This is a genomic window from Gimesia sp., from assembly GCF_048260065.1.
Lineage (GTDB): Bacteria > Planctomycetota > Planctomycetia > Planctomycetales > Planctomycetaceae > Gimesia.
In genome coordinates, this window is record NZ_JBLXHC010000002.1 from 57,672 (window position 1) to 115,342 (window position 57,671).

Genomic DNA, 57,671 nt, shown 5'->3' on the forward strand with positions numbered 1-57,671 from the left:
GAGACCAGAGAAAAATGAGACGTCGATCGACGCAGTCCCATGTTGATCTGCGCCGGCGGCAGCGTATCCGGCAGGTAATCAATCGCAAAGACAAATCGACCGTTGCTGCTGAGAGAACCGTAGATCGAATTGTAATTATAAAACTTTTCCAGTGGCAGATTCTGGGAATAGGTTGAGTGTGACGGAGTGTGTTCTTCCAGTTGATCGATCAACTGGCTGAGACTGCCTGCGCTTTGAAACAGCCAGGATGTCTCCCCGGAATTCAGATCGACCGCGCGGATTCCTTTGAAATCGCGATAAATAACCAGGTCACCTGCAGCGATCGGCTGATTTACAACGGCGGTCGAGAGGTTTTCGCGAAACTGTTTGGTCTCCCAGTTTCGTAAGGTTTCCAGGGGACGGTCCTTGTTGGTTAATCCCACAGGATGGCTCCAGACCGGATTCAGGTAAGGCAGACTGGCGTCGACGGACTGATTACGTTTTGCATTCCCCTGCGAGACAAGCCAGTCGGTTGTCTTTTGCGAGGAATTACCAGCGAGTGCAGTGTCCAGAATCTGCAGCGCCTGTTCCAGCGGTAGTGTTCTGCCGGAGACGATGACGTTGGTTGCTCCGTAGGCTTCCAGAATCCGATTGGCTTTTTCGTGCTGTTGTGACTGCTGATAGGTCAGCGCGGCTTTCAGTAAGTGTACCGTTTCCAGACGCGACTGTTGCAGGCGGCTTTCAAGCAGCAGATCCCAGTAACGTGCGGCGTAATCGAAGTTCCCCAGTTCCATATAATGGGTGGCTAAATAATTCAGCGCTTCAAAACCGGCGCGCAACGGGAAAAATCGTAGTGCCAGCAGTTCATACAGTCGCAGGTCATTTGTCTGCCGCGCCTGTTGTAACAGCTGGTTTGCCTGGGGACCGGAGATACGTTCGTAGTCCGCCAGTGAGCGCGGCGAAAACCGGGAATACAGCTGTCGGGTTCGTTCGCGGAAGTTCACAGGGCGTGGCTGATCATCGGACCAGAAGAAGTAATCTTCCTGGTGATCCAGGAGTTTTTCCAGTTGGAGTGCACCTTCAGTGAACTCGCGATCCTGAAATTTCTGCTCGGCTCGTTCAAACTGAGTCTGCAGATTCCGATTTCTGTAAATTCGATGGATTAAGGCTTCGCGTTCCTCAGAGATTGACTGTTCGGGCTCGCTCTGGTCCGGGACTTCTTTCTGCTCGGGCGGGTCGAGGAATGCCAGTAATGGCTGACTGTTCTGTTTTTCACCTGAGAGTAGATAGAAACAGGGGTAAAACAGAACCGCACCCAGGCAGAGCAAGATTCTGGTTGAGGCATTCTTCGGGAACTTCATCCCCGAGAATGGAGGAAATAATCGATTCATCCTGCGGATTCTCCTCAGATCAGAAACAGGTGCCTGCCATCAAGCGCATCACCGAACACAGGCGGTAACATTATAACACAATCAGTAGGGAAACAGACAGACTAGTTTGAAAAGGAGGCCTTCCTCTTTAATATAGAGAATCACCGCATGACAAGTACAGGAAATAAGTTAGTGTTGTTGATTGTTGAATTGACATAAGTTATGTGAATCACCGACAATAGGAGAAACAGTTCCTGGACAGATTACGGAATGTATTGATTCCATCACTGAAGACTGTACAGTCGGGAGAGACAGAACCGCATGCCATGCTTCAATCACTGCAGACTCAGATTCTTCTTAAAAGCTGTTTGCGGAATGCTCCTGTGGTCTGGTCTGACAGGAACCACGCCGGGCATCGCTGAAACGAATAAAATCCCGGTGAAACAGGCGGGAAAAACGCCCGTTGATTTTACGCAGGAGGTGCAACCCCTGCTGGCGAAACACTGTTACTCCTGCCATGGACCCGATGTTCAGGAGGGGGGGTTACGCCTGGATCAGAGCGAGCTGGCATTCAAAAAACTGGAATCGGAGGCGACAGCTGTCGTACCGAATCATCCGGAACAGAGTGAGCTGATCGCGCGAATCACATCAAAAGACGACAGTCTGCAGATGCCTCCCGAGGGGGAACGTCTCAAACCGGAACAGATAGACATTCTCAAGAACTGGATCCAGCAGGGGGCGGAATGGAAAAAACACTGGGCCTTTCAACCACCAGTGCGAAAAAATCCCCCTGAACCCAACCAGAGTCAGTGGGTTAAAAATCCGATTGATGCTTTTATTCTGGCCGGACTGGAAGCCAAAGGGCTGAGCCCTGCTCCACCTGCTGATCGCGTGGCTTTAATCCGCCGCGTCTATTTTGACCTGACTGGTTTGCCTCCTGCTCCGGAAGAAGTCGATCAGTTTGTGAATGACACTTCTCCGGATGCGTACGAGAAACTGGTCGATCGCCTGCTGGCTTCCGCCCGGTATGGGGAACGCTGGGCGCGTCACTGGCTGGATCTGGTGCGTTATGCAGATACGAACAGTTTCGAACGGGATGGAAACAAGCCCAATGCCTGGCGATTTCGCGATTATGTCATTCGCTCCTTCAACGAAGATAAACCGTACGGTCAGTTTATCAAAGAACAACTGGCCGGGGATGAACTCGATCAGGTGACGAATGACACGATCATTGCGACCGGTTATTACCGTCTGGGTCTGTGGGATGACGAGCCGGCAGACCCTCTGCTGAGTTACTACAACGAACTGGACGACATCGTTTCTACAACCAGTCAGGTCTTTCTGGGGCTGACCTTAAACTGTGCCCGCTGCCACGAACATAAAATCGATCCGGTTCCGCATGAAGACTATTATCGATTTATGGCATTTTTTCATGGTTTGAATTCTTACGGGACGCGTGGAGATCAGCTCTCGTTCAACCAGACGGATATTACTACTCCTGAACTGGCGGCAAAGTATGCGAAATACGATCAGCAGAAAAACGAACTGAAGAAAAAAATGCACGGCATCGAAGAGACGGCCATCAAAAAGATGCCCGGCGTTGACCAGCGGAGATCGGAAACCCGAGAACGGGGCAAGCTGCTCAAAGAAAAACTGGCGGAATATCTGGAACCGGAACAAAGCCAGACCTATGAGGGGCTGAAAGAAGAATTAAAGCAGCTGGAAGCAGAACGCAAAAAACTACCGGCGCGGAAAGCGGCACTCAGCGTCAGACGGAGTCTGAAAGAACCCCGCGAGACCTTCGTATTGCTGCGGGGCAATCCGCATGTGCGGGGCGAAAAAGTGGAACCAGGTTTTCCGGAAATCTTCGGTGATACAGAAGTGAAAATCCCCCAACCCGGAAAAGATCAACAGACTTCGGGCAGGCGGCGTGTGCTGGCAGAATGGATTGCAGATGAGGACAACATGCTGACCTCGCGTGTGATTGTCAATCGGATCTGGCAGCATCATTTTGGCCGGGGAATTGTGCAGTCGCCGAATAATTTCGGGCAACTGGGCGTGCCTCCCACGCATCCGGAACTGCTGGACTGGCTGGCTCTGGAATTCGTCAAAGGGGGCCAGAAATTCAAGGCGTTTCATAAGCTGCTACTTATGTCGAATACCTACCAGATGTCATCCCGCTACTCGGAACAGGCGGCTGCCATCGATCCCGCCAATGATCTGTTCTGGCGGTTCAACATGCGGCGCTTGAGTGCAGAAGAAGTACGCGATTCCATGCTGGCGGTGAATGGCCGCCTGAATCTGAAAATGTATGGCCCTGGTATTTATCCGTTGATTTCTCAGGAAGTCCTGCAGGGACAGTCTCAGCCGGGCAAAGGCTGGGGCGATTCGTCGGAAGAAGAACGATCCCGACGGAGCGTTTATATTTTTGTAAAGCGTTCACTGGTAACTCCCCTGCTCTTCAACTTTGATTTTGCCGATACCGACAGCAGCTGTGCAGTTCGTTTTGTGACCACACAACCGGCTCAGGCACTGGGAATGATTAACGGTCAGTTTACCAATCGACAGGCAGAACTGTTTGCTGATCGACTGATTGAAGAAGTGGGAACCGAATATCCCGCATTTGTGACGCGGGCAATTCGCCTGGCATATGGACGTACGCCGCATACAGGTGAAGTCGATGACGGCGTACAACTGATTAAACGATTGATGGAAAAACATTCCCTGAAAGAGAAACAGGCACTGGATTATTTCTGTCTGACGATTTTGAATCGGAATGAGTTCGTCTATCTGGATTAAAAGCGATTCCGGTTACTGAAACCCGAATCATAAGACTCGATGCTTGAAGAGGACCGACGATGGCTTTAGAGCAACAGGCAAATCAACAGAACGGACATGCACAATTTTGTCGTCGCACCCGGCGGGAGTTTCTGTGGGAAGCCGGTGGTGGCTTTGCGTCAGTCGCTTTAACGGGGATGATGTCTGCAGATGGTTTTTTGAACTCACAGGCTTTTGCTGCGGACGGGGTGAGCCAGTATCAGAATCCATTGGCTCCCAAAGATCCTCACTTCAAGCCCAAAGCCAAAAGCGTCATATTCCTGTTTATGTATGGCGGTCCCAGTCATGTTGATACGTTTGACCACAAGCCCAAACTGTATGGCCTGGACGGCAAGACGGTCGCCGTGAAAACCAAGGGACGTGGCGGTGAAAAAAACGAGGGCCGCGTGGTGGGACCCAAGTGGAAGTTCAAGCAATATGGCGAATCAGGTCAGTGGGTATCTGAACTGTTTCCGCATCTGGCGACCTGTGTGGATGACATTGCATTTCTGAAATCAATGACGGCCGATTCACCCATCCATGGATCGGCGATGCTGATGATGAATTCGGGGCGCATTCTGAGCGGTTTTCCCAGTCTTGGTTCGTGGCTCAATTATGGACTGGGAACTGAGAATGAGAATCTACCGGGGTATGTCGTGATGCTCGATCCGACCGGCGGACCGATCAGTGGAGCGAAGAACTGGTCGAGTGGTTTTATGCCGGCGACTTACCAGGGAACGACGATGCGTTCGAAAGGTGCACCTCTGATCGATCTGCGTCGCCCGGAAGGTATGTCCAAAGCTGTGCAGCGGGAATTACTGGATGCCTTGAAGACTGAGAATGAAAAGCATGAAGCGACCCGGGCTGGTAACTCGGAACTGGCGGCCCGCATTGCCAGTTATGAGCTTGCATTCAAAATGCAGCAGCATGCACCTGAAGCGGCTGACCTGGCTTCTGAGACGAAGCAGACCCAGGAAATGTATGGTCTGAATAATCCTCGTACGGCTGATTTTGGCGGTCGATGTCTGCTGGCACGCAGGCTGGTGGAACGGGGAGTTCGGTTCATTCAACTTTACTCTGGAGGCAACCATAACGATGCGAACTGGGATGCACACGGCGACCTGGTGAAAAATCACAGTTATCATGCGGGAAACACGGATCAGCCTATCGCGGCGTTGATCAAGGATCTAAAGGCCCGTGGGCTGTTTGACGATACCATTATTGTCTGGGGGGGAGAATTTGGCCGGCAGCCGACCGCGGAATACGCGAAAGGGACGGGCCGCGATCATAACTCAGCCGGGTTCACGATGTGGACAGCCGGAGGTGGGATTAAAGGAGGCGTCTCTGTCGGTGCGACCGATGAACTGGGGGCCGCAGCAGTCGAGAAGCCATTTCATGTCAAACGCCTGCATGCCACGATCCTGAACCAGATGGGCCTCAATCCGAACCGGCTCTCCTATTTCTATGGCGGTCTGGATCAGAAGCTGGTCGGAGTGGAGCATACAGAGCCGATTCATGAGATTATTTAGACCTCGGATTTTTTGACCTGTTATCCTTTAATCCGACGTTGTCTGACTCTGTTTCATCTGCTGCTGCAGGCGGGTTGCGATTTTCGGGTGCTGGTCAGCCACGTTCTGTTGTTCTCCGATATCCGTTTCCAGATTATAGAGTTCCAGTGGTTTATTGGGACCTGTGCGGACTGCTTTCCATTGCCCCTCACGTAACGCTTCCTTCCCCCGGTATTTCCAGTACAGGGATTCATGCGTGGGCTGTGGCTGTCCCAATAGCGTCGGCAAATAAGAGATGCCGTCGATGTTTTGGGGGGATTCGACTCCAGCCAGATCGCAGGCTGTAGGCAGAAAGTCCCAGAAAGCGCTGATGTGGTCTGTTGTGGTGTCGGGCTTGATCTTCCCGGGCCATTTGACGATCAGTGGGACCCTGATTCCACCCTCGTACAGATCGCGTTTATAACCGCGTAACGGTCCGTTTGAGTTGAAGAATTCGACCTTGTGATTTCCTTCCTGGTGAGGTCCGTTATCGGATGTGAAGAAGATAACGGTATTGTCTTCCTGTTTCAGTTCTTTCAGCAGCGCGACAAGAGTTCCCATATCCCGATCCAGCCGCGTGATCATGGCGGCGAATCCTTTTTCAGGTGTGGGCCAGTCTTTGTCGGCGTAGATTCCATATTCGGGGACTTCCATGCCATCATTGACTGCGCGGCCTCCTTCATTATTGGCATGGGGAATCGTGTAGTGTGCCTGCAGGAAGAAAGGTCGATTGGCGTTCTGGCGGATAAACTGGAATGCTTCCCGGGTCAATAAATCATGTGAGTAGGTCTCGCGATTGACAGAGACCCGTTTCTGTGGACCGATTTTGTTTCCGGGCAGGACAACTTTCTGTTCGTTCTTCCAGAGATATTCGGGATAATAATTGTGAGCATTTCCCTGATCCAGATATCCGAACCAGAAATCGAATCCCTGCTGACTGGGAACACCACTGGTTTGAGGAAGTCCCAGTGCCCACTTACCGACACCTCCTGTGGTGTAGCCTGCTTCTTTTAAAAGCGTGGTGACTGTCGTGGTGCCTGTCGGGAAAACGTATTGTTCATTCTGGCTGATGGGGGTGTGTCCGCTATGCTGGCCCGTCAGTAAAACCAGTCGCGAAGGGCGACAGACGGTATGTCCGGAATAGTGACTGGTGAACCGCATCCCCTCTTTGGCCAGCTGATCGATATGGGGAGTTTGAATGACCTTCTGACCGTAGCAGCCCAGGTCTCCGTAACCGAGATCATCAGCCATGACGTAGATGATATTGGGCTTCGTGGCTGCTTCAGCGCGTATTTGAAACGAAATCACGAACAGGAAAAACACTGGTATTAGAAACAGAATCCGTCGCGGGCAGAGTATGGATAGCATTACAAACCTGTTACTGAGTGAATGATTATTGAGAGTGTGTTATCGATGAATATTTATCGAGATTGTTTTAAAGCCGGGAATTCAACGATGACTTTGATAGCGCCATCCCGGCGATCGCGAAACAGTTCAAATGCCTGTTGGATCTCAGCCAGTGGGAACCGATGTGTGATGATTGGCGTGACGTCGATGCGACCTTCCGCGAGCCATTGCATCGCCAGTGGAAAATCGTAATTAAAGTCGGGGTTCATGCTGGAATAAACGGTGATATTTTTGAAGACCAGATCGCGGAGACGCACCTGGTCGATGGTTTCCGGCGGGACTCCAAATACAAGAATACTGCCTGCCTGTCGACAGAGTTCGATGCAGAGGTTTAACTGCTGGTCGGCATGACCGACGGCTTCGATGACGATGTCAGGCAGTTCCCCTTTCAGGATTTCTCTGACTGCGGTAACAGGTTCCGTGTGCTGATTGCAGATCGTGGCGGTTGCACCCATGGAGGGGCTGACCTGCAATCGGGATTCAAGCAGATCGATTCCGATGATTTCTCGTGCTCCCATATTGCTGAGGGCCGCATTCATTAATTGTCCCATCGGTCCCTGCCCGACCACGGCGACTGTCTTGTCCAGCAGGTTAGGAAGTTTTTTCAAAGCGAACAGGGCCGTTCCCAGAGGTTGGGCCATCAAAGCATGTTCTTCGGGGATATTGGTGGCGATGGGAATGGTTCGCGTTTCATCCAGAATGAATCGTTCCCTGAGCCCCTGCTGCATGACGGGAACCGCCAGGACCCGGTCCCCTGTCTTCCAGCGTTGACCATTGGTGGCTGTGACGGTGCCGATCATTTCATGGAGTGAGTGGCCGATTTCGATTTCCCATTCATCGCTGCCTGTAAAGTACGGTAAGTCAGAACCGCATAGGCAGGTGGTTTCCGGCTGGAAGATAATTTCGCCGTGACCTGATTCTGCTTTGCTGACAGGTGATAATTCGGGTTCGGGGAGTTCGATGAGTTCGATTTTTCCGGGAGCGACAAGGTGGCTGGCTAACAATGAACTGATCCTGAAAAATGAGAATCCATGATTGTCCCGGAAAAAGATGTCAATTCTGGAAGCAGTCATGCGGAATGGGTATAGTAATATAAAATATACGATACAGCTTAAATTGCAATGTTGAGCCACTGCGCTGCGTCAGCAAAGCATCATTGAGACAGGAGCCTGAGAATGGACAAGCAGATCACTGTGGCGGTACTCACGAATGAAACGGGCGCACATTTAAGCCTTTACTTTGCGGCTTTGAAAGAGATCAAAGCGGTCAAAGAGGTGGTCCTGTCGGATCCCGGGCAGACTCAGGTGGAAGCGGCGCGAAGTCAACTTGGTTCAAAATTGACTGCCGTGTATGACAAACCTGAAACGCTGTTTCAGCAGGAAAAACCCGATATGGCACTCGTGACGATGCAGGCCAGTCAGGCACCACGGGCCATCAATCTGGCATTGGATCATGGCTGTCATGTGTTTTCAGAGAAACCGGCCTGTCTGAGTGTGGAGCAGTTCGAGCCCCTGGTTCAGAAGGCGGAAAGCAAACATCTGCATTTATCACTGGCCCTGGCGAATCGATTGAATCCGGAAATCCAGTTTGCCCGGTCTTTGATTCAGGGAGGTTCGCTGGGAAAGATCTACGGTGTGGAAATGACTCTGCTGGCAGATCAGACACGGCTGACAAGTCCTGCTTATCACAAGAGCTGGTATGCCCACAAGGATCAGGCGGGGGGCGGCTTTTTATCGTGGCTGGGGATTCACTGGCTTGATCTGTCGATGTATCTGACGGAGTCTTCCATTACGGATGTCGCAGGGTTTACTGCTCTGGTAGGAGGCCAGCCCATTGATGTGGAAGACTCAGCGGCACTCTCGTTTCGTTACGCTGCCGGTTTTCTGGGAACCTTGACGGCGGGTTATTATATGAAACAGGGATACCAGTCGATGATTAAAATCTGGGGAAGCAAAGGCTGGTTGGAGATGCTCCCATTTGAAGAGCGTCATCTGGAATGGACGTTGAATCACAATGGTAAAACATTGAAATTTGACAAATCGACTGAGCCGCGCGGCTATACTCCCGCTGTCGAGAAAGCGGTTCTGGCAGTTGCCAATGATCAGTCTCCGTTGCTTACCAGCCGCGAGAGTTTGAGAATCATCAGAACGATTTATGCTTTTTATGAAGCAGACAGGACCGGAAAGACCCAGTCGATTCCACAAAACTGAGCGACGATTTTCCCTTAAATGTATTCGTCGTCGTCTTTCAGGTCTTTCTCTGTAATGATGCGATGGCCCTGCTCCGATAAGGTTCTGATTCCCAGATCGATATCATCCACGCATAAGGCGATCGCGCCTCGTCCATGTCTGCGATAGAGCAGCGGATAGGTGTAATCGATGTTTACTTCCGCCTGCAGCAGCGACAGGCAGATTCGCATGTAAGGCTGTGTGTCATCGGGAAGTTCAACGCCGATCAGATCTTTTTCAAAGAAGGTGTAGTTGGAGAGTTCAAAAATCTCCCGGGCCCGCTCGTAATTGTCGAGTACAATGCGGCTCATGGCCACATCGACGGAATCGACGGTACTTAAGGCGATGATTCTGAGATCAAATTTTTCCAGCAGTTTTAATAGCTGATGGAGATACCCGACCCGGTTTTCCATAAACACACAAAATTGGCGCAGGCAAGGCCACTCTTTGCCTGGTTCCCCGGTGGGGTAGGAAGATTGATCTTCAAATTCCATCTATTATTCTCTCCACGATGTGAACAAATCAGGATTGAAAGACGGCACAGAACATCATTCGAACCTGAACTTGCAGCGTGATAGAACCAGAATATTCGGCTCTCATCAAGTTCTTATCTACCGGCAATTTAAGAAAATAACTCGATAGCGTCAATAAGAGGTCACTTCTCTGGTTCCCCGGCTGAGGAAATAAGTCTCTGCGGATCAAATTCCTCTGGAATCTATCAGGGAGATCTCTATGATTCGCATGAGAATTGGACCATGTTCCGGTTCGAGCGTTAAAAAATCAGCCTGAATCCGGGAGTTTCTGCATTGATACGTACTTTTCTGTTCGACATGGGGAATGTGCTCGCTTTTTTTTCACATGATAAGATGTGTGAACAAATGGGGGGACTCTGCGATCGATCCCGGACGGAGATCCAGAACCTGCTGATTGAATCGGGGGTTCAGTGGGAATACGAGCGTGGTAAGCTATCTCCGGCTGAATTTCACAGCTGGTTCGAACAGACTGTCGAAAAAAACATTGATTTTAATGAGTTGTTGACCGCCGGCTCAGACATTTTTGAGCTCAACACCACCATCATTCCCGTGTTGGATTCCTTAAAAACTCAGGGGTATCGACTGGTTCTCCTGTCGAATACCTGTGTTTCTCATTTTGAGTTCATCTGGAAAGAATACGAGGTCCTGCAGCGATTTGATGACTTTGTCACGTCTTACACTGCCGGTGCAATCAAGCCGGAACCGGCTATCTTCGAATGTGCGCTGGAAAAGATTCAGTGTGCGCCAGCAGAAGCATTTTATACGGATGATATTCCCGAATATATCAGTCAGGCGCGCCAACTGGGGCTGCAGGCAGAAGTTTTTACTGACACCGAGACGCTGATTCAACAGCTGGCGCAGCGGGACATCCGGGTCTGAGTGAAACTGCTCTGCATCCGGATGATGTTTCGCAATGTTAGCCGAATAAACCTCCGGTTAACAGAATGTTCAGCATTCTTAGCTGCTACCTCCCTGCTCTCTCTGGTTATGGACAGTCGTTTCCACTCTTTGGAACATTGTTTGCGGTATACGGTAACCGAAGTTTCGAGGTGCGCCCCCGGTTTCCTCGATTTTCGGCGTATATTCAGAACTTGCCGTTCTTTTCAAATAGTGGAATGCGTTATGTCGGTCGATTCTTATCCGGAGACTCTGGAGTCACAACATCCTGACAGTGAGCAGCGGTCTTACCGGGAAATGTTCTCAATGGGATGGCCCCAACTGGTGACCTGTCTCTGGTTTGCACTACTGTTTTTCTACTTTGGCAACGTGCATATTTTTTATTCCGATATCTGGGGCCACGTTTCTTATGGAGAATGGATTGTGGCTCATCAGAGTCTGCCCGTTTACGATCCTTTTCTCTCCCTGGCAGAAGGGGTAAAAAGCATTGATGCCGCCTGGCTTTCACAGGTTTTCTTTGCCAAAGTGTATGAAGCGTTTGGCGTACGAGGTTTATCCTATGTCTTTGCTTTAACTGTATTCACGACCCATGTGCTGTTCTGGCTGGCTTTTTATCTGAAAACAGGCCGAGTCGGGATCAGTACTCTGGCGTCATTTCTACTGGTGGTCATTTCTTCCAGCCGCATTGCCATTATTCGACCCGAGATTTTTGGAACACTGTGCGTTGCGATGATGCTGGTGATCATGGCCTGGTCTGAGAAATATGATGTCTGGGATCGACTGGCCCATTCAGACGAAAACACCGGAAACCCTGGCAAAAAAGCTCCCTGGGCTTTGCTGCTGGCACTTTATCTGGGAATTCCACTCATTTTCCTGGCATGGGCAAACCTGCATGGATCTTTTGTCGTTGGTCTGGCGATTCTGGGGCTGCAATTTCTGGGGAGAGTCCTGGAAGTGGGCTGGCGAACAAGAAGCCTGGTGCAGGTCTGTCGTGATCCCTGGGTCAGACGCTGGCTGGTGGTGACAGAGTTATCTGTCTGTGGGGCACTTCTCAATCCTTATCATATGGATCTGTTCCTCAATTCTTTGACATTTCCACGAAATCCCAACCTGAAAGACGTGCTGGAGTGGGAACCTCTCGAATTCAGGGACGCCGAAGGAATCTGGTTCTGTGTTTCGTGGGTGCTGATGCTGGGACTGTATCGCCACAGTCGGGAAACCATCCGGACGGCAGATGTCCTGCGCGTAGGGCTGCTTTCACTGGCCGTGATTATGGGAGTGAGAATGATCGGCTGGTTTTCCGTGGTTTTTGTCTATGCCATGGTTCCGCATCTGGCGAATGTGACTCCCCGGAGGGAGTTACAGCTTCCTGATTCGAATGAGGACTCTAAAGAGTCCCTTTCTTTCTGGTCCCGAAAAACCCCAGTCATCACAGCGGTGTGTGTGCTGATTGTCTGGTTTGGATTTGCATTCTCTAATATTGCGACACCTTTGTTTGGCGGAAAACCAAGGCCGCTGGACAAAGTTTACAGCCAGGGAACTCCCCGGAAATTGACCGAATTTTTAAGAGAACACCCTCCCCAGGGACAAGTCTGGAATCCGCAATGGTGGGGAGACTGGCTGGTCTGGGATGGACCTGAAGGAATGAATGTGTTCATGACGACAAATGCGGTGCATCTGACTCCCCCTCGAGTCTGGAAGGATTATCTGGGGATTGCCAGAGCCAATCGAAACTGGCAATCGGTTGCAGAAAAATATGCGGTAACCACATTTATCGTGCATAAAGAAAAACAGGTCCAACTGGATAAACAGGTTCGTCGACTGAAAGGCTACAAAGTGGTTTATGAGGACGATTTAAGTCTGGTGGTCTCACGAGAACCGGAATTAATTGCTGCTGCTGAACAGGAGGAAAAACCGTCTGAAGAACAACCTGTTGACGAAAAAACGGTTGAAGAAAAACAGGAGGTGCAACCATGAGTCCACAGGTTATGTCCTTGAAATCAAAACTGAAACTGACAGGTTTTCTCTGTTTTCATCTGCTGCTGATTGGAGTCGTGATCACCTGGGGAGCGATGCGTTTCCAGAGCTGGGAACAGCAAAAGCAGCTGCCGGAAATACGCCTGACACCGTTGTCGGTGACACCTCAGTATGATCGGCCGGAGATTGTTTCAGACGAGGATCTCGTGAAGGTACTGAACCGATTGAGACCCAAATTCCGGGGTAAATCACCCCAGACTAATCACGTGGATCATGCATTGCGTTTCTGGGGAATTGAAGCGGAATTTGATGATCCCCGTTCGCTATCCGGTATCGAAATGCGGGATCTTTTACTGGATCACCGCCGATTCGGTGACGCCTGGGGGGAAAAGACCGATCCGTTGTTAGTTCATAATCAATTTGGTGTCAGGGTCCGTGTACAGGAAGGTTTGGAGACATCAAGCCATGAAGATCATACTCTTGCTACTCTGGCAGAGGTCGGAACGGCTTCTGATTATCCGGTTGTCACATCTGAGGGAGAGACGAATCTGTCTGCGATGATCGAGGAAGCGATGCGTTCTTTCTCGCTGAACCAGGTGGAATACGAATGGTCTGCAATCGTATTTGCGCTCTATATCAATTCCGCTCGGGACTGGATGACGACTGAGGGACAAAACATCAATTTCGATCTGATCTCCGAGCGGATCATGCGACAGCCACCTGTTAAAGGGGTCTGCTATGGAAATCACCGATTACATGCACTGGTGATACTGCTCAGAGTGGATGAACAGACTCCGATTCTGACGAAAGCAGGTCGTGAAAAAATCGTGAAATACCTGCAGGGAATCACCAGCGTGCTGGTTAAAAATCAGTCAGAGGAAGGGTTCTGGGATAAAAACTGGGATGCGCAACCTCTGGATCTGGAATCGGAGAAGAAGTTCGCTCCAGACTCGCGTCGAGTGCTGGCAACCGGGCATGCTATGGAATGGTGGTCTCTGGCACCTCCAGAGGTTTTACCTCCCGATGAGACGCTACAGAAAGCCGGACACTGGCTTGTGGAAACCATCCAGCAGATGCCTGAATCTGAGATTCAAAGCAGCTATACCTTCCTGTCTCATGCGGGACGTGCGCTGGCTCTCTGGCGTGGGAAGTTTCCCTTTCAGGTTGACTTATCAAGTCAGAGCGTTGAAGCCCTTTGATAGCGTTCACGCATAATCTGAACCCAGATCCCTGCTTCTCTTTATCTGAATGACAGTGACGAGAATACGTCTGTTCCCGCTTGTGCATCCTGGGAAACACTTTGTTTCAGGATGTTAACAATTGGAAACATGATTTTGGCGTAACATTCTCTGGTAAACAGTCAATTCGAAATTTACTGGAATCACTGCATAAATCGAAAATTGCGGATTTTACCGTTCGTGATGTTATTTTCAGATATTGTGAGAAGGCGCAAGATGCATTGTGGAGTGGAAATGCGAAAAATATGTATTGTGGGTCAAAATGGCACATCGTCTGCTGTATTTTTGCAACGTCTGCGCAGGGCGTGTGTAGACGAGTTAATTTACTCGGATGTTGAGAACCGCATTTTCTTGCGGTGCATCGGGTATGCATTAACCATTTGATCTATGTGAGGAGTACGAATGAAGATGTTTCAGCAGTTTTGGAATGATGAAAATGGTTTCGTCGTTTCAACAGAATTAGTGCTGATCGCTACTGTGTTGGTTCTTGGCATGATTGTCGGACTGACTACACTGCGCGATCAGGTAATCGCGGAACTTGCAGACGTTGCCGCTGCATTTTCTAACAGTAACCAGAGCTATTCCTTCTCAGGAATTACCGGTCACTCGTCCAGCACATCAGGGTCGTTGTTCAATGACAACACAGACTTCTGTGATGCTGACGAAGACGGCAGTGGTACTTTCGCTCACTGTATCACCATCGTAACAGCTGAACCAGAAGGTGCATAAGATCTTGTATCTTCTGCTGAGATGAAAATGCATTTTAAAGTCAGTGGAAAAACGTGGGTTATTCTCTGATTTAATTTGCAGCGACTATGTTTCAATTTTTTTTCAATATGTTCAAACGAACTGTTAAATCAGTTCACAAAATAATGAGGAGTTAGAATGAACATGCTTTCTAAGTTCTGGAATGATGAGGCCGGTTTTGTTGTCTCATCTGAACTCGTACTGATTGGCACAATCCTGGTACTGGGTGTTGTTGTTGGTCTGGCCACCGTTCGTGATCAGGTTGTTCAGGAATTGGGTGACCTTGCATTAGCTATTTCAAACATTAATCAAAGCTACAGTTTTTCAGGTGTTACAGGACATACATCCAGCACAGCTGGTTCCGTGTTCGCTGACCTGACAGACTTCTGTGATACCAACGTAGATGGTGCTGGTACTGAACCAGAATGCATCTTCGTGCAGCAGGCAGCTACAGTTGGCGAAGGCTAAGCCTTGTCTTCTCGTGATCTTTATTATCTGTTTTCGGAGACGCCCCTCCGAAAACAGATAATTTTTGAAGTCGTTCATCTTTGGCACATAAGATGCCTGAGTTGTGAGTGTTAGTAAAATATCAGTCTAGATTATATTCAGACGGGATTCGTGTTGGAATGAGAATTGCTTCTCAATTGTGGAATGAAGAAGGTGGGAGTGTTTCCCCATTTGCAACGGTATTGTTGATGACAATTCTTCTTTTAGGTCTGCTGCCAGGTATTGTAACTCTACGCGATCAGATCGTTCAGGAGTTTGGTGATATGGCCGTTGCAATTGAGAGTCTTGATCAGTCTTACAGCTATTCATTCAACGGTGTAACGAGCGAGTATATTGATTCCAGCAGTGTGAGTGATCCAGATGGTGCTGCACCTGCCGGTCTCGATCTGACAATATCCGCGTCTGGCGAAGGCGAATAAACAGAGTAGTTGAATACAATTTCAGACAGTAATCGAACAGAACAAGAGTGTATTTCATCTGACGTCTGCTGAAGGCTGACAATAGTTGGAATCGAACAAACATATCAATATCCGAAGATTTCAGGGAAGTTAGCGTGGCAAAAATTAGTCCAGGAACGATGACGGCAGCGATTTTCGCAATCCTATTAGGTCTAGGCGCAGCATATACTGTGAGGCAGTTTCTTCATGAAAAGCCAAAACCTTTCGTTTTGGCAGAAGATCCACCTGCAGGACCACAGAAAATGGTTCTTCCTATTGCTTCACGCGACCTGGTTCCGGGGCAGACTCTTTCGCTCGATGATATCTCATTGCTGCGGATCTCTCCCGAAATGCTTGCCAAACGTTTTGACGCGAAATCTCAAGGCAAGCAGCGTATTCTGATGACTCAGTATATCGCGGGACGAACACTCAAATCGGCGATCAAAGCTGGAGAACCTTTTCACACAGTTGATTTGTTTGCGAACGGAATGGGACCTGGGATTTCAGAAATCCTCGAACCCGGAAACCGAGCTGTTACCGTCGCTATTCACAAAATTGGTAATGTCGCCGGCTTTTCTCGACCGGGAACGATCGTGGATGTGCTGTTCCGTTCCAACGAAACAGACGGGATTCCGGAAACTACGATTACCCTTCTTGAAAAAGTACGAGTCCTCGCGGTGGGTGATCTTGCTGTCCCCGGACATAAAGTCGGAAGCGCGAGTAATGTAGAATATCCTGTCACGCTTGAGGTTTCTCCCGAACAAGGCAAGGTTCTTAAAGTGGTCGAGGATCACGGTGTATTAAGTCTGGCTTTACGCCATCCTGACGAGAATACGGAAGTTGTTTCAGCGGGGCGATCCAGTGACCGATTGACACTTTCCAATATTCTTGGATTTATGCCTAACCAGCGCGTTACCAGCATGGATATCTATCGTGGAGGCAGTCTGCATACAGTGCACTTCAAGGGTAACCGAGCATACAAAAATCAGAACTGGATTGATGCAATTGAGACACCAGTTGCTTCTGAAGTTATCCCCTCCGGTAAAACAACGACTACTATGAAACCATCCGAAAATAAAACTTCAGAGATTTCGACACCTGCCAACGGGCTGTAAAATCTGCCAGACAGTGTGTCATTCTCGATTCTTTATCGGATGATCGCAGTTAGTAGCGTTGATAGTTAGCTTTGAGCACAGCTCTATGCCACGCTCAGGGTGCGCACTGACTTCAGTGGCTACAGAATTATTTTACAGGGAACTATGACCAGACGGTTGGTTCTCGCAGCCTGAAAAACAAATCTTCATCAATATTAGGTTTAGCATGGAATCACTTGGTACGAAAAAACTTTTTGTGGAGCCGATCAGTTACATTCCTGAGAACAGGGAAGCCGAACTTCGATTCCAGAAACAGAAAGTGCTCATCCATCAGGAACTGGTCGATTCACTTGATCTGTCCATGCTGGCCCAGATCTCAGAGAAAGAGCTCTCTGCAGAAGTACGAGCAGTTGCAATGGAAATCTGTGACGATCATGCTTCAGTGCTGGAAGGGATTGACCGGGAGAGGCTGCTGGGTGAACTGTTAAGTGAGGTCTTCGGGCTGGGGCCGTTGGATCAACTCATGCAGGATCCAGATGTCAGTGATATCCTGGTGAATCATGCTTATGAAATACACATTGAAAAGGCGGGACAACTACAGGAATCTGATGTCATTTTTGCTGATAATCAGCATCTGATGCGAATTATTCAGAGGATTGTTTCACGCGTGGGCCGCAGGATTGATGAAGTCAATCCCATGGTCGATGCCCGGCTCCCTGATGGCTCCCGAATTAATGCCATTATTCCTCCACTGGCATTAAACGGACCCTCATTATCGATTCGAAGATTTGGAACGAAGCCTCTGCAGATCGATGATCTGATCGAAAAAAAATCTGTCACACCGGAGATTGTCGACTTCCTGGCTGCAGTGGTTGATTCCCGGATCAGTATGTTGATTTCCGGAGGTACCGGCAGTGGTAAAACAACGATGTTGAATGCCCTGTCAAATTTTATTCCACGTGAAGAACGCCTGATTACAATTGAGGATTCAGCAGAGTTGATCTTGCAGCATAAGCATGTCGTTCGGCTGGAAACCAAAGTAGACAATACCGAAGGCGTGGGGGAAATCTCACAGAGACAGCTTGTGAAAAACAGTTTGCGTATGCGACCCGACCGGATCATTGTCGGTGAGGTGCGAGGCGCTGAAGCATTAGACATGCTCCAGGCGATGAATACGGGACATGAAGGTTCTCTGACAACCATTCACGCCAATGATACCCGCGATGCACTGGCTCGCCTGGAAATGATGGTAGCGATGAGTGGGTTCGATCTGCCTCTGCCTGTGATCCGGCAGTATATCGCAAATGGTATTGGCATCATCCTGCATGTGTCTCGTCTGAAGGGCGGACAGCGCTGCATCACAAAAGTTTCCGAGATTATCTCACTGAACAGCCAGGGAGATTATACCGTAGAAGATATTTTCGGTTTTGAACAAACGGGAATTGATGACCAGGGTAATGCACAGGGAAAATTCTATGCTACCGGATACCGTCCATTGTGCCTGAAACGCATGGAAGCCTCCGGAATTAAATTGAGTCAGCAGATCTTTGAGAAAAAGTAAAAATGAATCCAGAGACTGATTATCCCTGGTTTTGAGTTTTGTGTTTTAGAGAGTAAGTGGAGAACTCCTGTAGTGGATAGTTCATCAGTAGCCTTGATTTGTTTTGCAGCAGTGACAGTTGCGGCGCTGGCAGCTTATCTGTTTGTCCGCGATTTGGCTGGCGTGTCTGGTTCGACAGGGGAATCCTTTTCAAAGCGGCCTCGTCTACGCAGAATTCATAATGTATTCGATCAAGAGCCTGCAACCAGCCTGCTGGGAAAATTCGACCAGAGTTTTGATCGGCTGGTACTTGAGAACGGTTCCGATTTCACACCGTTCAGTGCTTTTCTCCTGTTGGTTGCCTGTGGTCTGGCAATTGGTGGCAGTATTTTCATTTACTCGAATCAACCGCTGGCTGGGATTGCCGGGATGATTGGAGGCATGATTACCGTTCTGATCATTCTGCACTTTCGTCGAAAAAAACGTATGCAGACCATTCAGGAAGAACTTCCTGAAATGATCGATTTACTGGCCCGCTCGACACATGCAGGAGCCAGTCTCGAACAGGCTATTTCGATTGTTGGTGAAGAAACGAAAGGGCCATTGAGCTCTGAATTCAGACGTTGTGCCCGGCAGCTCGACATGAATTTATCAGTTCCCGCTGTCATGAAGTCTCTTTCCAGCCGTATCCAGCTGATTGATTTGAAAATATTAACGTCTACCTTAATGCTGTATCGAAAAACAGGCGGAAATCTTCCAGCCAATCTGGAACGCATGGCGGATGTGGTTCGAGATCGCATCAACTATCGCCGCCAGATGAAAGCATCCACCGGGGCAGGCCGTGCTTCCGCTCTGCTGATGACGGTAGTGGCTCCGGTAGCATTCGTTGTATTGATGGTTGCATTTCCTGACCATGTATCCAATCTCTATACGGATCCCATTGGGAACATACTGTTGTTGATTGCTATTGTTCTGGAAGTGATCGGGATTCTCTGGGTATCGACACTTTTAAGAACCGATTATTAAACATCGATTCGGACTTTCACAAACTGGTTGACTGTTAAAGGAAACTGGTTTTTTATTAAAGAGATCTCCATGTTTATTGAAATTGTCACCGTTGCCACTTTTTTGTTAGTCTGCTTTGTCATCTTCCTTATTGGAGATGCCATTTCAGCAGGCCATCGTGCAGGCCGGAAGAATTCAAAGCTCGATGAGCGAGGTGTCAATTATTATAAAACATCTAAGGTTGGTGTATTCAGTCGCGCACTTGCTGGCGTGATTCCACAGTCCAGCAATGAAATCAGTAAAATTGAACTCGATTTGAAACGCGCTGGATATTATCGCTCAACGGCCCTGGTCGAATATCTGGCGACTCGAAACATGCTGGTCGTTTTCGTATTAATCGGGACCGGGATCGGTTGTGTATTGGCAGATCCTGGTTCAAACATTCCAGAGATTATTCTGGGAGCGGGATTACTTATCGCTGGTGCCGGTTATGGCTTGCCTCGTATCGTCCTGCATAATCAGGCAAACCGGCGTGTGCATCGAATCCAGAGAGGTTTACCCGATGCACTTGACCTGGTGATGATGTGCCTGACCGGTGGAGTACCATTAAGAACGGCTTTAGAACGCGTCACTGATGAAGTCCGTTTTTCTCATCCGGATATCGCCGTCGAATTCGAAATTATTCGCAGGCATGCAGATGCAAACTCGATGGCAGATGCTTTAAAGCAGTTTGCTAAACGGATCGATGCACCAGACGTGAACGCTTTGTCTTTAATGATTTCTCAGACAGAACGACTGGGGACGAATGTTTCGACGGCATTGATTGACTTTGCCGATGGAGTACGAAGAAAATACCGACAACGGGCTGAAGAGAACTCCAGTAAAACCAGTATCAAACTGCTGTTCCCCATCATCTTCTGCATGGCGCCTCCGATCTACATTTTGTTCTTCGGACCAGCAGTTCTTGAACTGCGAAATTTCCTGATCCGTGAACATCGTCCGGGGGGGATTCTTGAGCCAAATACTTATGGGGAATCCATCAGTGCGACCTCTGAGTCAGTTCGTCAGCAGACTGAAAATAGCGCTCAGTAAAGACAAAATAAATTACGCACTACTTCAGTCATTGAGTTAAAGAGTGGAATGCATGTTTCGGAAATTATATGTTTCCGAATTCGGGTTTAATTCTCAGCCTGAATTTTCTTCATCGTAGAAGATTTCTTTTGTTCCAGCATTCCGTACTTGCGCATTTTCTTATAGAGCCCTACCCGGCTGATTCCCAATGCTTTTGCTGTAGCCGTTTTCCGATATCCATTCTCCGACAGTGATTTCTGCAGTAAATGCTTTTCACTGATTGCTACCTGATCTGCCAGAGATGTACTCTCCATCTCCCGATGTAGTCTTTCCTGGCTACCATTACTGATTTGTTCAATAATATTGGGAGAAAATTCATTAGAGGTCAATTCGCCCTGATTCGAAAACAGAACTGCTCGTTGAATCTGGTTTTTTAATTCACGCAGATTTCCCGGCCAGTGGTACTGTTTGAGCATCTCAGGCACACTACGATGTATCTTCGTTATCTTGATTCCATGTTGTTCGCAGCATTCTTCAATAAACTGGACAGCGAGTGGGATGATATCGTGTGGTCGCTCGCGGAGTGCCGGCAGCCGAAACTGGAGCACATTCAGTCGATAATATAAGTCTGAACGAAATTTGTTATTGCGAGTCAATTCGTCCAGTTCCACATTCGCAGCAACAATCAGACGTGCTTCAGAAATGCGGGATTCAGTAGATCCGACAGGCTCAAACTGGCCTGTTTCAATTACTTTCAGTAACTTTGCCTGATCTTTGGATGAGAGAATATCGATTTCATCAAGGAGCAATGTCCCCTTCCCTGCGGCTTCGAAACGACCAATTTTAGAACGATCTGCCCCGGTGAACGAACCTCTCATGTGACCGAACAGTTCACTTTCAATTAAATCGGATGGGAGTGCACCACAGGCAATATTCTGAAAAGGTTCCTCGTTTCTTGGCGAGAGTTCGTGAATCATGGATGCCAGCGTCGTTTTACCGGTCCCTGTTTCACCAACGAGAAGTAATGTGACATTGTGTTTCGCGATCTTCGTGATTTGATCAAGAATCGGAATCATCGCCTTGGTATACGTGGCAACGTGCCTGTTTCGATCAATAATATGACGCGATTCTGGCAAGTCAGATGATTTAACGACCGGGTCAATGGCATCCAGATCTGCTGAGAGTGCCTGAATCTCTTCTGGTACAGGTGGGTATTCCAGGTAGCTGTCAGTCAGGAAGTTGGCAGACTCCAGTAACTCAAGAGGGATAAACTGATCTATAACTGAAACGACCTTAACAGGAGTGTCGCATTGCTCGCGCATGTAGAGGAGAATTGACTTCCGATCCTCAATTTCCGGAAGGGATTGTTCTGCGCGTAAATCAATAAATAAGACCGCCTGGCTCGATTCCTGAAGTGCATCCTTCAGGTCCTCAAGGCAGGAAACGGTTTCCAGTTTCAGATTGATCTCTTCCAGTTGACGGTTGAGTTTCAGGCCTATTTGGGAGTCTGAGGTATAGAGAATTCCAGGCAGGTGCATCACGGATCCTTTTGTACTCAATCAAGCAAGCGGCAATCTTGTACTAACTGTCAAAATTATCTGTTCAGGCAGATAGCTGATCTAATCATGACTCAGACCTAAATTTTGAATGTTTGAGTCGATTAGGAAGAATATGACGATTGTAATGATAGCGTTACGATAACAAATGTTATCACTAGAGGCAAATATGTAATCAGGGGTAAATAGGAAACTGTAAATAATCGTTTTCATAGTAATTATGAAACCCAATCTAAAGCCAGAATAAAATATAAAAAGTACGGATTGATTCAAATTAAAGTGTATAATTGTGTATGTTTTGTTTGCGTGATTCACAGGGGGAAATGATAAGTGTTCATTCCAGACAGGCTTAAGGAAATCGATCCTGACCCGGTTTAGTAAAACCAGTTTCCAGTGGAGCATGTAACAGGTCCAGTTACTCCATTCGTACCAGTTCGTCGATCACTGCCAGAAATACATCTCATTTGTATTACAACGCCACCAAAAGTTTTTGAAATTTGTGAAGTGGCAGCTGTCGATTAAGTAAAGCAGGAAGCTCGAGAATCAAACAGCATGGATCGCTCTGACAAAGTCCAGAGATTCTTCTTTGGACCTCATCCATTCTGATAATTTAGAGTCCTCATGAGCGATCGAATTCATTTCTGTATCAGTTTTTCTCTGCTGTTATTCATGGTGGGACTGGTCATCGCTCCATCCAGTTCTCAATCAACTTCGTCCGAGCCACCCCTGCACTATCAAGCTCCTGTTCAGTCTCACCAGACGGTTCAAAAATTTTTGGATGAGGAATCCGAACAGACAGCTTTCGTCAGTATCAATATCAAGGAGGTAGTGCCGGAGACAAAAAACAGGGAGATCGAGCAGTACATCCCATTAAATGTCGTACCGCAAATTATGGCGGGTAAAACAGAACAACAGTCTCCAGTGACGGCCCCTAAGCCAAAGATACAGTTTCAGCAACAGAGTCGGCCTGAGAATCAGCGATCCTCACGTGCCGTGCGTCAGAAACTGGAGCAGACCGTCGCAACTGCCAATAATTTAATCAACCAGTCTGAGAATTCATTTACCCGGGGACTGCTTCCCCTGGTAGATTACAATCTGGCATTGAATCTGGCTTATGATTCTAAGATCAAGGTTGCCGCGCTGCAGAATCGAGATCGCATTAAACTGCAACTGCTGAACGAGAAACGAAATCTGATTCAGAATGCCGTCGAGCAGCTTCAATCCATGAATCAGCCTGCCGCTCAAGGCTGGTATGGGGATCTGGTCCATGCCAGATTAATTCTGGCACAAAATGATTATGAAATCGCCGGCGCGATACGCAACCGCGATCTTCAACAGGCTGCGCTGGGACAGATCAACCGCTTTGCGAATGAATATCATGCAGTCCGTGTAGAGGAATTTCGGGTAGGGGAAGCTGGACTCGGCGAATTTCGTCGTGCTTCTCGTGCTGTCAATCTTGCAAGACAGGAACAGAATTTCTTTAACGGAGTGAAAAAAGATGAGACGAGTCTGATGGATTATACAGAGGATCTTCGTCAGATTGAGTCTGCTGTAGACTGGTTTGCTTCCAATGGGGCAGGCATGGGAAGAGCGGATCTGGTGGATTTGTCGAAGGCGCATCTGAATTATGCTCAGGGGAAATACTATCAGAATCAGAACCGGGAGTCAGATAGCCAGAATTACTTCAATGACAGCCTGGAACAGTCGAAAGCTGCGTGGGAAATGAGGATTGATCAGTATTATCCGCGGGGAACTGCAAGTCTGCATGACATTACCACAACCTGGATCTTATGGAACGCCTCTGGTTCTGCACTGTCGGAATCGAAGTCCAACCAGTCTGTTACCATAAAGCAGGATATCACTGCGGGTTTAGACCGGATGGTCAATATTGCCGATCAGATCACGGATCGTAGGGGAAGGATGGCTAGTGATATCAGTCTGGTGCACTGTCTGAAAAACTCAGAGTTTCTGGATGAACTGAAAAACAGTCAGAAAAAATAATCGTAACCCAATCTAACTGCGCATAAAAAAACAGCCTTCTTCTGAAGGCTGTTTTTTTTTTAAGAGGCGCCGCCCGGATTCGAACCGGGGAATAACGGATTTGCAATCCGCCGCCTTAGACCACTTGGCTACGGCGCCCTGAATATCGTGCTTACCAACTCTGATAAACTCTTATCTAACCAGAGTTTATTGTGGTAATATTATTTAATCAACAGAAGTGATACAGTCATTATTCGACTCTTCTTCGTCTGAATTTGACCGAATCCTAATAACCGATCGAAGTTAGGTCAAGCATTCAAGCAGTGATCGGTAAGATTTTTGTAAGCTTCCCAGATTAACAGGTAATTGACCAGTGACTGCTTGAGCTGATTGCAGTAGGTTTGCTTACTGAAAACTGGCGAATATGGGTTCTGAATGACTAACAGTCCCGCATTGGTGGCAATCTTTGCCAGATCCGTGTAGCATCGAGATGAAATCTGCCCTGCACTGATTCAGACGTGGTTCCATGGGTAATGGTTCATAATTTCTCTTCCCGGTATACCAATCAAAATCCCACTGTATTGAGAAGAGCTTTTTCGTTTCCAGATAAAGACCAGTAGAAATATTATGATTGATCATACAGACGCAACAGCAAAGATGACGGAAGAACAGTTAATTGATCGTGCCCGTGAAGCGTTAAGCGACAGTAGCTGGGTGATAGGCGAATGTGCCGCACAATGGACTAAAAAATATGCGAAGGGAAGAACCGATGCAGATTTTGGAGCCATGGTCGGTTTGAGTGGCGATCAGATTTATCAGCGTCGACGAGTCTGGGAAACATTCGGAGATGTGCGGGAACAGTACCAGCATCTCAAATGGTCACACTACTACATTGCCTTGACCTGGGATGATGCTCCGGAATGTCTGCAGTGGGCGGAAGAGAATCAGGCAACTGTCGCCGAGTTGAAAGCATGGCGTCGTGCGGTCAATGGTGAAGATCTTTCCATATCAGAACCATTTGAAGAATACCCGGTCGATTCCGAAGTCGCCTTTGTCTCAGATGAACCGATCTCGGTAAAAGATCCCTCTGAATATGGTCAGCTGGAGCGGGGAGAATCAGGTTCCCGCGAGCAGTCTGACTCCCCTGCTACGGTGGGGGCGCACGCTCGCGACGTTGGCGGTACTGGAAATGATTACAGTCCTTTCCGCTCTGGAGCGGGGGCGCCGGCTCCTCAGGGTTCGAGTTCTGAAGTGGCTGTCGTGGCAAAGCCTGAAATTACCCCTGAGCAGGCAATTAAACGTATCTGTTCTACTGTGGAACGCTGCCATAAAATGTTAAGTCCCGAAGTGGTTTCCGCATTTCCGGAATTATCTCCTAAACTGAAAAAACGTTTTATCAAAGCCGTCAGTGAATTTAATTCCGCTGCCGCCAGACTGCAGTAATCAGCAGTTGCGATACTGGAGTGTTCTGACCTAAAATTTGAGTCCATTCACTGAGTACTCAGCCTGATTGTTTGCTGTGTGAAATCAGTTTATTCATTCTGAAACGGGGACAGACAGTTTGGATTCTCCATCCAGAAAATCTTCAGCGATCCAGCGCTGGTTAATTCTGATATTAATCGTATTGATTGTACTGATGTCTGGGGAATTGATCAGACGTCAGTTTCGCCAGACTTCGTATCGTTATCCGATGGCAACGAATCTGACCCAGTCTGAAATCAGAACGATTGATCTGTTTAAAGAAGCATCGCCGTCGGTGGTCCATATCCGAACGGCCGAGATCGCATTCGAACTGGGACGATTCAGTCTGAATCAACAGAGGATACCACAGGGGTCTGGGAGTGGATTCATCTGGAACCGAAGGGGACATATCGTCACGAACTATCACGTGATCCAGAATGCGGATGAAATGACTGTGACTCTGGCTGATAACTCGACCTGGACTGCTTACCGGGTCAGAGTTGCCCCCTCGAAAGATCTGGCGGTATTAAAAATTGATGCACCTGCGGAGCTGCTGAAACCGATCGAGATTGGTATTTCTTCCAACCTGCAGGTCGGCCAGACTGTATTGGCGATTGGAAATCCCTTTGGCCTGGACCAGACCCTGACGACAGGGATTATCAGTGGACTGGGCAGGGAAATTATTTCAGTAACGGGTCGATCCATTCGAAATGTGATTCAAACCGATGCCGCCATCAACCCTGGTAACTCAGGGGGGCCTCTGCTCGACAGCTCCGGGCGATTGATTGGAATGAACACGGCAATCTACAGCTCATCCCACGTTTATGCCGGTATTGGTTATGCCGTGCCGGTCGATCTGATCAGCCGATTCGTTCCCCAATTGATCGAATACGGAAAGATTCAGAGTCCCAGTCTGAATTTTTCCGGTGTCGATGATTTTGTGACTGGCAAACTCAAAAAGAGTGGAGTTTTACCCCCTTCCGTTCAAGGCGTGATGGTTCAGGATCTGGTCGAAGGTGGTGCTGCCGATCAGGCCGGTTTACTGGAAATCAGGCGCGAGAAGAATGGAAAGATCATTCTGGGGGATCTGATCATGCAAATGGATGAAACACCAATTGTGGGATCAAATTCACTTCTGGACGCCTTAGAGAATCACAAGGTGGGTGACATAGTGACACTCACAATCTTCCGGAATAATCGAAAATTGAAACTAAAAGCCAAACTGCAAGACTGGAAAAACGACTAAGATCATCAACTCGCCGCTTTTTTCAGGAAGTGTAGATGACTCTGGGGGGAGTACGCTGAGGATAACGCGTTGATAAATATTCGGTTTTAATAGACTTGCGTCAAAAGATCTTGGCCAGCGAATCCGATTTCTTGGTTGACACTTTAGTGATTTGGATTACTATGTGTAGGTTCCTTTGATGTCCTCATCTTAATCCAGAGAGGGCTTTTGCAAACGACGCTCTAGTTGACAGTTCAATTATGCCTGCTGATTATCCACCTGAAATTGTCAAAGAAGGTCAGGTCACTGTAGTGGCTTTGGGACCTGAATATGAAAACCTGGACGAACCCAGGCTGGATGCCTTAACGGACGTGCTGTTACAGGTGGCTGAGACAGCAACCCCCCCGATCGTTGTCCTCGATCTCTCCCACACCTCCTTTTTCGGGTCCGCTTTTATTGAAGTGATTTTCCGGATGTGGAATCGTCTGAATCACAGAGAAGGTGGAAAGTTTACAATTTGCGGTTTGAGTGAATACTGTACTGAGGTGCTGGAAGTCACTCACCTGAATCAACTTTGGGAAACCTTCGACACCAGAGATGCAGCCATCAAAGCACTCAACTCTTAAATCTGAGTTGATTCTCTACCGTCCCTTTCCCTTACTCCTGCATCAATTCTTGTGTAATCATATGGAAGCCTGGTTAACGTAAGTGTTTCTGATTGTTAACACTTTTGTGGCTGATTGCCTCATTTTCTTATCAGATGCTGATGAGCGCTCATTCCGGGATGAGCCTTATTTTAAGAGGGGTCAGGCTGTTTTGGGTTGTATCAGACAGTGGATGACTCTTCGGTTGCAGAATTACGAGATTTCGAATGATTGGTACAGGTTGTGCATTATGTAATGTCTGAGGATTTTCTATCTCGACATTTGAAAGGGCGACCTGTGCTTCAAAAAATTAAAACACAAACCAGACGATGGAAGAAAAAAGTTCGTGGTGCTGTGTTTGTTGAATATCTGCTGTTACTCACCATTATTGGAATTGGGGCCATCGCAGGTCTTACTACGTTGCGAAGTGCATTAATCAATGAATTGATGGATCTAGCTAACGCAATTAATGCCATTAATTCATAGAAATGAATGCAGCAAGGTTTATAAGTAATGAAGTGGCCTGGGTTAACAGCTCAGGCCTTTTTTATTTGTGTAGACTGTTTAACTTTTGACGTTTTCCCTTTTTGTTATAAAAAGATTGTAATAATCGGAATGAATCGAATATAATAAGTACGATGAATATACAACCAGAGGTTGTTCTCAATTAAATGGATCGGATGAGGCAGCATCATGAAACGCTTATTACTTTTAGCTATTGTTATGGGGGGATTTTATCTCACCATGGTTGGATTCAGTTCTGCTGAGCAGAAACCGAAAGCTCCCGTTGTTCAGACTCAGGCTAAAGTCACAGAACCACAGGATTCAGATTACCGTGACTATGATCGCGATGATCTCAAAACAGGGCTGACCAGAGCATTCTACGATGCCTTGGGAAGTGCCGAGAATGATATCAATGAAGCAGAAAACAATGGCGAGTTTGGCGAACAGAAGTACATCGGTCCTGACGGAAAAGAGCATACAGCGTTTCAAGAGGCACGCCGGACGATCTATCAGGCTGACCGCATTCTGGCACGAATCAAAGCAGAGAATAAAATCGCTATTCAAAAGCTGCGGAACCCACCTCGTCGAATTCTGCCGGGACAGGCCCCTGCTCCCAAGGTGAAGGAATTATCTTTAAAACAGAAGATTGAAGCCCAGGAAAAACAGGTTCAGCAACAGCAGCAAAAATTGCAGGCGTTGAAACAGCAACTGGATAACAGTTCTGAATCAAAGTAGTCTGTTAAAAAAATATTGATTCAAGCCGTGTCAGAAGATTCACTTCTGCACGGCTATTTTTTTTGAAGATCGAGGCAAATCAGTCTTTTTTCATCACGCAGATACAGCTTCTGGTCAGCCAGCGCAGGGTGAGCCCAGGCTTTGAAGTTGAGCAGGCCGGTCAGTTTTCCTTTCTCTCGATACTCAGTGGGATCAGCTTCAATCAGAATCAGTGTCCCCTGCTCTGTCAGGCAGATCAGATGACCTTCTGCGGCGATCTGTGTGCATTTACCAACTCGTCGTGTCTGCCACTGAATCTTTCCCCGCTGCATATCCAGGCATCGATAAGAGACAGCCGCCAGATCTCCATGTGGTCCGTAAATATATCCGTCTTTGATGATACTGGTTGCGAACTGGTTCTGCAGTGCGAGGCTTTTCCATTGCGATATGGGGCGGATTTCCTCATTCTGACGATACAAGGCAAACCGCATGCATCCCGTCCCGTAGGCGGAAGAGATAAAGAGTGACGCATCATTCCAGACAGGGGTGGCGCAGTTGCAGTTGTATTTATTTCCCCAGACAATACGCCAGAGCAGACTCCCCTTCTCCGGGTTCAGTGAGAGGATGGAAGATCCGGTTGGCACAATGATCTGTCGCTGATCCAGTGTGTCAATCACGATGGGGGAACCATATCCGGGCGGATCGTTGCCTGCACCCCAGACCAGTTTTCCGGTATCTTTATTGACGGCAATCACGGAATTATTACTGTTTCCTCCCGGCTGGAGGATGACCAGATCCCCTTCGATCAGTGGGGAAGCAGACATGCCCCAGTAATATAAGGTCTGTTCTTCCTGTCGTGGTGCGCCACTGATTTCAAAAATATTGACTTTCCAGAGGATCTCACCAGAAATTGCATTCAGGCAAAGCAGGTCACCCGCTGGTAACAGACAATATAGTTTTCCCTCATGGTAAGTCGGGGTGGAGCGTGGTCCGCTGGCCTGTTTCTGGTGATCGATATAGGTGGGAGCAGCTAAGGTACTCCAGAGTTTTTTGCCTGACCGGGCATCGAAGCAGACGACAAAATCATTCGCCAGATGTGTTGCCATGGTCCAGAGTCGGCCATTGGCAATGACCAGGGATGAATAGCCGCCTCCCAGAGGAACCCGCCATAAAACAGCGGGTTTACGTGCATTCCAGTCCAGATTCAGTCCCGTTTCGTCAGAATTTCCGTTGCGGTGATTTCCCAGAAATGAGGTCCAGGAACCTGTTTCCGATTCCAACTGGAAGGATTCAACGGGAACAGTCGTTTTTTCTGCAGCTTCAGAGCTCCGAGGGTTGATCTCAGGCAACTGCCCCCTTACGAGGCTGCTCGACAGAAGCAGGGCCATCAGAAAGACAGAAGTTTTACTCAGAACCAGCTTGCAGTAAAATGTCTTCGTGTCTTTCTTGGGGGCAGGCCAGGCCATTTTGATCAATCCGTTTAAGTGAAGCAATTCAGCTGATGGGAAATCCGATTTCTTCAGCTGGGCGATTATTCGACCTCAACCCAGAGTGCCAGTTGCACGGCTGCGTTCAAAGGCATTTCTGAGATCCCCAGTGCCACCCGTGTATGTTTGCCCTGATCACCGAAAATATCCGTTAACAGCTGTGATGCGGCATTCAGCACATAAGGCTGCCGATCAAAACCGGGGGCAGAATGCACGTATCCTTCCAGGCGGATTACACGTTTGACCTTCGAGAGCTCACCAATCACTGCTTTGATTTGAGCCAATGCATTGAGCAGACACAGGCTGGCGGCATTGGAACCATCGTCTTCGTGCAGATGATCGCCGACTTTTCCCTTGAACATCAATTCGCTGCCGATGAAGGGCAACTGACCGCTGGTAACAATGACATTTCCAAACTGGGTAGCAGGAATGTATGATCCTACCGCCTGAGGAGGAGAAGGCAATGTATGCCCCAGTTCCTGGATGCGTGATTCGGGGGTCTGGCTCATAGGGAGTGAAATCCTCTGAAGGTGAATTGGGTGTTATTAACTGCTTTCGCAGTCAGCACTGCAGTCGAATCATAACATATCTCCCGCCATTCCGACCAGCAGAAGTTGTGGGGAAACGACCGAAATTCCCGCTGTGATTACGAACCGGTTCAACAGAAATAATTAATGACATGAATTCAGAGCATCCAGACCATGAGGGACATGAAAATGCATCCTCTCCCCAACGCAGACTGAGAAGATCCTTTCAGGTCTGGCTGATGAAAGTCCTGGTACTCCTGATTTCTGTCTTCTGGTGTCTGGCCATCTCCATTCGCTACACGGTTCGAGACTCGAGCAGTTTGATTTCGACACTGATCTTTTATATGTCCCCTCTGATTCTGTTGAGCCTGGGGGCCTTTGTGCTGTTTATCCTGTGCTGGAAAGTCCAGTGGCGGCGGATTGCCGGGATCTGGTTGCTGCTCTCAATTCTGACCGGAATCGGCTGCTGGAAGATTCAGTTTCGTAATGATGTAAATGAGAGTCGAGTGACAAAACAGGCGCCGTCAATGAAACGGGTTTTATTCTGGAACATTGGTGATCGGCTCTGGGGGATGGAACATGTCATCAATGAAATTCGTCAACTGGATCCGGATTTGATCGGCATGGTCGAAGCGGGCGCTGATTCAGATGAAATGAAGCAGTTCTGGAAACAGACATTCCCGGATCATCCCTATCAGGTCGTTCAGAATGGTTTCGCTTTTCTGTCACGTCTGCCGATCGAGGAAACTTCAGCCGGCAGGTTGGCAGATATGGGGCACTACCTGAGATTTCGTCTGCAGCCTGAACAGTCCGGCAGCCAGTCCCCCTGCGTTTTTCTGGTGGATATCTACAGTAAAGTTATGAAATCGAGAAAAGAAGCACTTGATGAACTCGCTGTTCAGGCATCTCGATTGAATCAGCAGCCGGTTCTGGTTCTGGGGGATTTTAATACTCCCGGAGATTCTGTGCACTTTGAACCACTCAGAAAGCATTTCCACAACAGTCTGGAAGTCGCCGGCGAAGGGTATCTGGCCACCTGGCCCCTGCCCGTTCCGGTTCTCGATCTGGATGGTATCTGGACGAATGAATTCATTGAACTGTCTCGTGCAGAGAATCGCTGGACCTGGGTTTCTGACCATCGTCCCGTATTTGTCGAAATGTATTTCAAGTCGCAGCATGAGAAATGAACGAATTTATCATTGGTGAATTTTGTCAAATCTATCTGAGATGAACTGCCGGCAATGGTTTTCAATCTCTGACAATTCTGGTTTCCTGCTTCATACTGTGAGTGGATCGCAGTATAATCGAAACCAGTTTGCTGATTATCAAATGCTGGAACCCGTCATCCTGTGACCTCGATTCAGAAGGAATTCTCATGCGATCTATCAGTCGATTGAGCGTGTTGGTATGTCTGTTGGCGATCAGCTTCAGCAGCAGTGTCGAGGCAGCAGTCTTCAGCGGAGAGATTACATCTGTTTCTGCGGCACAGAAACAGGTTGTCATTAAAACGACAGCGGGTATAGAAAAAACATTTCTGGTGCCTGGAGATATCCCCGTTACCTTCAACGGAAAACCAGCCGAATTCGATCAGTTCAAAAATGGTCAGCGCGCGACCATCTTCACTTCTTCGAACGGGGAAATTACCCGGTTTTCTGTGCGTGACTCCGTTGCCAGAAAAACGAATGAGCCAGCCAGTCGCCCCAAAAAAACAATGAAGGAACGCAAGAGTACTTCGAGATCGGATGAAACTCCTGCCATGCAGGGATGGACGCAGTTCCGCGGACCTGATCGACGAAATATCTCTTATGAGACGGGCTTGAGTCAGGACTGGAATCAGAATCCCCCCAAACTGTTATGGACCGCTCGTGGTTTAGGCCAGGGGTATTCCTCGGTTTCATTGAGTGGAAACCTGGTGTTCACGATGGGGACCAAAGCGGACGAAGAAACAGTGATGGCCATTGATGTTAACACGGGGGAAATTGTCTGGTCACAACCGAATGGACCCGCGTTTCAAAACGATCAAGGGAATGGCCCCCGTTCGACCCCGACTGTCGACGGTGATCGACTGTATGCATTAGGCGCAAACGGGAATCTGGTCTGTCTGTCCACCAAAGACGGCAATCTGGAATGGAGCAAAAATATTCTGCAGGAATTTAATGCACGCAATATCGTCTGGGGGATCAGCGAATCGCCGATGATCGATGGAGATCAGTTGATCTGTACCCCCGGAGGCCAGGGAGCAACCATGGTTGCTCTGAAAAAACAGGACGGCAGTCTGATCTGGAAATCGGATGTGCCCGGAAATCCGCAGGCTGGATATGCTTCTGCCATCACCATTGATGTCGGTGGTATCAGACAATATGTGAATTTCACCCATGCCGGTGTGATGGGAATCGAGTCGACCTCTGGCAGGCCTTTGTGGGGAAATGACAGGGCGGCGAATAAAACGGCAAACTGTTCTGCCCCGGTATTCTATGCCGAGAAGAATTCGATCTTTTACGCTTCCGGATACGGAACCGGCGGTGCCCTGCTCCAGTTGTCGGCGGCTCAGAATGGTGTGAACGCGAAACTGGCATTCTTCACACCCGAGATGAAGAATCACCATGGAGGCATGGTGGAAGTGGATGGTTTCCTGTATGGCTCAAGCGATCCAAGTGTTTTGACTTGTATCAATCTATCTAACGGACAGACTGTCTGGCAGAATCGCTCTGTGGGAAAAGGCGCTCTGACCTGCGCCGACGGACACCTCTATTTAAGGAGCGAAAATGGGCCAGTGGCTCTGGTGGAAGTCAACCCGAAAGCATATGTAGAAAAGGGACGCTTTAACCAGCCCGAGCGCAGTGGGAACCGGGCCTGGCCTCATCCGGTTGTGGCGGATGGCAAACTGTTTTTGCGGGATCAGGACCTGCTCCTCTGTTATGACTTACGGAGCAAATAAAGCTGGAGTTTTTATAAACAGCAAAACTCACATCCAGTCACTGTTAGAACATGATCCTGTTTTGAAGCTTACTCAACCAGATTCTTAACAACTTTTGATTTGAAAGAAAAATATATGCGGTTTCGAAGTGCTCTACTGACTCGGTTTCACTGGATTTTGTTCTGTCTGTTTGTTGCCTGTACCGGATTGACTTCACTCACGGTTTCTGCAGCAGAAACAGAGCGTCCCAATATTCTCTGGATCACCAGTGAAGACAATGGCCCCCATCTCGGGTGTTACGGGGATGAGTATGCGGATACGCCCCATATTGACGGGCTGGCTAAGAAAGGCATGATTTATTTAAACTGCTGGTCGACCGCCCCGGTTTGTGCTCCTGCACGGACGACGCTGATTACCGGCATGTATCCGACCTGCCTGGGGGCCGAGCACATGCGAAGTATGGTCAAGCTGCCTGAAAATATCAAACTGTATCCACAGTACCTGAGACAGGCCGGTTACTACTGCACGAACAACAGCAAAGAAGACTATAACGTGGAGAAGACCGGTCAGGTCTGGGATCAGTCCAATGGGAAAGCGCATTGGAAGAACCGAAAGCCAGGACAGCCTTTCTTCGCGGTCTTCAATCATACCATCAGCCATGAAAGCAAAATTCGAAATCGCCCGCATACGCTGGTTCATGATCCTGCCAAAGTAAGAATCCCTGCCTACCATCCTGATACGCCTGAAGTTCGGCACGACTGGGCGCAGTATTATGATCGTATCACCGAAATGGATGCGCTGGTCGGTAAGAATCTCAAGGAACTGGCGGAAGCCGGGCTCACCGAAGATACGATTATTTTTTACTATGGTGACCATGGTTCCGGGATGCCCCGCAGCAAACGCTGGCCTTATAACTCGGGATTGCAGGTACCTCTGGTTGTCTATGTTCCACCAAAATTTCGCAAACTGGCCCCTGTCGATTATCAGACAAACGGCAAAACAGACCGCCTGGTCGGTTTTGTTGACTTTGCGCCGACAGTCTTGAGTCTGGCTGGGGTCAAACCGCCTGAGCATATGCAGGGGCATGCGTTTATGGGCGAATTTAATACGAAGCCACAAGAATACATATTTGGCTTTCGAGGCCGAATGGATGAACGCTACGATCTGGTCCGATCGGTGCGTAATCAACGTTATCTGTATATCAAGAACTATATGCCTCACAAAAAGTATGGGCAGTATCTGAATTACATGTTCCAGACGCCGACGACTCAGGTCTGGAAGAAAATGTACGATGCCGGCGAGCTCAAGCCTCCTCAGACTTATTTCTGGGAAACGAAACCAGCGGAAGAACTGTATGATCTGCAGGCAGACCGGGATGAAGTCAATAATCTGGCAGATTCCGCTGAACATCAGCAGATTCTGCATGAGTTAAGCCTGGCGCAGCATCAAAAGATTCTCGCGATTAGAGATCTCGGCTTCCTTCCCGAAGCGGAGTTTCACAGTCTGGCTGATGGCAAAGCGCCCTATCTGATCGGGCAGAACAAAGAACTGTATCCCCTGAAGCAGATTCTGAAGATGGCGGATCTCGCTTCCTCGGGAAAAGCCTCTGGTGTCGACCAGTTGAGCAAAGGACTTTCCAACCAGAACTCAGCCATTCGTTACTGGGCGGCGATGGGTCTGTTAATGCGTGGAGAACCAGCGGTCACTGAGGCACATGACTCTCTTCAGAAAGCATTGCAGGATCAGTCTAAATCAGTACGTTGTATCGCTGCTGAGGCTCTTGGGAAATATGGTGACCAGCAGGATGTTGAGAATGCCGTCGATACTCTGATTTCCTTATCAGATCAGAAGAAGGAAGGCGTCTATGTAGCCATGCTGGCATTAAATGGCCTTGATAAACTGGGCAGTGAAAAAGTGGCCCGGGTGCAGGATCAGATTGCAAAGCTGCCTCTCAAGAACAATGAGCTGGACCGCCGACTGCAGTCCTATGTGCCCCGCCTGATCGAGCGGCTACAGGAACAACACAAGGCAGACTGATCACAAGACACAGGGAGCGTCAATATATTATTGACGCTCCCTGTTTTTGAATCTTATGACTTTTGGATTCTCAGAGTTACCTTGCTGTTCCCAATGGTAACTTCCTTACTGTCATCAGTCAGTTCAGACTGTTCCAGTTGATCGCCGAGCGTTTCACCCAGAATGTAGTCGGACCAGTTGGTGACCGCCTCTTTGACTTCAGCCTCATCTGCAGGATGATAGAAGATTTTGATCCGGTCTTCGATTTCCAGATCGGCTTCTTTCCGCAACTGCTGAATCTGTCGCACGAAGTCGCGGGCCATGCCTTCCTGTTCCAGTTCAGGGGTGAGCTTCGTGGAAACGGCGATTTGAATCCCCTGCTCGTCGGCACACACCCAGTCGGCTGCCTGTTCGGTTCCAACCAGAACGTCATCCGGTTCGAGATCAATCTGGTTGCCTGACAGTTCGATGGAAACCGATTCTCCTCGTCTGAGCGGTCCCAGTACCTCATCACCGATTTCAGGCAGTTGCTGCCGGAGCACTCCCAGCAGCTTGCCATATTTCGGTCCCAGTGTTTTCAGGTTGGGCTTGTAAGTGTAGCTGACCAGGTCATCCAGATTCTCGCAGCGCGTCACCAGTTTGATGTTTAACTCTTCTTCAACGGTGTTGGACAGGTTCTCGATGGCGTCAGCCTGCTGAGTTGTCTGGCAGGCGAATCGTAATTCTGCCAATGGTTGACGGACCCGCTGATTCGATTCATCACGCAGTTTGTGTCCCAGCTTGACGACGATCTGAGCCTGTGCCGCCCGGAAGTTGAGTTCTTCATCAAGCAGTGAAGCATCGCATACGGGAAAATCGCAGAGGTGTACGCTGCCGGGGGCAGACGAATCCCAGCTGGTCACGAGGTTCTGATACATCCGTTCGCTGAGGAAGGGGATGGAAGGAGCCAGCGCTTTGGAAAGCGTGACCAGAACTTCAAACAGGGTCTGATAAGCAGCCAGTTTGTCCGTATCATTGGCATCCTGGGAACGCCAGAAACGACGGCGGTTGCGTCTGATGTACCAGTTGGAGAGATCATCAATGAAAGCAGTGGCGTTTTTCAGGAAGCCGGCAATGTTAAATGCTTCGATTTCCGTTTTCGCGGAAGCCAGTAACGCCTGCAGATTCGATAAGATCCAGCGATCGATTTCCGGGCGGTCTGCCACGGGAATGCGATCCCGTGCAGGATCAAACTCATCCAGCCGCGCATAGTTGACGAAGAAGGCATAAGAGTTCCAGAGAGGAATCAACACCTGGCGACGGATTTCATCGGCAGGTTTACTTTCCACCAGGCAGGTGGGCGCACCTTCTTTGGTTTCGCTGATCGGGCCTTCCGGGGTCTCCAGGGTGACCTGCTGATCGGGGTTTCGCATGCCGAACCGGAGGTCAGACGCGGGATTGTGCGCGAGGTACATCCAGCGCATTGTATCAACGCCTAACTGCTCGGCGGCTTCCTCAAACCAGATGGCGGTTCCATCTGACTTGTGCATCGGCTTGCCTTCTTCATTCAGCACCAGTCGATAACCGAGCAGCGTCTTGAAGGGAGGCGTGCCATCCATCATGGTTGCCATTGAGAGCAACGCGTAGAACCAGTTGCGGAACTGTCCGGGGAAACATTCTGTGACCAGATCCGCGGGATACCATTTTTCCCACTCTGCCTGGTTCGTGTTGTACTGCATGGTTGAGAAGGGGACGATCCCTGCGTCGAGCCAGGGGTTGCCGACATCCGGAATCCGCGACATCAGATTTCCTGTCTTCGGATTCTTCAGTTTGACGGCATCGATCCAGGGGCGATGTGGCGTATGACCTTCGAGCGCCTCCCAGCCTTCCACTGCGCGTTCTTTCAGCTCTGCCAGAGAACCGATGACTTCGAAGTCCCCGGTTTCTTCATCCACCCAGATAGGCAGCGCCAGACCCCAGAAGCGTTTTTTGGAGACCATCCAGTCCCGCATGTTCGTGAGCCATTCCAGTTCATGCTGCTCGCCGTCGATGCTGGAAGGGACCCAGTCAATCTGCCGGGTGACGTCTTTGATCTCTTCACGCCAGTCCATATTGATGAACCATTCATCGACCAGGCGGAAGATCAATTCATCGCCGGTTCTCCAGCAGTGCGGGTAGATGTGCGGGTAGGATTCCACCGAGACCAGTAGTTCTTTTTCTTTCAGGCGTTCGAAGACCAGTTCCGGAGTGGCGGGGTCGATGGCTTCTCTGCCGGTGAATTCTCCAAAGCCTTCTTCAAAACGACCATCTTCACCGAGGGGCGCGATCGCAACCAGTCCCAGCTGGATTCCCAGCTGGTGGTCGACATCACCACAGCCGGGGGCCGTGTGCACGATACCGGTACCTTCCCCGGCGACAACGTGCGGATTGCCTTTAAAATCGCGACCGCCATCTACAACCTTATGGCAGGAAACACCTGACTGATCCAGCAGTCTGTCATCGCTGGGATAACCGCCGGGAGACTGTTGTGCGGGCAGGTCATCAAAGGGCCCCGTGTATTCCCAGCCGACCATCTGAGCTCCCTTGATGGTTTCAAGGATTTCATAGCCCCCCTGCTCTTTAAAGATCTGGGCGAGTGTTTTCAGTTTCGGTACGTCTTTTGGCCAGGACCATTCCGGGCGTCCGAATCCTTCTTTGAATTCCTTGCTCAACCGCTGGTATTCCAGGTTTTCTTTAGCGAAGTAGTAGACGGCATCATCCTTCTTCGCGCGGAGTTTGACATAGTCGAGGTCGGGGTTGATCGCGGCGGCGACGTTACTGGTCAGGGTCCAGGGGGTCGTCGTCCAGATCAGCAGGTATTCATTTTCCCGGTCTTTGAGGGGAAATCTTACGAAAACAGATTTGTGGACAGACAGTTTGCGTCCGTCGGCGACTTCCATCTGGCTGTAAGCGCTGCCTCCCCGGCCTGACCAGGGCATGACATCGTGACCACGATAGACTTTTCCCCGCTCAAAACACTTCTTGAGAAACGTCCAGATGGTTTCGTTGTTCTCGGTGGAGAAGGTGAAATAACTACCGCCCCATTCGGCATTTCCCAGACGGGAAACCAGCAGGTCGGCTTTGTCAGTAATCTGTTTGCCGCTGGGGGCAGTCAGTGTGACTTCCGTATCTTTTCCGACGAATTCTGCCAGCTTTCGCAGTTCCTCGGGATTGTCCCAGTCCATCCAGTAGCCCAGACGTACTGACTGTTCGGTCTGTCGGGCGGCAAAACGCAGAACGCGTTTTTTACACTCGTTGACGAATTTGTCGATCCCGTGAGAGACGATTTCCTGCTTCGTGCCATAGCCGAGTTCTTTTTCAACTTCGACTTCCACCCAGAGTCCCTGGCAGTCAAAACCGTTTTGAAAGCGAAGCTCGTGCCCCGTCATGGCGTAATAACGCTGGTAGGCGTCTTTATAAGCCCTTCCCCAGGCATGATGAACACCCATCGGGTTATTGGCGGTCATGGGACCGTCAATGAAGCTCCATTTGGGTTTGCCCTGATTTTTCTTACGGAGCTGGTCAAACGTCTGGTTCTCTTCCCAGAATTTGAGGATTTCGTGTTCACCTTTGATGAAGCTGGCGTCAGTAACTTTTTGAAACATCGGAAGATCTTATTGAGTGGTTTTGTTTGAAAATGAGTTGAGAGAAATTAAACGCGTCCAATTTCACTATGGCGACAGAGAGACTAAGATATTGAATTCAACGATTCAAAACGCGTCCTGTTCTGTCAGGGCTGTCCTGAGACAGAAGTATAATAGCGGGAATGCGTTAAGTATTACATAGACAGCACTTTCTTACGAGGCATGTAAATTCGTATTTGTAGCTGTTTTATCATAATTTTTCCAGTTTGAGAGTCAGAATGTCCGAGTCGAAAGAACCTCTGTTCCACGTTGTCCTGTATCAGCCTGATATTCCTCAGAATACGGGGAATATCGGTCGAACCTGTGTTGCCGTCGGTGCCAAGCTGTGGCTGGTGCGCCCACTGGGTTTCCAGCTCGATGCCAAGCATTTACGGCGTGCCGGCATGGATTACTGGCAGCACCTGAACTGGGAAGCGGTAGACAGTCTGGCGGAGGTGCAGGCACAGCTGAAAGACAGGACATGGTGGAAGCTGACCAAGTTCGCCACCCGCTTTGTCTGGGATGCGAAGTTCGAACCCGGTCATGTCTTCCTGTTCGGCAGTGAAAGTAACGGCCTGCCCCCCCGGATCCTCGAAGAAGATCCAAATTCCAATCTGAAGCTGCCTATGCATCAGGAAGTGCGCAGCCTGAATCTGGCCAGTACCGCAACTGCCGTCATGTATGAAGCAGTCAGGCAGTTCGGGGGACTGACCTGAGTCGACTATTTTCCACGCCCGGTGACGGGATATTGTGGATCCTGGAAACCTTTGCCACTGTGTTCTCCCGGCGGTACCAGAGAGTCGATGAAGGCTTCGTCTTCTGCTGTGATCTCAACATCCAGGCAACCCAGGTTGTCGTCGAACTGCTCCATGGTGCGTGGGCCGATAATAATCGAAGTCAGAATCGGATTCGCCATACACCAGGCGAGCGCGAAGTTTGTCATTGAGACGCCCTTCTTGTCACAGTAGGCAGCGATTTCCTGGGAGAGTTGAATACTGACATCACGCAGCTCTGCTTCTTTCATGCGCTTGTCATCGCGAGAGGCACGGCTCCCTTCCGGGAAAGGCTGATCGGGACGGTATTTTCCAGTCAGAATTCCCCGGGCCAGCGGACTGTAACTGACGACGCCAATCCCTTTTTCCTGACAGAGAGGCATCAGTTCCACTTCGATATCACGATTCATGATATTGTACAGCGGTTGCACACAACTGAATGAATACAGATTGCGAACATCACTGGTCCAGAGCGCTTCGGCCAGTCGCCAGGCCCGGAAATTGGAACAGGCGATATAGCGCACTTTTCCAGACCGGACCATATCGTCGAGTGTCCGCAGTGTTTCTTCAATCGGTGTCTGGTAGTCAGGAGTGTGGACATAATAAATGTCGACGTAGTCGGTATCCAGCCGCTGCAGACTGCGGTCCAGTTCCCGCATCAGGTGGACTCGGCTGGCTCCTGCATCGTTGGGTCCGTCACCCATTGGTGCACGTCCTTTGGTCGCGAGAATGACTTTGTCGCGTCTGTCTTTCAGTGCCTTACCCACTACCAGTTCTGAGCCACCGGTGCTGTACATGTTAGCGGTGTCGAAAAAATTGATGCCCAGATCAATGGCTTTATGCATGATGGCGATCGAATCTGCTTCATTAGTCGGGCCGCCAAACATCATTGTGCCCAGACAGACGGGAGAAACACGTACGCCAGCTTTTCCTAAGTTGCGGTAATCCATAAGTCACTTCCTGAAGAGTAAGTGGGTGTAAGTCGGTCGAGATTTTCAAGAGTTCTATCTTCGGTTTTTATGATAGATTTCTCAAGGGACCTTAAATTCCTTGAACAGACGTGGTTGAAGATTCTCGCTCAGCCTGTTAAAGTAACTCTTTGCACCACGGATTGATTTAAGATCCGTTTGACTCTGCAATGGCCATTGAGCTATAAGTCTTATTATATCAATGGTTTAGTATAAATGGATTCAACTGAACTTACTTAATCAAGAAGTAGACACGAAAGGCATTTCTTCGAATGGGAACCAAGAAGACAGGTAAAGGTCGTCGTAAAATTGGTCGTAAAAAACGACGTGCACGAGCTAAGATCAGACATCGCAAGGGTTAATACCCATTTTCGCCTGGCAATACAGGTTCTGCTGGTACCTTGAAGTTGGCTCTTTAAGGTCCTGATTTGTTGCGCAATCAGTGAAAAAGAACCTGGCTTACTGCTGGATGCCGAATAATAAAGAGACAAAAAAGGGGCTTCTATGAGCCCCTTCTTTCGTTGGTGGATATCCATTTCAGACGCTTACCAGTATTTCTCGAAGTGAATATTGCCTGGGTTTTTAGGGGTTGAGAGTTTGTATCCCTGCTCTGTGAGCAGTTCCACCATCCCCTTGGAATCAGGGAACTCCAGCTCTCCCTTCTCATTTTTTTCGGGAAGACCGATCATGGAAGGGTTACCACAGAGAAAGACATGCGTTTTTTCCGGATCGGGTGACCAGCCAAACGCTTCCTGAAATCGATCGGGTTGAATGATATCCTGCAGGTACTGTTTTCCAACATAAGAGGGGTGATTCTCATCCGTGTTTTCCGGCTCGCGTGTGGTGAATGCGCCGTAGCGGTAGTTGGAAAACTGTTTCTGCAGCTGTTCCTGCTGGTCGAGGTATCCCAGATCCCCTTTGTAGCGGACACAGGTCATGGAAACAATGCGTCCCGTATGACCGCGTTTTAACAGCTCGATGCTCATGGAATTATGCGGCGCTTCACCGGTTCCCGTACCGGCAAAGATTACATTATCACCTGGTTGAACCGGTTTCAGGGTATAGGTTCCCACAGGTTTTTTGCCCAGGTGCAGGCGATCTCCCTCTTTGAGGCAGAACAACCGTGGTGTGAGTGGAGGATCATCCGTGTCAGGGCGTAACACCAGAGTGATATAAAACTCCAGGTAATCAATCTCATCATTGGCGAGGAGATCTCCCTGCAGATCCAGCATGGGACAGGAAATGGAATAGGCGCGGCGAATCAGTTTCGGTTTTTCCAGTTCCGCCAGGGGACCGCCATCAACACGGTGTTCCCAGGAACCCAGGCCGAGCGTTGTGTATTGCCCCCCCGAAAAGCGGGGGACTTCGTCGTCCGGTTTGATGCGCACGATCATTAAATGATCGTGTGGCATACGCAGATCCATGACGGATGCGTTGTAATATTTATTGCGTAACTCTTCGATTTCTGGAGTCGATTGCCCGGTCGGAGGATTCGATGGATTCATGACTCTCCCTGTCGCGCTGGGGGCCCACTGTGAACGTGGTTTCTTGTTTTTTCATCGTGCTCTATCCGATTTCAGGTAGAATTCTGTCAATCAGTGGATAAAAACATGATGTTCTCTTTAATCGTGTTTCTCCTCTATCACTTTTTCTGCTCAGAAAGTCAAGGCAGATCCAGGGGATTCTCACCGCCCGGATTATTTCAGACCCATCAGCGACTGACTGTTGTAATTAAAAAAACATTACGGCTTCTGAGTGATCTGAATATTCCAGACAGGGCAAACTGGCAACAGACAATGATTATAACGAGTCTGATTTCTGTCAGGTCGATATAACGAGTCTGATTTCTGTCAGGTCGAACTGTTTTGGGACCTGGTACCCTGGATGTTTACACCGCTGCCGATCAGGAGATTGTGGTGATAACACCAGCGATAGAACCCACCCGTTTTTTCCGGCGGCAGCACTTTCAGGTTTTCGAAGCCTGCCTGTTCGAACCAGGATTTGAGTTCTTCTGTAGTATGGTGGTACTGATAGGCGGGAGCAAACCAGTCAAAGGTATCGCAGACCCGGTTTTCCCAGTTGGGATGGTTACTGAAATTGACGACTTTATTCAGTACCTTATTGATGACGGGTAAGCCGCCCAGCCACGCTCCCAGTCGGCACCAGGGTTCCAGCTTTTCCGGCGGCATCCGCGTGGTGATTTTGCGCAATCCGCTGTTAATCCATTCCTGCCACCACTGATTTCTGCGGTAAAGCCAGACTGAATATTTTCCCCCTGGTTTCACCATGCGGGCGACCGCATCGAAGACGGCGCGGGTGTCCTTATCGTGATGCATGACGCCGATGGAGAATACAAAGTCGAAGGATTCCGGTTCAAATGGGAGATGCTTTAGATCAGCCTGCACCAGATTGACATGCTTGAGATGGGCATTCAGCTGTTGCGCTTTCTCGACGGCGGTGGTGTGGTCTGCACCAAACACGATGCCCCCTGCTTCGGCTGCGACTTTGCAGTAACGCCCGCCGCCACAACCAGCATCGAGAATCTTTAACCCGTTCAGTTCGCTGAGTTCCATTCCGGTTTTGGCAGTGAAGGTGGCCCGGTCTTCGTCATCGTGAGCAACCTCGTATTTATTCCACTGCAGACCAAAACTGGAGAGGTGTTCCTGTCCGACAAATCGGGCAATTCCTTTGATGACCGGATAGGTTTGACTGGTCTGCGGATCAATCAGCTGCTGTTCTGACTCGATCCATTCAAGAGGATGGCATGTGTCTGGAGTTCTTAATATTTCCAGAAGATCCTGAGAAAGAAATGGGCTGGTTGATGTTTCTTTCGTCATGATGGCTGACTGCTTACCTGAAGATGATCTGAGAAGTAATGTGGGTTTCTGCGCTTAAAATTCCAGTTCCATCAGATCTTCGCCCAGAATCGTGTTGGGGAAAATCTGCCGGGCCACTTCGAGTCCGATGGGATCGTCGCCTGTCTGCTGAGGATCAATGTGTGTCAGAACCAGTTTTCCCACTTTGGCATCGCGGGCAAGTTCGGCCACCGGGGTGGTGTGACTGTGTCCGGTTTTGTCGGCCCATTCAGCCATCTCATCCGGAAAATAACATTCGTGGATTAAGAGATCGACCCCTTTGACAAATTCGAGATGTTGCTCGGGATTGGCTGTATCTGTGATATAAGCCAGTGAATGGCCGGGCCAGTCGATACGGTATCCCACAGATCCCCCGGGATGCTCCATGGGAATGTGTGTCAGAACCCCCTGGTCTCCGACGATTACCGTTTCCGGGAGAGGCGTGAATTCATAATCGGGGGTCAACGGGAAGATTTCTTCGGAAAACAGGTGTGTCTGGATAGCAGTCAACTTGGAGGGTTCTGCATAGAGTTTGACCGAATCGACCTGATCGGTGAGCATCGGAACCAGAAAAAATGAGAGCCCGACAATATGGTCGAGATGGGTATGGGTGAGGAAAATCTGCAGATCGCGTGTCTGAAGAAACTGTTGAACGCGAAAAAAACTGGTGCCTGCATCAAAGATCAATCCCAGCTCCGGGAGCATCAGACAGGCGGTATGGCGGCGTTCATTCGGGTGATATCCACCAGTCCCCAGCAAGACAATTCGCATTGTTCCACTCTCCCGCGCTTGAGTTTCTCCAGTATCCGATTTCGTCGTCGACCTGTCTGAGCCTGGTTCAGTCAGTCAGACAAACAGCATGCTGCATCAGACCAATAGGCTGTGTCCAGGTTTACTGTAGCGTCTTCAAGGCCATTTGGGCCGAGTAGAGCAGGTTGAAACACGCTATAGTAAAATGTGACGCGTTCCAGTCTCTGTAAAATGTGCCCGTTAATCAAGTTGTGATACCTGATTAACGGGCAGAAATGCAAGCTGACTACAATCAAATCTGATCGCTATCGGTCACAGATTCTGTCAGGGGATTACGAATCCAGACGGCGTTCACGAATCCAGTCGGTGTGGAAGGTGCCTTCCTTGTCCGTTCGCTGGTAAGTGTGAGCACCGAAGTAATCACGCTGGGCCTGCAGCAGGTTGGCTGGCAGACGGGCCTGACGATAGCCGTCAAAGTAGCTTAAAGCAGCAGTAAAGCTGGGAACGGGGAGTCCGAGTTCTACAGCAGCTGCGACAACACGTCTCCAACTGGGTTGCGCTTTTTCAACGGCATTGCGGAAGAAGTCGTCCAGCAGCAGGTTTTCCAGCTCCGGATTCTTGTCAAAAGCTGCTTTGATGTCCTGCAGGAAGGTGGAACGAATAATACATCCGCCACGCCACAAGAGCGCGATATCGCCGTTATTCAGGTTCCAGCCGAAGTGTTCGGCGGCAGCATTCAGTTGGACGTAACCCTGAGCGTAGCTGCATAATTTCGATGCATACAGTGCCTGGCGTACGTCTTCGATGAACTGATCCCGGTCCCCTTCAAATTTTTTGTCCGGACCGCTCAGAATTTTTGAAGCCCGTACACGTGCTTCTTTCTGTGCTGACAGGCAGCGGGCATAAACGGCTTCGGTAATCAGAGTGGTGGGAACACCCAGGTCCAGAGCATGCTGGCTCATCCACTTTCCGGTTCCCTTCTGAGCAGCTGTGTCGAGAATTTCATCGACCAGGTACTCGCCGGTTTCTTCGTCAATCACGGTGAAAATGTCACGGGTGATTTCGATCAGGTAGCTTTCCAGCTCACCCTGATTCCATTCATCAAACACTTTGTACAATTCCTGGTTGGTCAGTCCCAGAGCGTGTTTAAGAATGTAGTAGGATTCACAGATCAACTGCATGTCGCCGTATTCGATCCCGTTGTGGACCATTTTGACATAGTGTCCTGCACCCGCTTCGCCGACCCATTCGCAGCAGGGAATGTCGTTGTTTTCGCCTACTTTGGCGGAGATATCCTGCAGAATCGATTTGACGTGTGGCCAGCCAGCGGGAGAACCACCGGGCATAATACTGGGGCCTTTCAGAGCACCCTCTTCACCGCCGGAAACACCGGTTCCGATAAACAGGAGGCCGGCATCTTCGACTTCTTTGGTACGACGATTGGTATCGTCGAAGTGGGTATTTCCACCGTCAATAATGATGTCACCAGGGCTGAGCAGGCCTTTCAGATCGTCAATGATGGCGTCAACGGCAGGACCTGCTTTGACCATCAGCATGACTTTACGGGGGGTGGCCAGGTTGTCGACCAGTTCTTTCAGAGTATGGTAGCCTGTGATGTTCTGCTCGTCGGTTTTGCTGCTGACAAATTCGTCAGTCACGCTGGTGGTCCGGTTAAAAACACCTACTGAATAGCCATGATTAGCCATATTCAGAACCAGGTTCTGTCCCATCACTGCCAGACCTACCAGGCCGATATCATGTTTTGACATTGTAAATTCTCGTTCACTTCTGATGTATTGTGGTTAATAAATGAGATTCGTTTCCGATGTTTCCAGAGAAAACGACCAGGGACCTGTTATCGTTTCCAGGGAGGTAACTCGGGAAGATAACTGTCGAATTCCGCGATGATTTTCTGCTGATATTCACCGGCAAACTCGCCATTGAGGAACTTATCACAGGCTTCGCCGATGAAGCGTTCCCAACTGGCTTCTTCTGCACCGGGGTTAATCGGATAGAACAGAGCGCCGACAGCTTCTGCTGCTTTCATGTCGCCGGGAGCATCGCCGATCATCAGTACTTTGTCTGAGTCGTATCCGCAGGCTTTGGCCTGTCCCAGAGTTTCTTTTTTGCTGCCTGCTTCCTGACCGCAGATCGCATCCACGTACTGAGCGATGTCATGTTCTTGCCACTCTTTGTTGAGTGCTTCGTTGGGAGTTGCCGAGCAGACGATCATGTCGGCGACAGGGTCCAGCTTGATCAGGCTCTCTCTGACGTTCGGATAAGGAGGCACGTCGTGAACCATATCAGCGATCATTTCATTGACGGCCAATGACCATTTCAAAGCCAGTTCCAGGTCTGGATCACTGGTTTTTTCCACTTCAGCAGCCAGAGTGGGATTGCCCAGCTTGGTTTCCCGTTCAATCCATTCGCGGACTCCCTGCAGCCGGGGAATCTTCACGTTACGAGCGATGACTTCCGGGCGTTCTTCCAGCAGGTCCAGCGCCAGGGTGTAGGAGATAAACCGGTTGGCACCGCGCCATTTAGAGTACAGGTTCGTGAATTCAGCTGCTTCCCGGGCATATTTCGAAATGGGCTGCAGACCAAAGTAGTTGATGAAGTTAGGAATAAAACACTCTTTGTGTTTAATTTCCATGGAATCAAAAGCACAACCATCTGAGTCAATGCCGATCAAAAACTCACTCTTTTTTTCAAAGCTGGTGTCCAACGGATTATCCGACACAATCTTCTCCCAATTGTTTATTAAAAGTCTGATACTGTGATTTAATATAATTGACCGCCAAACAGGCGGTCAAAGTTCATGCTGACAGATGTTCGATTTATCTGTCAGCCTGCGGTACGTATTTCGGTAATTTCTGATCCGAGAACAGTGGCTGTAACTGAGCCAGTCGCATCCGGCCATTGATCATGGGGATGCTGGGCCAGTCGTTGCCAACCAGTGGCTTACAGTACTTGACGAAGTCGTCAGTCACGTCCATCCCGTCTGCAGTGATCCAGTTTTTCGGGAAGGTGCGTTCGCTGTTGGCCACTTCAGGCAAAGGCACTTTGTCGTAACGGACATTGTAACCAGGTCCTTCTGCCCGCAGGATTGTGGACATGAAACCTGACTCGCCGGCAGCAGCCAGTAAAGCGGCTTTCTGCCCTGCTCCGTAGGCTTCGTCGAGGTCGACCGTGGAAGCATAGGCAATATTATGACGCTGGTCGGTGCCGGGGATATTAGCCCGGGCAGAACCTTTGACAGCCAGTCCACGCTGATTTAATTCGTTGACGAGCAGCTGTGCAACAGTCAGCTGGCTAGAGCTGAACTGCGTGTGCCCGAAGGAATCTTTGGTTTCACCGATGTCACCCAGAGAGAGACCTTCACTGACAACCACGATCAGGCGGCCGTCTTTCTTCAACTGGTCGTTGACCTGGGCATGAATCTGCTCAATGCTGACCGGGTTCTCTGCAAGATAAATCTGCATCGGAATTTTGCGTTGCGGATCAGCCAGACGGGCAGCGGCGGGAATGAAGCCGATTTTCCGTCCCATGGCCTGCAGAACCAGCACCGGGTCAGCAGGACAGCTTCCGCGGTTTTCTTCGTTGGCCATCTGGACCATGCTCATCCAGTAACGGGCGGTACTGCCGTAACCGGGAGTATGGTCGATCAGTTTGAATTCGCTGTCTCCCACATCGTTGTCGATGGTTTTGGGAACGCCGATACCGACGACATCCACACCCCGTTCGGTTGCCATCTGGGCGACTTTGTTCGCGGTGTCCATCGAGTCATTTCCGCCGATATAGCAGAAATAGCCGATGTTATGGGCTTTAAATACTTCGACGATCCGGTCAAAGTCTTCGTTCTGGTGATCTTTGAGTTTATAGCGACAGGTTCCAACTGAACCAGCGGCAGGTGTGACTCTTAACAGGGCAATTTCTTCTGGTGACTGACCGCTTAAATTGAGTAGTTCTTCTTTCAGAACCCCTTCAATTCCATGCCAGCCTGCGTAGATCGTGCCGATTTCCGGGAGATCCCGGGCTGTTTCGACCAACCCTCTCAGACTGTTATTGATGACTGGTGAAGGTCCACCAGACTGTGCCACAATCATATTCTTAGGACTTGCCACGTTTTCTCCTCACTCTATTGTTGTCTATTTTGAGATGCTTTGTGACCCACGGGGGTACAGAACATATCCCTCTGTTACTTTGGGGCCCTTGTCTCTCTGTAATGAACCAGATCTGAATTCAGTACCGAGACCGGTATGTATGAATCAATTCGGGCGAGTTCGAACGCTTCCCACAAGGTCCAGGGCGATTATTAGAAGGCTATTGTTGATAAAGTGTTATTCATTAACAGTTTACCGTAAATAATTTCGTTGCCTGAGTTGGCAGGAAATAGCCTATGTTCAGTGTGGGTGATTTTGATTTACAGACTCACAAAGACTTGTATCAACTCACTCAGTCGGGATATTACCCGATTTTGTGCTCTAATTCAAAGTATCGCCATGCTGCCAAAGCAGAAAGTTCCGGGAAAGTTTGGCTATGAAAGTTAAATAAATGCCCCGGACAATCTCCGTGGGTTCACTATTTCTGTGGAGTCAAAGTGATTTTGATCCCCTGTATCTCATAGTCCAGCTTATATGAGCTGAATAACGCGTCGCAAAACTCCGCGGCGTCCGCATCGACAACCGCAACATCGATCGGTTTCAGCAGGTCGATGCCTGCTTTGGCGAGTTCCTGTTTGTCATATTCGAACTCGATTCCCGACTGCTCCAGTTTCTGCATGATCGCCAGTACCGGGACTTTTTTGACCCGCAGAGTGAACTTCCTCCTGCTGAGAGGTACAGTCTCTCCAGTCCCGGGGCGAACAGGCTTCGCTCCTTTTTGAGGATTCAACAGTTGCTCAATCTGTTCATGAACGTCCATCGTAGCCTGCACGGAGAGAAGTTTTCCTGAGCTGGTCAGTTCTAGACCCGGAAACTGCTCCTTCAGTTGTCTGGTAACCGCTTCAATCGATTTGCCTCGCAGGGGGTATGTTTTTTCGATCTGAACTTTGTCCGGAATCGCTGTGATTCGAATGCTGGTTGCCTCCCCTGCCCAGTCGTACGTCAGATCGAATTGAATCAGGATCAGTGACAGCGATTCATTGGCATTCACGGAGACCAGAGAGAAATTCGACCACAGATCGTGGGGAATCAGTTGTTGATTGTCGATTGTGAGCTGGCAGGCTTCGGAGATTTGCTTCAGGATTTCAGTCGGCGTATCCAGGTCTTGAAAATGAAAGGTCTGACTTCTGGAAAGCTGAAGTACCCGTGATTTGAGCTCTTTCTGAGAATCGGCCAACTCGTGAAGTGTGTCTGATTTCAGTTGAAGGAGTGTATTCAGATCTGAAACAGCCTTCTCCGGGCCAATAAAAATATTACTGCCGACCGTAATGCATCTGGCTTGTACCAGTTCTGCGATTTGAGTCAGCCCTTCTTCCAGTGTCTGGTTCTGAAGGTCGATTTTCAGTTTACGGGAAGGATCAATCCGTCGATCCAGGATGATAGAGATGTTTTGTGTCTCCCTGATTCTCTGGACGATGGCTCGGATTCCCACATTGGACCAGGAGGCTGAGAATGGTTGTGTCAGCGCCTGCCGAAAACTTCGTTCTGAGAGGTAGCGTGGGGTTTCCCGATTAAGCAGAACGGGGGACTCTTCAGGATTCTGATTGGCGTATCCCTTCTGACTTTCTGCGGTTCCGAACAAAAACAGCATCAGGCAGACGATCAGCCAGAATGGAGAGCTGGTCAACTTTCTCACAGATTGATACTTTCCCTCTGGTCAAAATGATTACAGTCAAAGCCGGTTGAAAAACCGGAATCAGGTGCTGGAGTGTGGCCGGGTTCCATGATACCATATAAATACGGGTCTTTCCTGTCCTATTTTATCTATCCGAGATGCGATAGTCTAATGTAAAGAGAGTCAGTGCTTTATGCAGAAAATACAGGCAGTTGGAATCGATTTGGGAACTACATATTCCTGTATTGCGCATCTCAATGAGCATGGGGAGCCGGTTACGATTCCCAATCAGGAAGGAGAACTTTCTACTCCTTCCGTTGCCTTGTTTGATGGTGCAGAGGTGATTGTCGGCACGGAGGCATTGCGGCACGCGATTGTCAATCCCCGCAATGTGGTCCAGCACGCCAAGCGTTATCTGGGAAAACCGAATTTCCGCTGGGAAATTGATGGTCGCTATTTTACTCCGCGGGATATTTCTGCGTTTGTATTAAAAAAGCTGCTGTCGGCTGCGGAAGAACGAATCGGACCCATCGAGTCAGCCGTCATTACGGTGCCCGCACAGTTCAGTGATCTCCAGCGGCAGGAAACGATTGCTGCCGGGAAACAGGCGGGACTGAAACAGGTCGATCTGATTAATGAACCTGTGGCGGCTGCCTTATGCTACGTGCTGGGATCAGAAGGAATGTGGTTTGCCGAACTCGCCGAAGAGCAGCGCATTCTCGTTTACGATCTGGGAGGCGGTACGTTTGATCTTTCACTGGTCAAATATCAGAAAGATGAAGTCAATGTCATCGCCAGTGGCGGAGATCTCAAGCTGGGGGGGATCGACTGGAACAGTAAACTGCAGGCAGCGATCGCGGAACAGTTTCTAACTGAGTTTGGTGTCAATCCTGCGAATGATCCGGAAAGTCTGCAGTATCTGGCGAATGAAGTGGAACAGGCCAAACGCAGTCTGACCGTCCGTCCCAAAACAACGCTGGCCTGTCAGGTAGGTTCGCAGCGCAAAACGTATCAGGTGACACAGTCACAGTTCGAGCAGCTGACCAAAGGACTGGTCGATCAGACCACTAGCATCACCAGGGCATTACTGAAAGACAACGGCATGGGCTGGGCTCATGTGGATGTCGTTCTGACGACTGGTGGATCATCCCGGATGCCTATGGTTCGCGACGCCTTAAAGCAGGCAAGCGGAACTACGCCGAATCTGTCCCTGCCTCCCGATCAGTCCATTGCGCATGGTGCCGCCTATTACTCCGGGATGTTGTTGAGTAACCGTGAATATGCTGAATCGATTCTGACATCAGAAGCCGCCAGTCGCCTGGCAAAAATCAAGCAACACAGTGTGAATGCCCGTTCGCTGGGTTTCCTGGTACGAGATCAGTCCGGGCAGCAGCGTATCCCCCATTATATTCTGCCTGCGAACTCCCAGCTTCCTGCTTCGGTCAAGCATACGTATGGAACCGTTTCCCCCAATCAGCGGCGCGTCCATCTGAAGCTGATCGAAAGTGGTGCCTCTCAGGATGAACCCTTTGTGATACTGGGGAACTGTGTGGTTGATGGCCTCCCTGCCAATTTACCCGTGGATTCAAAAATTGAAGTCTTAATGGAATACGACGCTGAAGCGCGGGTGCATGTTTCCGCCAGGGACTGCACAAGCGGAAAAGAAGCGAAGATAGAAATTACCCGTGAACAGAATCTGGTGCAGCAGGCTCCCGAGGGTGCAACACAGGGATCTCCTGCAGCTCAAACTCCAGCGGCCGCTGCGGAACCGTTGTTACTGGACGATATTCTGGATCAGGCCGAATCCATCAATCAGCCGCAGCAGAAGCGGCCGGTTCCCGAATCGCAGCCCATTCCCCCGCGCCCCAAGCCGGCTACCAGAGGACTGGACAGTTCAGAGCGTCCGGTGCCGCTCTGTAATCAGTGCGGTGAACCGCAACTGGGGGCACCCGCTGCCGATTGTCCGACTCCTGAAAAACATGCCAAAGGGGCTCTGTCATCGCGACAGCCGCGTACACAGAAAAAAACGAGAGGCCAGCAGACGCCGCAAAGGGGAAAACAGAATGCTCCTCAGGCTGCCCGGAAACAGAAAGCAGACAATCGACGACCTGCAACAAACAGACCGCCGGGAAAGAGTCAAACACAGTCGAAGTCAACCAGTCAAATTGATGCCGCAGAGGACGAATTCTGGGATCTGCTTGAAGATGCCTGAGACCGGTCTGATTTCCGACATTGGTGATTCCAGAACTCAATTAACAACTTAGGATGCAAGAACTCAGATGAAAATTGAACGGATTGAATTGTATCATGTGGCGATGCCACTGATTTATCCCTGGCGGACCGCTTATGGCGAAGATGCTGCCATCCATTCTGTCTTGTGCCGCATGATCAGTGGATCCGTGGAAGGCTGGGGTGAAAGTACTCCGCTGGCAGCTCCCTGCTACAGTCCGGAATGGGCCGGCGGCGTATTTCATACCGTATCGGAATGGCTGGCACCGGCTGTAATTGGTCATGAATTTGAAAGTGGCGATGCGCTGCAGGAAACGCTGTCACTCTACAAAGGGAATTCATTTGCCAAAGCTGCTCTGGATAATGCCTGGTGGAGTCTGCACAGCCGCATTTCCGGCATACCCCTGCACAAGGCTCTGGGGGCGACACGTGATGAAGTTCCTGTGGGCGCTGATTTTGGTGTGATGGATCACCTGGATGATCTGATTGAAGCCGTGGGGACCGCGGTTGCTGAAAAATTTCCCCGCATCAAACTCAAATTCCGACCGGGCTGGGATGTGCCGATGTTGCAGGCAGTACGAACTGCTTTTCCGGATGACACATTTCACATTGACTGTAACAGCGGCTATCGGCTGAGTGATGTTGGTCTGTTCCAGGCGATTGATGAATTTCAGCTGGCGATGATTGAGCAGCCACTGCAGCATGACGATCTCACCGATCACCGTGAACTGCAGAAGCAGATTCAGACGCCGGTCTGTCTGGATGAAAGTATTACGCATCCGTATCGGGCACAACAGGCGGTTGACTTAAAAAGCTGTCAGTATGTGAATGTCAAACCGGGACGGGTTGGCGGACTGACGAATGCCGTCAAGATTCACGATCTGTGTCAGCAGGCAGGCATTCCCTGCTGGGTAGGAGGCATGCTGGAAAGTGCCACGGGAGCTTCCCATTGTGCCGCTCTGGCCATGCTGGATAACTTTACCTACCCCGCAGATATTTTCCCCAGCGAAAAGTATTACCGTGAAGATATGGCTGAGGTCCCTCTTTCGTTGTCAGTAACGAATGAGGGAGTTCCAGGCGTCAAGGCGTTTACAGAACTGCCTGATCCGGACAGTGGGAGATTGCAGTCACTGACCATCCAGAAAAAAATTATCAGCTCTTGAAATGGACATTTCGTCAGATCTATTGTCAAATGTTCATAGTGTGAGTTCGCTCTCGGGATAAAAGGCAGCCGAAAATCAGGAAATAATTCAATAAAATGACCTTATTGGGGAATAACCTGTGGTGTATCAGTATCTTTCTACTTAGAGAGTCAGGTTATGTCATTATCGAATCATAACAATGCAGATGAACTGACAAGACTGGTTGATGAATACTATCAACTGCTGTTTCGTTATGCGTACCGGTTGTCTGGTGAAAGCGCCGATGCGGAAGATCTGACACAGCAGACCTATTTGATCGCCCAGAAAAAATTGTCTCAGTTGCGTGATCCGAAGCTGGCCCGGTCCTGGCTTTGTACGATTTTGAGAAATCTGTTTCTGAAAAAAGTATCACAAAAGAAAAACTCCGTGTCCTTGAGTCTGACGTTTGATCTGGCTTCGGAAGATACAACAACGCCGGAACTGACATCACAAGAGTTACAGAAAGCTCTGGACGAACTGACCGAAGAATTTCGGGTTCCTTTATTGATGTATTATTTTGAAGAGCGGTCTTACAAAGAAATCTCTTCCGAATTGTCCATTCCAGTGGGAACCGTGATGAGTCGGCTGTCGCGGGCAAAATCATTTTTACAGGAACGGTTTTCAGAACCATTACGAGACGTCACTGCAATACACACTTAAATATTACAGCGGAAATTTGGCTTCATTATGAACACGTCAGAACCATCCAGATCATCAGGCTTTCCTGAATCAGAAAATACTGATTCAGGTCGTATCGCTGCTGATCCGGCTTTTGACGCGCAGTTGAACCGGACTCTGTTTGATGTCAGTGTCCCGGAGGGGCTGCGAGACAGGTTACTGAAGTCGCTTGCTGATCATGAATCGACTGAAATTGCCAGTCACCCGCAGATCGAATCTACCCGTAAACGGTTCCTGCATAATCCGAACATTCTGGCCGGGCTCTCAGCCTGTCTTATGCTGGCAGCAGTGCTGACCTATCTCTGGGCTTCGCAGCAGCCGGTGATTGCTCTGGCCCGCTTCGGTCCGGAACTCAATCTGGACAGTCGTCTGTTGCCGGAATTCGATCAGCATTTTCCGTCCCGTCTGCCTGCTCAGGGAGGCTGGAATTCCCGGGGACATTTCACTGTCTACAATAAGACGTATGGCGTCACTGCGGGAACTTCGGGTACCCAGGATACGGCCGCTCGATTTTTTCGGCTCCGTACCGGAAATAACCGGTCTGTTTTTGGCGCTCTACTGCAGATTCCCGCCTCACAGGTCTCTCCCCTCCCGACACAAACCGCTTTCAATCCAGGTCAGGTTGAATATTCCCAGTTAGATAAGGGGAATTATGCCACTGTCAGATGGATCGAGAATGACCAGGTTTATGTGTGCATTGTATTTGGCGGCGCGCGAGAGCTGGAAGCCTTAGGTCGCGCCCTGCAATCCGCTACCGCTTGAAATCAGAACCCCGACCGGCTCTACTGATAGAGAGTTATCTTTGCTGATCTGACGCAAACATTTTCTACAAGGGGCAATCATGCGCGGTTTACTTCAGTGTTGTCTGTTGATGGGGGTCTGTATGTTCTCGAATGTTCCCTGTGAAGCGGGAAGTTATGCCTATATCTCTCTGGGGGGAGAGAAAAAAATAGCCATCTATCAGCTCAATGAAGAGACTGGGGCACTGACTCATCTGGAAGATGTTTCCCTGGAGGGAGGCCCCGGTTGCCTGGAAGTTGATCCGCAAAAGAAATATCTGTTTGCCTCCGTCCGGACCGCATCCAAATTCATGAGTTTCTCCATCGATCCCCAAACCGGAAAACTGAAACTTATTTCCAGCATCCCGGCAGGAGGGAATGCTGCTTATATCGCGACTGATAAATCAGGCGGTTATCTGTTTTCAGCGTATTATGGCGAAGGAAAAGTCGCCGTCCATCGCCTGGGAAAACAGGGGGAGATCCTGGAAGAGATTCTGCAGACTATTCCAACAGAAAAAAATGCACATGCGATATTACCTGATCAGAAAAATCAGTTTGTGTTCGTTCCCCATACCGGACCGAATGCGATCTATCAGTTTGTCTGGGATGAAAAACAGGGAGTCCTGAAAGCCAATACTCCGCCTAAGCTCGCGGCGGCACCTGACCTGGAGCCCCGTCACCTGGCGATCTCCCAGGATAACCGTTTCATTTATTTCGATAATGAAAAAGGAAGCTCAGTAACTGCGTACAAATTGAACGCAGAAAATGGAACGCTGTCAGCGTTTCAAACCGTTTCAACGTTGCCCGCAGATTTTAATGGGAAAAATACCTGTGCCGACATCGAACTCTCCCCGTCTGGAGACTATTTATACGCGTCGAATCGAGGACATAACAGCATTGCCTGTTTCGCCGTCGATCAGAAGACAGGGCGATTAACGTCCATCGGTCAGGCTGCTACGGAAGATACGCCACGATCATTCAACATCGATCCCACGGGCCGCTTCCTGTATGCAGCGGGCCAGAAAAGCGGCAAACTGGCTGCGTACAAAATCTCGCCTGAAGATGGAACTCTGGAACGATTTGCGACGTATGAGGTAGGCAAATCTCCTTCCTGGGTAGAGATCGTAAAGTTTCCCTGATCCGCAAAATTAACTTCAAAATTAAGTCTGTTGGCAGGATTTGAGGGAAATTGTTCAGTACAGTTCCAGGGTAAGTCGATGAATTCGATTGAATGGACTCATTTGTGGGGTTCGTCTCTGCGCAGCGTTTATGTCGCTACGTGATTGATTCATCGACTTTTTCTGTTCCTGTGAAGAGAGAGGCTCATGATGCGCTTTTCTATATTCTCTTTAATTCTGACTCAACTCTTCATCGTATCCTCTTACGGTCAGGAACAGACACCGCTGCAGATCAGCTCCGATCATGTCTCAACTGACTCACAAAAGAGTAAGGTTAACGTAACGAAAGTTCCGTCGACTGAATCTACCGGGCCGGCATATCAGCGCATGTCTGTCAGTCAGAAACTGATTCAGCAAAGAGCGTTTCTACAGGCACAGCAGCGGATGCAGCGTATCAGTGCCCGTAAAGCGATGGGAATTACACCTGGCAGGCCGACTGTTTATGTTCAGGTCAGCCCGTTGCCCAGTTATGCTCAGATCATACAGCAGTCTTCCGGCTTCTACTATGATCCGTACCACTTTTATGGTTACTGGTACGGAACCGAATACTGAGATTTGATCGACTGAAGTTAATTCACTCTTTGGCAGGAAGCGACTGTGCAAACTTCACAGCGCGATTGATCCAGTATTTGAGATCCTCTTCTGCTTCAAAACCTGCCTGCTCTACGTAGATCATGCTCTTGAGCGGCTTGCCTGTGAAGTCCATCTCGCGAGTATTCGGTTCCTGCAACGCTTTGTGCGCACCCTGCTCGCCCAGTCTCAGCATCAGTCGTTCCCGAGTGACACCGCAGCACATATTTCCGTGTAACATAAAGCAGATTCCGCCAAACATCTTCCGTTCTGAAAAGCCTTTGCGGCGTTTCAACAGCAGGCGAACTCTTTGAGCCAGATCTTCATCGTACGCCATTTGAGTCTCCCCACAGGATTTTTTTCTCAGCGGCTTTCTTTTTATCAGAAAACTGAACAAACTAAAAGTAGTCAATGTTCTGATACCTGTTTGAAAGTGTATCAGTTTCTGCTGAGAGTATAAAAGTGAGAGGACTGCAATGGTATTGAAACGGTTACTGCTTCTGGTCTGTCTGGTGGGAGTGGGATTTTTTATTGGAACAGCGGCTGCTCAGAATGAGAAAGCAGAACCCAAAACGGAAACACAACCCGTACCGTTTCATTCAATGAGTCTTCCCGGACTGGATAACGTCTTTCAGATCGACAAGCAGTTTTATTCGGGAAGTGGCCCGCATGGGGAGCAAAGTTTTCAGGCTCTCAAAAAACTGGGGATCAAAACCATTGTCAGTGTCGATGGAATGCCGCCTGATCTGGAACACGCGAAAAAAGCAGGAATGAAGTATATTCATATCCCGATTGGATATGATGGTGTTTCCGAGGACGCCGGTCTCGCATTTGCGCGCGTTGCACGGGATTTGAAAGGACCGGTT

Annotated in this window: 47 protein-coding genes and 1 tRNA gene (2 of these 48 cut by a window edge); 30 read left to right on the forward strand and 18 right to left on the reverse strand. The window is 49.3% G+C overall.

The genetic code is table 11. The features are described 5' to 3' along the window. A protein-coding gene (locus ACN0YN_RS03400) for a PQQ-binding-like beta-propeller repeat protein (protein WP_417383582.1) crosses the window boundary here: on the reverse strand, positions 1-1,370 show its 5' end (the start). Its footprint begins 3,307 nt before the window's first position; 1,370 of the gene's 4,677 nt are visible here — the first part of the coding sequence; it begins with the start codon at positions 1,368-1,370; its stop codon lies beyond the left edge, outside the window. 354 nt (positions 1,371-1,724) lie between these two features. On the opposite strand from ACN0YN_RS03400, the gene ACN0YN_RS03405 reads away from it, so the two are divergent. Both ACN0YN_RS03405 and ACN0YN_RS03410 read left to right on the forward strand, forming a co-directional pair. Continuing rightward, on the forward strand, positions 1,725-4,148 hold the full coding sequence (locus ACN0YN_RS03405) for a DUF1549 domain-containing protein (RefSeq protein WP_417383583.1): 2,424 nt from the start codon (positions 1,725-1,727) through the stop codon (positions 4,146-4,148). Between the two features lie 59 nt (positions 4,149-4,207). Continuing rightward, positions 4,208-5,695 (forward strand): DUF1501 domain-containing protein, encoded by a 1,488-nt coding sequence (locus ACN0YN_RS03410; RefSeq protein ID WP_417383584.1) that lies wholly within the window; start codon positions 4,208-4,210, stop codon positions 5,693-5,695. A gap of 27 nt (positions 5,696-5,722) precedes the next feature. Here the strand turns inward: ACN0YN_RS03410 and ACN0YN_RS03415 are convergent, their stop codons facing one another. Both ACN0YN_RS03415 and ACN0YN_RS03420 read right to left on the reverse strand, forming a co-directional pair. After that, positions 5,723-7,081 carry an arylsulfatase gene (locus tag ACN0YN_RS03415; protein WP_417383585.1) on the reverse strand — a complete coding sequence of 453 codons (1,359 nt, stop codon included), beginning with the start codon at positions 7,079-7,081 and terminating at the stop codon, positions 5,723-5,725. Between the two features lie 53 nt (positions 7,082-7,134). Beyond that, positions 7,135-8,124 carry a zinc-dependent alcohol dehydrogenase gene (locus ACN0YN_RS03420; protein WP_417383586.1) on the reverse strand — a complete coding sequence of 330 codons (990 nt, stop codon included), beginning with the start codon at positions 8,122-8,124 and terminating at the stop codon, positions 7,135-7,137. A 171-nt stretch (positions 8,125-8,295) separates the two neighbouring features. On the opposite strand from ACN0YN_RS03420, the gene ACN0YN_RS03425 reads away from it, so the two are divergent. Further along, the gene (locus ACN0YN_RS03425) at positions 8,296-9,330 is read left to right on the forward strand and encodes a Gfo/Idh/MocA family protein (protein ID WP_417383587.1); all 1,035 of its coding nucleotides are present in this window, start codon (positions 8,296-8,298) and stop codon (positions 9,328-9,330) included. 14 nt (positions 9,331-9,344) lie between these two features. Here the strand turns inward: ACN0YN_RS03425 and ACN0YN_RS03430 are convergent, their stop codons facing one another. After that, positions 9,345-9,842, reverse strand: coding sequence for an acetolactate synthase (locus tag ACN0YN_RS03430; protein ID WP_417383588.1), 498 nt, complete (start codon positions 9,840-9,842; stop codon positions 9,345-9,347). Between the two features lie 312 nt (positions 9,843-10,154). Between ACN0YN_RS03430 and ACN0YN_RS03435 the strand changes: the two genes are divergently transcribed. From ACN0YN_RS03435 to ACN0YN_RS03480, 10 genes are all read left to right on the forward strand, one after another. After that, a complete protein-coding gene (locus tag ACN0YN_RS03435) occupies positions 10,155-10,760 on the forward strand; it encodes an HAD family hydrolase (RefSeq protein WP_417383589.1) in 606 nt (201 codons plus the stop codon). 243 nt (positions 10,761-11,003) lie between these two features. Then, positions 11,004-12,755 carry a hypothetical protein gene (locus tag ACN0YN_RS03440; protein WP_417383590.1) on the forward strand — a complete coding sequence of 584 codons (1,752 nt, stop codon included), beginning with the start codon at positions 11,004-11,006 and terminating at the stop codon, positions 12,753-12,755. Then, the gene (locus ACN0YN_RS03445; RefSeq protein WP_417383591.1) at positions 12,752-13,954 is read left to right on the forward strand and encodes a hypothetical protein; all 1,203 of its coding nucleotides are present in this window, start codon (positions 12,752-12,754) and stop codon (positions 13,952-13,954) included. The genes ACN0YN_RS03440 and ACN0YN_RS03445 overlap by 4 nt, the downstream gene beginning before the upstream one ends. A gap of 441 nt (positions 13,955-14,395) precedes the next feature. Further along, positions 14,396-14,722 carry a Flp family type IVb pilin gene (locus ACN0YN_RS03450; protein ID WP_417383592.1) on the forward strand — a complete coding sequence of 109 codons (327 nt, stop codon included), beginning with the start codon at positions 14,396-14,398 and terminating at the stop codon, positions 14,720-14,722. A 156-nt stretch (positions 14,723-14,878) separates the two neighbouring features. Next, positions 14,879-15,208 (forward strand): hypothetical protein, encoded by a 330-nt coding sequence (locus ACN0YN_RS03455; protein WP_417383593.1) that lies wholly within the window; start codon positions 14,879-14,881, stop codon positions 15,206-15,208. Between the two features lie 158 nt (positions 15,209-15,366). Next, positions 15,367-15,666, forward strand: a complete 300-nt coding sequence (locus ACN0YN_RS03460; RefSeq protein WP_417383594.1) for a hypothetical protein — start codon at positions 15,367-15,369, stop codon at positions 15,664-15,666. Between the two features lie 134 nt (positions 15,667-15,800). Beyond that, a complete protein-coding gene (gene cpaB, locus ACN0YN_RS03465; protein ID WP_417383595.1) occupies positions 15,801-16,799 on the forward strand; it encodes a Flp pilus assembly protein CpaB in 999 nt (332 codons plus the stop codon). A gap of 205 nt (positions 16,800-17,004) precedes the next feature. After that, on the forward strand, positions 17,005-18,339 hold the full coding sequence (locus ACN0YN_RS03470; protein ID WP_417383596.1) for a CpaF family protein: 1,335 nt from the start codon (positions 17,005-17,007) through the stop codon (positions 18,337-18,339). Between the two features lie 72 nt (positions 18,340-18,411). Next, positions 18,412-19,344 (forward strand): type II secretion system F family protein, encoded by a 933-nt coding sequence (locus ACN0YN_RS03475; RefSeq protein WP_417383597.1) that lies wholly within the window; start codon positions 18,412-18,414, stop codon positions 19,342-19,344. 69 nt (positions 19,345-19,413) lie between these two features. Beyond that, positions 19,414-20,415 (forward strand): type II secretion system F family protein, encoded by a 1,002-nt coding sequence (locus tag ACN0YN_RS03480; protein WP_417383598.1) that lies wholly within the window; start codon positions 19,414-19,416, stop codon positions 20,413-20,415. Positions 20,416-20,501: 86 nt separating this feature from the next. On the opposite strand, the gene ACN0YN_RS03485 is transcribed toward ACN0YN_RS03480, so the two are convergent. Further along, the gene (locus ACN0YN_RS03485; RefSeq protein ID WP_417383599.1) at positions 20,502-21,932 is read right to left on the reverse strand and encodes a sigma 54-interacting transcriptional regulator; all 1,431 of its coding nucleotides are present in this window, start codon (positions 21,930-21,932) and stop codon (positions 20,502-20,504) included. Between the two features lie 639 nt (positions 21,933-22,571). On the opposite strand from ACN0YN_RS03485, the gene ACN0YN_RS03490 reads away from it, so the two are divergent. Then, complete coding sequence (locus ACN0YN_RS03490; RefSeq protein ID WP_417383600.1) at positions 22,572-23,951, forward strand: hypothetical protein; 1,380 nt, start codon at positions 22,572-22,574, stop codon at positions 23,949-23,951. Between the two features lie 64 nt (positions 23,952-24,015). Here the strand turns inward: ACN0YN_RS03490 and ACN0YN_RS03495 are convergent. Next, positions 24,016-24,089 (reverse strand) — tRNA-Cys (locus tag ACN0YN_RS03495). Positions 24,090-24,557: 468 nt separating this feature from the next. Here ACN0YN_RS03495 and ACN0YN_RS03500 point away from each other — a divergent pair. From ACN0YN_RS03500 to ACN0YN_RS03520, 5 genes are all read left to right on the forward strand, one after another. Continuing rightward, positions 24,558-25,373 (forward strand): hypothetical protein, encoded by an 816-nt coding sequence (locus tag ACN0YN_RS03500; protein WP_417383601.1) that lies wholly within the window; start codon positions 24,558-24,560, stop codon positions 25,371-25,373. 193 nt (positions 25,374-25,566) lie between these two features. Further along, positions 25,567-26,637, forward strand: a complete 1,071-nt coding sequence (locus tag ACN0YN_RS03505; protein WP_417383602.1) for a S1C family serine protease — start codon at positions 25,567-25,569, stop codon at positions 26,635-26,637. Between the two features lie 239 nt (positions 26,638-26,876). After that, positions 26,877-27,242 (forward strand): STAS domain-containing protein, encoded by a 366-nt coding sequence (locus ACN0YN_RS03510; RefSeq protein ID WP_417383603.1) that lies wholly within the window; start codon positions 26,877-26,879, stop codon positions 27,240-27,242. Positions 27,243-27,515: 273 nt separating this feature from the next. After that, positions 27,516-27,746: a Flp family type IVb pilin gene (locus ACN0YN_RS03515; RefSeq protein ID WP_417383604.1), complete on the forward strand. Its 231-nt coding sequence runs from the start codon at positions 27,516-27,518 to the stop codon at positions 27,744-27,746. A 207-nt stretch (positions 27,747-27,953) separates the two neighbouring features. Then, a complete protein-coding gene (locus ACN0YN_RS03520) occupies positions 27,954-28,499 on the forward strand; it encodes a hypothetical protein (RefSeq protein WP_417383605.1) in 546 nt (181 codons plus the stop codon). A gap of 53 nt (positions 28,500-28,552) precedes the next feature. Here ACN0YN_RS03520 and ACN0YN_RS03525 read toward each other — a convergent pair whose 3' ends face one another. Both ACN0YN_RS03525 and ACN0YN_RS03530 read right to left on the reverse strand, forming a co-directional pair. Beyond that, on the reverse strand, positions 28,553-29,944 hold the full coding sequence (locus ACN0YN_RS03525; RefSeq protein WP_417383606.1) for a PQQ-binding-like beta-propeller repeat protein: 1,392 nt from the start codon (positions 29,942-29,944) through the stop codon (positions 28,553-28,555). Between the two features lie 65 nt (positions 29,945-30,009). Further along, positions 30,010-30,474: a RidA family protein gene (locus tag ACN0YN_RS03530; protein ID WP_417383607.1), complete on the reverse strand. Its 465-nt coding sequence runs from the start codon at positions 30,472-30,474 to the stop codon at positions 30,010-30,012. 170 nt (positions 30,475-30,644) lie between these two features. Here ACN0YN_RS03530 and ACN0YN_RS03535 point away from each other — a divergent pair, with 170 nt between their 5' ends. The 3 genes from ACN0YN_RS03535 to ACN0YN_RS03545 all read left to right on the forward strand — a co-directional run bounded on the left by ACN0YN_RS03535 (position 30,645) and on the right by ACN0YN_RS03545 (position 35,446). After that, entirely contained in the window at positions 30,645-31,679 is a 1,035-nt protein-coding gene (locus ACN0YN_RS03535; RefSeq protein ID WP_417383608.1) for an endonuclease/exonuclease/phosphatase family protein, read from the forward strand. A gap of 188 nt (positions 31,680-31,867) precedes the next feature. Beyond that, positions 31,868-33,430, forward strand: coding sequence for a PQQ-binding-like beta-propeller repeat protein (locus tag ACN0YN_RS03540; protein ID WP_417383609.1), 1,563 nt, complete (start codon positions 31,868-31,870; stop codon positions 33,428-33,430). Between the two features lie 114 nt (positions 33,431-33,544). Then, positions 33,545-35,446, forward strand: coding sequence for a sulfatase-like hydrolase/transferase (locus tag ACN0YN_RS03545; RefSeq protein WP_417383610.1), 1,902 nt, complete (start codon positions 33,545-33,547; stop codon positions 35,444-35,446). 53 nt (positions 35,447-35,499) lie between these two features. On the opposite strand, the gene ACN0YN_RS03550 is transcribed toward ACN0YN_RS03545, so the two are convergent. Then, a complete protein-coding gene (locus tag ACN0YN_RS03550; RefSeq protein WP_417383611.1) occupies positions 35,500-39,048 on the reverse strand; it encodes a class I tRNA ligase family protein in 3,549 nt (1,182 codons plus the stop codon). Positions 39,049-39,305: 257 nt separating this feature from the next. Between ACN0YN_RS03550 and ACN0YN_RS03555 the strand changes: the two genes are divergently transcribed. Next, positions 39,306-39,782 carry a tRNA (cytidine(34)-2'-O)-methyltransferase gene (locus ACN0YN_RS03555; protein WP_417383612.1) on the forward strand — a complete coding sequence of 159 codons (477 nt, stop codon included), beginning with the start codon at positions 39,306-39,308 and terminating at the stop codon, positions 39,780-39,782. Positions 39,783-39,787: 5 nt separating this feature from the next. Here ACN0YN_RS03555 and ACN0YN_RS03560 read toward each other — a convergent pair whose 3' ends face one another. The 8 genes from ACN0YN_RS03560 to ACN0YN_RS03595 form a co-directional block, all read right to left on the reverse strand. Continuing rightward, positions 39,788-40,789, reverse strand: a complete 1,002-nt coding sequence (locus ACN0YN_RS03560; protein ID WP_417383613.1) for an aldo/keto reductase — start codon at positions 40,787-40,789, stop codon at positions 39,788-39,790. Between the two features lie 563 nt (positions 40,790-41,352). After that, a complete protein-coding gene (locus ACN0YN_RS03565; protein ID WP_417383614.1) occupies positions 41,353-42,312 on the reverse strand; it encodes a ferredoxin--NADP reductase in 960 nt (319 codons plus the stop codon). A 345-nt stretch (positions 42,313-42,657) separates the two neighbouring features. Beyond that, positions 42,658-43,644, reverse strand: coding sequence for a methyltransferase domain-containing protein (locus ACN0YN_RS03570; protein WP_417383615.1), 987 nt, complete (start codon positions 43,642-43,644; stop codon positions 42,658-42,660). Positions 43,645-43,698: 54 nt separating this feature from the next. Further along, on the reverse strand, positions 43,699-44,433 hold the full coding sequence (locus ACN0YN_RS03575; protein ID WP_417383616.1) for an MBL fold metallo-hydrolase: 735 nt from the start codon (positions 44,431-44,433) through the stop codon (positions 43,699-43,701). 311 nt (positions 44,434-44,744) lie between these two features. Further along, a complete protein-coding gene (gene gnd, locus ACN0YN_RS03580; RefSeq protein WP_417383617.1) occupies positions 44,745-46,181 on the reverse strand; it encodes a decarboxylating NADP(+)-dependent phosphogluconate dehydrogenase in 1,437 nt (478 codons plus the stop codon). Positions 46,182-46,267: 86 nt separating this feature from the next. Further along, complete coding sequence (locus ACN0YN_RS03585) at positions 46,268-47,152, reverse strand: HAD family hydrolase (protein ID WP_417383618.1); 885 nt, start codon at positions 47,150-47,152, stop codon at positions 46,268-46,270. Between the two features lie 97 nt (positions 47,153-47,249). Beyond that, a complete protein-coding gene (locus tag ACN0YN_RS03590; RefSeq protein WP_417383619.1) occupies positions 47,250-48,536 on the reverse strand; it encodes a diphosphate--fructose-6-phosphate 1-phosphotransferase in 1,287 nt (428 codons plus the stop codon). A 457-nt stretch (positions 48,537-48,993) separates the two neighbouring features. After that, positions 48,994-50,211: a hypothetical protein gene (locus ACN0YN_RS03595; protein ID WP_417383620.1), complete on the reverse strand. Its 1,218-nt coding sequence runs from the start codon at positions 50,209-50,211 to the stop codon at positions 48,994-48,996. Positions 50,212-50,383: 172 nt separating this feature from the next. Here ACN0YN_RS03595 and ACN0YN_RS03600 point away from each other — a divergent pair, with 172 nt between their 5' ends. The 6 genes from ACN0YN_RS03600 to ACN0YN_RS03625 all read left to right on the forward strand — a co-directional run bounded on the left by ACN0YN_RS03600 (position 50,384) and on the right by ACN0YN_RS03625 (position 56,787). After that, entirely contained in the window at positions 50,384-52,402 is a 2,019-nt protein-coding gene (locus tag ACN0YN_RS03600; protein ID WP_417383621.1) for an Hsp70 family protein, read from the forward strand. 67 nt (positions 52,403-52,469) lie between these two features. Beyond that, positions 52,470-53,582, forward strand: coding sequence for an o-succinylbenzoate synthase (gene menC / locus ACN0YN_RS03605; RefSeq protein ID WP_417383622.1), 1,113 nt, complete (start codon positions 52,470-52,472; stop codon positions 53,580-53,582). A gap of 156 nt (positions 53,583-53,738) precedes the next feature. Then, on the forward strand, positions 53,739-54,260 hold the full coding sequence (locus tag ACN0YN_RS03610) for an RNA polymerase sigma factor (RefSeq protein ID WP_417383623.1): 522 nt from the start codon (positions 53,739-53,741) through the stop codon (positions 54,258-54,260). A 27-nt stretch (positions 54,261-54,287) separates the two neighbouring features. Then, positions 54,288-55,040 carry a hypothetical protein gene (locus ACN0YN_RS03615; protein WP_417383624.1) on the forward strand — a complete coding sequence of 251 codons (753 nt, stop codon included), beginning with the start codon at positions 54,288-54,290 and terminating at the stop codon, positions 55,038-55,040. A gap of 79 nt (positions 55,041-55,119) precedes the next feature. Then, positions 55,120-56,196, forward strand: coding sequence for a lactonase family protein (locus tag ACN0YN_RS03620; RefSeq protein ID WP_417383625.1), 1,077 nt, complete (start codon positions 55,120-55,122; stop codon positions 56,194-56,196). 186 nt (positions 56,197-56,382) lie between these two features. Beyond that, complete coding sequence (locus ACN0YN_RS03625; RefSeq protein ID WP_417383626.1) at positions 56,383-56,787, forward strand: hypothetical protein; 405 nt, start codon at positions 56,383-56,385, stop codon at positions 56,785-56,787. Positions 56,788-56,809: 22 nt separating this feature from the next. Here the strand turns inward: ACN0YN_RS03625 and ACN0YN_RS03630 are convergent, their stop codons facing one another. Further along, entirely contained in the window at positions 56,810-57,142 is a 333-nt protein-coding gene (locus ACN0YN_RS03630) for a TfoX/Sxy family protein (protein ID WP_417383627.1), read from the reverse strand. 145 nt (positions 57,143-57,287) lie between these two features. On the opposite strand from ACN0YN_RS03630, the gene ACN0YN_RS03635 reads away from it, so the two are divergent. Beyond that, positions 57,288-57,671: the 5' end (the start) of a cytochrome c gene (locus tag ACN0YN_RS03635; RefSeq protein ID WP_417383628.1), read on the forward strand. Its footprint extends 525 nt past the window's final position; 384 of the gene's 909 nt are visible here — the first part of the coding sequence; it begins with the start codon at positions 57,288-57,290; its stop codon lies beyond the right edge, outside the window.

What these genes read in the sequence shown, in the direction of transcription:
- ACN0YN_RS03405 (WP_417383583.1), top strand. Translation starts at nt 1,725, where the DNA reads ATGCTCCTGTGGTCTGGTCTGACAGGAACCACGCCGGGCATCGCTGAA.
- ACN0YN_RS03410 (WP_417383584.1), top strand. Translation starts at nt 4,208, where the DNA reads ATGGCTTTAGAGCAACAGGCAAATCAACAGAACGGACATGCACAATTT.
- ACN0YN_RS03415 (WP_417383585.1), bottom strand. Translation starts at nt 7,081, where the DNA reads ATGCTATCCATACTCTGCCCGCGACGGATTCTGTTTCTAATACCAGTG.
- ACN0YN_RS03425 (WP_417383587.1), top strand. Translation starts at nt 8,296, where the DNA reads ATGGACAAGCAGATCACTGTGGCGGTACTCACGAATGAAACGGGCGCA.
- ACN0YN_RS03430 (WP_417383588.1), bottom strand. Translation starts at nt 9,842, where the DNA reads ATGGAATTTGAAGATCAATCTTCCTACCCCACCGGGGAACCAGGCAAA.
- ACN0YN_RS03440 (WP_417383590.1), top strand. Translation starts at nt 11,004, where the DNA reads ATGTCGGTCGATTCTTATCCGGAGACTCTGGAGTCACAACATCCTGAC.
- ACN0YN_RS03445 (WP_417383591.1), top strand. Translation starts at nt 12,752, where the DNA reads ATGAGTCCACAGGTTATGTCCTTGAAATCAAAACTGAAACTGACAGGT.
- ACN0YN_RS03450 (WP_417383592.1), top strand. Translation starts at nt 14,396, where the DNA reads ATGAAGATGTTTCAGCAGTTTTGGAATGATGAAAATGGTTTCGTCGTT.
- ACN0YN_RS03455 (WP_417383593.1), top strand. Translation starts at nt 14,879, where the DNA reads ATGAACATGCTTTCTAAGTTCTGGAATGATGAGGCCGGTTTTGTTGTC.
- ACN0YN_RS03460 (WP_417383594.1), top strand. Translation starts at nt 15,367, where the DNA reads ATGAGAATTGCTTCTCAATTGTGGAATGAAGAAGGTGGGAGTGTTTCC.
- ACN0YN_RS03470 (WP_417383596.1), top strand. Translation starts at nt 17,005, where the DNA reads ATGGAATCACTTGGTACGAAAAAACTTTTTGTGGAGCCGATCAGTTAC.
- ACN0YN_RS03480 (WP_417383598.1), top strand. Translation starts at nt 19,414, where the DNA reads ATGTTTATTGAAATTGTCACCGTTGCCACTTTTTTGTTAGTCTGCTTT.
- ACN0YN_RS03485 (WP_417383599.1), bottom strand. Translation starts at nt 21,932, where the DNA reads ATGCACCTGCCTGGAATTCTCTATACCTCAGACTCCCAAATAGGCCTG.
- ACN0YN_RS03490 (WP_417383600.1), top strand. Translation starts at nt 22,572, where the DNA reads ATGAGCGATCGAATTCATTTCTGTATCAGTTTTTCTCTGCTGTTATTC.
- ACN0YN_RS03500 (WP_417383601.1), top strand. Translation starts at nt 24,558, where the DNA reads ATGATTGATCATACAGACGCAACAGCAAAGATGACGGAAGAACAGTTA.
- ACN0YN_RS03505 (WP_417383602.1), top strand. Translation starts at nt 25,567, where the DNA reads ATGTCTGGGGAATTGATCAGACGTCAGTTTCGCCAGACTTCGTATCGT.
- ACN0YN_RS03510 (WP_417383603.1), top strand. Translation starts at nt 26,877, where the DNA reads ATGCCTGCTGATTATCCACCTGAAATTGTCAAAGAAGGTCAGGTCACT.
- ACN0YN_RS03515 (WP_417383604.1), top strand. Translation starts at nt 27,516, where the DNA reads ATGTCTGAGGATTTTCTATCTCGACATTTGAAAGGGCGACCTGTGCTT.
- ACN0YN_RS03520 (WP_417383605.1), top strand. Translation starts at nt 27,954, where the DNA reads ATGAAACGCTTATTACTTTTAGCTATTGTTATGGGGGGATTTTATCTC.
- ACN0YN_RS03525 (WP_417383606.1), bottom strand. Translation starts at nt 29,944, where the DNA reads ATGGCCTGGCCTGCCCCCAAGAAAGACACGAAGACATTTTACTGCAAG.
- ACN0YN_RS03530 (WP_417383607.1), bottom strand. Translation starts at nt 30,474, where the DNA reads ATGAGCCAGACCCCCGAATCACGCATCCAGGAACTGGGGCATACATTG.
- ACN0YN_RS03535 (WP_417383608.1), top strand. Translation starts at nt 30,645, where the DNA reads ATGAATTCAGAGCATCCAGACCATGAGGGACATGAAAATGCATCCTCT.
- ACN0YN_RS03540 (WP_417383609.1), top strand. Translation starts at nt 31,868, where the DNA reads ATGCGATCTATCAGTCGATTGAGCGTGTTGGTATGTCTGTTGGCGATC.
- ACN0YN_RS03545 (WP_417383610.1), top strand. Translation starts at nt 33,545, where the DNA reads ATGCGGTTTCGAAGTGCTCTACTGACTCGGTTTCACTGGATTTTGTTC.
- ACN0YN_RS03550 (WP_417383611.1), bottom strand. Translation starts at nt 39,048, where the DNA reads ATGTTTCAAAAAGTTACTGACGCCAGCTTCATCAAAGGTGAACACGAA.
- ACN0YN_RS03555 (WP_417383612.1), top strand. Translation starts at nt 39,306, where the DNA reads ATGTCCGAGTCGAAAGAACCTCTGTTCCACGTTGTCCTGTATCAGCCT.
- ACN0YN_RS03560 (WP_417383613.1), bottom strand. Translation starts at nt 40,789, where the DNA reads ATGGATTACCGCAACTTAGGAAAAGCTGGCGTACGTGTTTCTCCCGTC.
- ACN0YN_RS03565 (WP_417383614.1), bottom strand. Translation starts at nt 42,312, where the DNA reads ATGAATCCATCGAATCCTCCGACCGGGCAATCGACTCCAGAAATCGAA.
- ACN0YN_RS03570 (WP_417383615.1), bottom strand. Translation starts at nt 43,644, where the DNA reads ATGACGAAAGAAACATCAACCAGCCCATTTCTTTCTCAGGATCTTCTG.
- ACN0YN_RS03575 (WP_417383616.1), bottom strand. Translation starts at nt 44,433, where the DNA reads ATGCGAATTGTCTTGCTGGGGACTGGTGGATATCACCCGAATGAACGC.
- gnd (WP_417383617.1), bottom strand. Translation starts at nt 46,181, where the DNA reads ATGTCAAAACATGATATCGGCCTGGTAGGTCTGGCAGTGATGGGACAG.
- ACN0YN_RS03600 (WP_417383621.1), top strand. Translation starts at nt 50,384, where the DNA reads ATGCAGAAAATACAGGCAGTTGGAATCGATTTGGGAACTACATATTCC.
- menC (WP_417383622.1), top strand. Translation starts at nt 52,470, where the DNA reads ATGAAAATTGAACGGATTGAATTGTATCATGTGGCGATGCCACTGATT.
- ACN0YN_RS03610 (WP_417383623.1), top strand. Translation starts at nt 53,739, where the DNA reads ATGTCATTATCGAATCATAACAATGCAGATGAACTGACAAGACTGGTT.
- ACN0YN_RS03615 (WP_417383624.1), top strand. Translation starts at nt 54,288, where the DNA reads ATGAACACGTCAGAACCATCCAGATCATCAGGCTTTCCTGAATCAGAA.
- ACN0YN_RS03620 (WP_417383625.1), top strand. Translation starts at nt 55,120, where the DNA reads ATGCGCGGTTTACTTCAGTGTTGTCTGTTGATGGGGGTCTGTATGTTC.
- ACN0YN_RS03625 (WP_417383626.1), top strand. Translation starts at nt 56,383, where the DNA reads ATGATGCGCTTTTCTATATTCTCTTTAATTCTGACTCAACTCTTCATC.
- ACN0YN_RS03630 (WP_417383627.1), bottom strand. Translation starts at nt 57,142, where the DNA reads ATGGCGTACGATGAAGATCTGGCTCAAAGAGTTCGCCTGCTGTTGAAA.